General features: G+C 59.3%; 50 protein-coding genes (2 of these 50 cut by a window edge). 14 read left to right on the top strand and 36 right to left on the bottom strand.

Annotated features, from left to right (window positions below; translation table 11 throughout):
• Nucleotides 1-1,166 carry the 3' portion of an FAD-binding protein gene (locus BTN45_RS24400; protein ID WP_207591626.1) on the top strand. Its footprint begins 451 nt before the window's first position, so only the last 1,166 of its 1,617 coding nucleotides appear in the window; its start codon lies beyond the left edge, outside the window; it ends in the stop codon at nt 1,164-1,166.
• On the top strand, nt 1,166-1,486 hold the full coding sequence (locus BTN45_RS24395) for a ferredoxin family protein (RefSeq protein WP_207591624.1): 321 nt from the start codon (nt 1,166-1,168) through the stop codon (nt 1,484-1,486). The genes BTN45_RS24400 and BTN45_RS24395 overlap by 1 nt, the downstream gene beginning before the upstream one ends.
• Nucleotides 1,487-1,606: 120 nt before the next feature.
• On the opposite strand, the gene BTN45_RS24390 is transcribed toward BTN45_RS24395, so the two are convergent.
• Genes BTN45_RS24390 through BTN45_RS24360 form a run of 7 tightly spaced genes read right to left on the bottom strand, consistent with a single transcriptional unit; the run spans nt 1,607 to nt 10,890 of the window.
• The gene (locus BTN45_RS24390; RefSeq protein WP_207591622.1) at nt 1,607-2,929 is read right to left on the bottom strand and encodes an NtaA/DmoA family FMN-dependent monooxygenase; all 1,323 of its coding nucleotides are present in this window, start codon (nt 2,927-2,929) and stop codon (nt 1,607-1,609) included.
• 59 nt (nt 2,930-2,988) lie between these two features.
• Nucleotides 2,989-4,635 (bottom strand): ABC transporter ATP-binding protein, encoded by a 1,647-nt coding sequence (locus BTN45_RS24385; protein WP_207591620.1) that lies wholly within the window; start codon nt 4,633-4,635, stop codon nt 2,989-2,991.
• The gene (locus tag BTN45_RS24380; RefSeq protein WP_207591617.1) at nt 4,632-5,504 is read right to left on the bottom strand and encodes an ABC transporter permease; all 873 of its coding nucleotides are present in this window, start codon (nt 5,502-5,504) and stop codon (nt 4,632-4,634) included. Before BTN45_RS24380 ends, BTN45_RS24385 begins: the two co-directional genes overlap by 4 nt.
• Nucleotides 5,501-6,517, bottom strand: coding sequence for an ABC transporter permease (locus tag BTN45_RS24375; RefSeq protein ID WP_207591614.1), 1,017 nt, complete (start codon nt 6,515-6,517; stop codon nt 5,501-5,503). Before BTN45_RS24375 ends, BTN45_RS24380 begins: the two co-directional genes overlap by 4 nt.
• Nucleotides 6,518-6,557: 40 nt before the next feature.
• Nucleotides 6,558-8,180, bottom strand: a complete 1,623-nt coding sequence (locus tag BTN45_RS24370) for an ABC transporter substrate-binding protein (protein ID WP_207591612.1) — start codon at nt 8,178-8,180, stop codon at nt 6,558-6,560.
• 52 nt (nt 8,181-8,232) lie between these two features.
• Nucleotides 8,233-9,852 carry an ABC transporter substrate-binding protein gene (locus BTN45_RS24365; protein WP_207591610.1) on the bottom strand — a complete coding sequence of 540 codons (1,620 nt, stop codon included), beginning with the start codon at nt 9,850-9,852 and terminating at the stop codon, nt 8,233-8,235.
• A gap of 36 nt (nt 9,853-9,888) precedes the next feature.
• Entirely contained in the window at nt 9,889-10,890 is a 1,002-nt protein-coding gene (locus tag BTN45_RS24360) for an MsnO8 family LLM class oxidoreductase (protein ID WP_207591608.1), read from the bottom strand.
• 234 nt (nt 10,891-11,124) lie between these two features.
• On the opposite strand from BTN45_RS24360, the gene BTN45_RS24355 reads away from it, so the two are divergent.
• Genes BTN45_RS24355 through BTN45_RS24345 form a run of 3 tightly spaced genes read left to right on the top strand, consistent with a single transcriptional unit; the run spans nt 11,125 to nt 14,137 of the window.
• The gene (locus BTN45_RS24355) at nt 11,125-11,829 is read left to right on the top strand and encodes a GNAT family N-acetyltransferase (protein WP_207591606.1); all 705 of its coding nucleotides are present in this window, start codon (nt 11,125-11,127) and stop codon (nt 11,827-11,829) included.
• Nucleotides 11,826-12,848, top strand: a complete 1,023-nt coding sequence (locus tag BTN45_RS24350) for an LLM class flavin-dependent oxidoreductase (protein WP_207591604.1) — start codon at nt 11,826-11,828, stop codon at nt 12,846-12,848. Before BTN45_RS24355 ends, BTN45_RS24350 begins: the two co-directional genes overlap by 4 nt.
• A gap of 20 nt (nt 12,849-12,868) precedes the next feature.
• Nucleotides 12,869-14,137: an LLM class flavin-dependent oxidoreductase gene (locus tag BTN45_RS24345; RefSeq protein WP_207591602.1), complete on the top strand. Its 1,269-nt coding sequence runs from the start codon at nt 12,869-12,871 to the stop codon at nt 14,135-14,137.
• A gap of 268 nt (nt 14,138-14,405) precedes the next feature.
• Here BTN45_RS24345 and BTN45_RS24340 read toward each other — a convergent pair whose 3' ends face one another.
• From BTN45_RS24340 to BTN45_RS24290, 11 genes are all read right to left on the bottom strand, one after another.
• The gene (locus tag BTN45_RS24340) at nt 14,406-15,353 is read right to left on the bottom strand and encodes a LysR family transcriptional regulator (RefSeq protein WP_207591600.1); all 948 of its coding nucleotides are present in this window, start codon (nt 15,351-15,353) and stop codon (nt 14,406-14,408) included.
• 46 nt (nt 15,354-15,399) lie between these two features.
• Nucleotides 15,400-16,908 carry a carboxylesterase family protein gene (locus BTN45_RS24335; RefSeq protein ID WP_207591598.1) on the bottom strand — a complete coding sequence of 503 codons (1,509 nt, stop codon included), beginning with the start codon at nt 16,906-16,908 and terminating at the stop codon, nt 15,400-15,402.
• A gap of 1 nt (nt 16,909) precedes the next feature.
• Complete coding sequence (locus BTN45_RS24330) at nt 16,910-17,698, bottom strand: ABC transporter permease (protein WP_207591596.1); 789 nt, start codon at nt 17,696-17,698, stop codon at nt 16,910-16,912.
• Between the two features lie 8 nt (nt 17,699-17,706).
• Nucleotides 17,707-18,582, bottom strand: a complete 876-nt coding sequence (locus BTN45_RS24325; RefSeq protein ID WP_207591594.1) for an ABC transporter permease — start codon at nt 18,580-18,582, stop codon at nt 17,707-17,709.
• Nucleotides 18,582-19,637: an ABC transporter ATP-binding protein gene (locus BTN45_RS24320; protein WP_207591592.1), complete on the bottom strand. Its 1,056-nt coding sequence runs from the start codon at nt 19,635-19,637 to the stop codon at nt 18,582-18,584. Before BTN45_RS24320 ends, BTN45_RS24325 begins: the two co-directional genes overlap by 1 nt.
• Before the next feature lie 20 nt (nt 19,638-19,657).
• A complete protein-coding gene (locus BTN45_RS24315; RefSeq protein ID WP_207591590.1) occupies nt 19,658-20,731 on the bottom strand; it encodes an ABC transporter substrate-binding protein in 1,074 nt (357 codons plus the stop codon).
• 30 nt (nt 20,732-20,761) lie between these two features.
• Nucleotides 20,762-21,760, bottom strand: a complete 999-nt coding sequence (locus BTN45_RS24310; RefSeq protein ID WP_207591749.1) for a membrane dipeptidase — start codon at nt 21,758-21,760, stop codon at nt 20,762-20,764.
• Nucleotides 21,760-22,404 (bottom strand): 2-hydroxychromene-2-carboxylate isomerase, encoded by a 645-nt coding sequence (locus tag BTN45_RS24305; protein WP_207591588.1) that lies wholly within the window; start codon nt 22,402-22,404, stop codon nt 21,760-21,762. The genes BTN45_RS24310 and BTN45_RS24305 overlap by 1 nt, the downstream gene beginning before the upstream one ends.
• Nucleotides 22,397-23,896, bottom strand: coding sequence for a SidA/IucD/PvdA family monooxygenase (locus BTN45_RS24300; protein WP_207591586.1), 1,500 nt, complete (start codon nt 23,894-23,896; stop codon nt 22,397-22,399). The genes BTN45_RS24305 and BTN45_RS24300 overlap by 8 nt, the downstream gene beginning before the upstream one ends.
• Nucleotides 23,897-24,512: 616 nt before the next feature.
• Nucleotides 24,513-25,055, bottom strand: a complete 543-nt coding sequence (locus BTN45_RS26465; RefSeq protein ID WP_246751735.1) for a hypothetical protein — start codon at nt 25,053-25,055, stop codon at nt 24,513-24,515.
• 210 nt (nt 25,056-25,265) lie between these two features.
• Complete coding sequence (locus tag BTN45_RS24290; RefSeq protein ID WP_246751734.1) at nt 25,266-27,650, bottom strand: penicillin-binding protein 1A; 2,385 nt, start codon at nt 27,648-27,650, stop codon at nt 25,266-25,268.
• Nucleotides 27,651-27,954: 304 nt separating this feature from the next.
• On the opposite strand from BTN45_RS24290, the gene BTN45_RS24285 reads away from it, so the two are divergent.
• A complete protein-coding gene (locus BTN45_RS24285; RefSeq protein WP_207591582.1) occupies nt 27,955-28,845 on the top strand; it encodes a LysR substrate-binding domain-containing protein in 891 nt (296 codons plus the stop codon).
• A 6-nt stretch (nt 28,846-28,851) separates the two neighbouring features.
• On the opposite strand, the gene BTN45_RS24280 is transcribed toward BTN45_RS24285, so the two are convergent.
• Entirely contained in the window at nt 28,852-29,118 is a 267-nt protein-coding gene (locus tag BTN45_RS24280; protein WP_006700604.1) for a hypothetical protein, read from the bottom strand.
• Between the two features lie 232 nt (nt 29,119-29,350).
• Here BTN45_RS24280 and BTN45_RS24275 point away from each other — a divergent pair, with 232 nt between their 5' ends.
• From BTN45_RS24275 to BTN45_RS24255, 6 genes are all read left to right on the top strand, one after another.
• Nucleotides 29,351-30,406: an ABC transporter substrate-binding protein gene (locus BTN45_RS24275; protein ID WP_246751733.1), complete on the top strand. Its 1,056-nt coding sequence runs from the start codon at nt 29,351-29,353 to the stop codon at nt 30,404-30,406.
• Nucleotides 30,407-30,471: 65 nt separating this feature from the next.
• Nucleotides 30,472-30,912, top strand: coding sequence for a hypothetical protein (locus BTN45_RS26460; RefSeq protein ID WP_246751732.1), 441 nt, complete (start codon nt 30,472-30,474; stop codon nt 30,910-30,912).
• Nucleotides 30,912-31,859 (top strand): ABC transporter permease, encoded by a 948-nt coding sequence (locus BTN45_RS24270; protein WP_207591580.1) that lies wholly within the window; start codon nt 30,912-30,914, stop codon nt 31,857-31,859. The genes BTN45_RS26460 and BTN45_RS24270 overlap by 1 nt, the downstream gene beginning before the upstream one ends.
• Nucleotides 31,856-32,680: an ABC transporter permease gene (locus BTN45_RS24265; protein WP_035210563.1), complete on the top strand. Its 825-nt coding sequence runs from the start codon at nt 31,856-31,858 to the stop codon at nt 32,678-32,680. Before BTN45_RS24270 ends, BTN45_RS24265 begins: the two co-directional genes overlap by 4 nt.
• A complete protein-coding gene (locus BTN45_RS24260; protein ID WP_207591578.1) occupies nt 32,677-34,290 on the top strand; it encodes an ABC transporter ATP-binding protein in 1,614 nt (537 codons plus the stop codon). Before BTN45_RS24265 ends, BTN45_RS24260 begins: the two co-directional genes overlap by 4 nt.
• Nucleotides 34,291-34,387: 97 nt before the next feature.
• A complete protein-coding gene (locus BTN45_RS24255; protein WP_207591577.1) occupies nt 34,388-36,391 on the top strand; it encodes a CocE/NonD family hydrolase in 2,004 nt (667 codons plus the stop codon).
• Between the two features lie 157 nt (nt 36,392-36,548).
• On the opposite strand, the gene BTN45_RS24250 is transcribed toward BTN45_RS24255, so the two are convergent.
• Genes BTN45_RS24250 through BTN45_RS24220 form a run of 7 tightly spaced genes read right to left on the bottom strand, consistent with a single transcriptional unit; the run spans nt 36,549 to nt 44,763 of the window.
• Entirely contained in the window at nt 36,549-37,424 is an 876-nt protein-coding gene (locus tag BTN45_RS24250) for an alpha/beta hydrolase (RefSeq protein ID WP_207591575.1), read from the bottom strand.
• Nucleotides 37,414-39,021, bottom strand: a complete 1,608-nt coding sequence (locus BTN45_RS24245) for an ABC transporter ATP-binding protein (protein ID WP_207591574.1) — start codon at nt 39,019-39,021, stop codon at nt 37,414-37,416. The genes BTN45_RS24250 and BTN45_RS24245 overlap by 11 nt, the downstream gene beginning before the upstream one ends.
• Nucleotides 39,022-39,025: 4 nt before the next feature.
• Nucleotides 39,026-39,853: an ABC transporter permease gene (locus tag BTN45_RS24240; RefSeq protein ID WP_207591573.1), complete on the bottom strand. Its 828-nt coding sequence runs from the start codon at nt 39,851-39,853 to the stop codon at nt 39,026-39,028.
• A gap of 4 nt (nt 39,854-39,857) precedes the next feature.
• On the bottom strand, nt 39,858-40,829 hold the full coding sequence (locus BTN45_RS24235; RefSeq protein ID WP_207591572.1) for an ABC transporter permease: 972 nt from the start codon (nt 40,827-40,829) through the stop codon (nt 39,858-39,860).
• Nucleotides 40,826-42,280, bottom strand: coding sequence for a carnitine 3-dehydrogenase (locus BTN45_RS24230; RefSeq protein WP_207591571.1), 1,455 nt, complete (start codon nt 42,278-42,280; stop codon nt 40,826-40,828). The genes BTN45_RS24235 and BTN45_RS24230 overlap by 4 nt, the downstream gene beginning before the upstream one ends.
• A complete protein-coding gene (locus BTN45_RS24225; protein WP_207591570.1) occupies nt 42,277-43,833 on the bottom strand; it encodes an ABC transporter substrate-binding protein in 1,557 nt (518 codons plus the stop codon). The genes BTN45_RS24230 and BTN45_RS24225 overlap by 4 nt, the downstream gene beginning before the upstream one ends.
• Nucleotides 43,834-43,875: 42 nt before the next feature.
• On the bottom strand, nt 43,876-44,763 hold the full coding sequence (locus BTN45_RS24220) for a 3-keto-5-aminohexanoate cleavage protein (protein WP_207591568.1): 888 nt from the start codon (nt 44,761-44,763) through the stop codon (nt 43,876-43,878).
• 88 nt (nt 44,764-44,851) lie between these two features.
• On the opposite strand from BTN45_RS24220, the gene BTN45_RS24215 reads away from it, so the two are divergent.
• Nucleotides 44,852-45,817, top strand: coding sequence for a GlxA family transcriptional regulator (locus BTN45_RS24215; protein WP_207591567.1), 966 nt, complete (start codon nt 44,852-44,854; stop codon nt 45,815-45,817).
• Between the two features lie 138 nt (nt 45,818-45,955).
• Here the strand turns inward: BTN45_RS24215 and BTN45_RS24210 are convergent, their stop codons facing one another.
• On the bottom strand, nt 45,956-46,933 hold the full coding sequence (locus BTN45_RS24210; protein WP_348649833.1) for a GlxA family transcriptional regulator: 978 nt from the start codon (nt 46,931-46,933) through the stop codon (nt 45,956-45,958).
• A gap of 250 nt (nt 46,934-47,183) precedes the next feature.
• Here BTN45_RS24210 and BTN45_RS24205 point away from each other — a divergent pair, with 250 nt between their 5' ends.
• The gene (locus BTN45_RS24205) at nt 47,184-48,020 is read left to right on the top strand and encodes an alpha/beta hydrolase (protein WP_207591745.1); all 837 of its coding nucleotides are present in this window, start codon (nt 47,184-47,186) and stop codon (nt 48,018-48,020) included.
• Between the two features lie 110 nt (nt 48,021-48,130).
• On the opposite strand, the gene BTN45_RS24200 is transcribed toward BTN45_RS24205, so the two are convergent.
• From BTN45_RS24200 to BTN45_RS24160, 9 genes are all read right to left on the bottom strand, one after another.
• Nucleotides 48,131-49,042, bottom strand: coding sequence for a D-2-hydroxyacid dehydrogenase family protein (locus BTN45_RS24200; protein WP_348649835.1), 912 nt, complete (start codon nt 49,040-49,042; stop codon nt 48,131-48,133).
• Nucleotides 49,043-49,088: 46 nt separating this feature from the next.
• On the bottom strand, nt 49,089-50,114 hold the full coding sequence (locus BTN45_RS24195; RefSeq protein ID WP_207591565.1) for an NADP-dependent oxidoreductase: 1,026 nt from the start codon (nt 50,112-50,114) through the stop codon (nt 49,089-49,091).
• A gap of 684 nt (nt 50,115-50,798) precedes the next feature.
• Nucleotides 50,799-51,671 carry a D-amino-acid transaminase gene (locus BTN45_RS24190; protein ID WP_207591564.1) on the bottom strand — a complete coding sequence of 291 codons (873 nt, stop codon included), beginning with the start codon at nt 51,669-51,671 and terminating at the stop codon, nt 50,799-50,801.
• 51 nt (nt 51,672-51,722) lie between these two features.
• Complete coding sequence (locus tag BTN45_RS24185; RefSeq protein WP_207591562.1) at nt 51,723-52,658, bottom strand: glyoxylate/hydroxypyruvate reductase A; 936 nt, start codon at nt 52,656-52,658, stop codon at nt 51,723-51,725.
• Nucleotides 52,659-52,689: 31 nt separating this feature from the next.
• Nucleotides 52,690-53,103, bottom strand: coding sequence for a VOC family protein (locus BTN45_RS24180; RefSeq protein WP_207591561.1), 414 nt, complete (start codon nt 53,101-53,103; stop codon nt 52,690-52,692).
• Nucleotides 53,104-53,138: 35 nt separating this feature from the next.
• The gene (locus BTN45_RS24175) at nt 53,139-54,347 is read right to left on the bottom strand and encodes a gamma-glutamyl-gamma-aminobutyrate hydrolase family protein (protein ID WP_207591553.1); all 1,209 of its coding nucleotides are present in this window, start codon (nt 54,345-54,347) and stop codon (nt 53,139-53,141) included.
• A gap of 26 nt (nt 54,348-54,373) precedes the next feature.
• Entirely contained in the window at nt 54,374-55,543 is a 1,170-nt protein-coding gene (locus BTN45_RS24170) for a Xaa-Pro peptidase family protein (RefSeq protein ID WP_207591552.1), read from the bottom strand.
• Entirely contained in the window at nt 55,540-56,637 is a 1,098-nt protein-coding gene (locus tag BTN45_RS24165) for a mandelate racemase/muconate lactonizing enzyme family protein (protein WP_207591551.1), read from the bottom strand. The genes BTN45_RS24170 and BTN45_RS24165 overlap by 4 nt, the downstream gene beginning before the upstream one ends.
• A protein-coding gene (locus BTN45_RS24160; protein ID WP_207591550.1) for a M20 family metallopeptidase crosses the window boundary here: on the bottom strand, nt 56,634-57,671 show its 3' portion. It continues 126 nt past the right edge of the window; 1,038 of the gene's 1,164 nt are visible here — the last part of the coding sequence; its start codon lies off the right edge, out of view; it ends in the stop codon at nt 56,634-56,636. Before BTN45_RS24160 ends, BTN45_RS24165 begins: the two co-directional genes overlap by 4 nt.

Genomic DNA, 57,671 nt, shown 5'->3' with positions numbered 1-57,671 from the left:
TCGATCACCACCCCGCGACCAAACTGCTGACCGAGGGTACGCGCGTTGTCGGTGCAACCGGCGTGCGCCGGCAGCAAGGCGGGCAGTGGCACATCGCCGCCGGGGCGGTGGTGCTGGCAACGGGCGGCTGCGCCTTCATGAGCAAGGCGCTCGGCTGTGATGTCCTGACCGGGGATGGCTATTTGATGGGCGCTGAGGTCGGCGCCGAACTCTCCGGTATGGAGTTCTCGTCGGCCTATGCGATTTCGCCGGCTTTTGCGTCAATCACCAAGACGGCGCTCTACCGGTTCGCGCAGTTCTATCGCAAGGACCATAGTCTGATTGAAGGCGCGGGTTCGGCGCGGGGAAGATCGATCATCGCCCGCACCCTGCTCTCACAACCCGTCTATGCCCGGCTGGACCTTGCCGGAACCGACGAGGTGAAGGCGATACTGCGACGCGCCCAGCCGAATTTCTTCGTGCCCTTTGATCGCCGCGGCATTGATCCCTTCGCCGAGTTCTTTGAGATCAAGCTTCGACTGGAGGGCACGGTGCGCGGCACCGGTGGGCTGCGGCTGACCGGCCTCGACTGCGCAACGACGGTTGCCGGCCTTTATGCAGCTGGCGACAACGCCACGCGCGAGCCAATCTGTGGTGGTTTTACCGGCGGCGGCAGCCACAATGCAGCCTGGGCAATTTCCACGGGCGCTTTCGCCGGCGCCTCGGCCGCAGCCTTCGCCCGCGAAAAGGCGGGGCTATCGGGAAATGATCTTCCGCAACCCACCATGCCAACCGCAGCACGCAGGGAGACCGTTGATCCCGAGGCTATCATCAAGGCAGTGCAGGACGAAGTCTTTCCTCTCGAAATCAATTATTTCCGCACGCATGCCGGCCTTTCGGCAGCATTGACGCGGCTTGACGCGCTTTGGGTAGAGGCCGCCGCCGCTACCGTTACCGACGAAAGCCAGATACTGTCGCTGCATCAGGCGCAGGCCATGATAGCGACTGCGCGCTTCATGTATCGCGCGGCCTTGGCGCGCACGGAAACGCGCGGCATGCACCGACGCGACGATTTTCCGAAGCAGGATCCTGCCCAGCATCACCGGCTCATTCTCAGCGGCCTCGATGCAATCGCCATCCGGCGGGAAACCATAGATCCTGGCATTCACAAGGAGGCAGCTGAATAATGATCGAGGTTCTGGATAAAGACGCCTGCACGGACTGCAATCTCTGCGTTCAGGTCTGCCCCACCAACGTGTTTGAGGCAATGCCGGAAGGCCCGCCCATCATTTTGCGGCAGGATTCGTGCCAGACCTGTTTCATGTGCGAGGCCTATTGCCCGGTGGATGCGCTTTACGTCGACCCGGATGCCGAGGCCGTACAGGGCCTCACCCTCGAGAGCGTGAAGGCGAGCAATCTCTTCGGCAGTTACCGAAAGGCCATTGGCTGGCACAAGGAAACGCGTTACCGCCGCCACATCGACGATCACTTTCGCCTTCCGCAATAACGCCTGACGCGTTGCCAGTCGCTCCGATAAATAATCTTCGGGATATATTAGACGTGGGAAAACCAGCCCGCCATCATCGTGGCGGGCTGGTTGTGTTCATGTCGTCCATTCTGACGGTGGCTAGGCGGTTCGTGATCCCGCAACGTCATGCGATACGGCAAATCCGGGTAACTGCAGATTGGCTCGAAAGTCGTCGCCCACATAATCCGTATCGATTATGGCGCGACGACGCAGTTCCGGCAGAAGTCCGTTGACAAGCAGGTCTTCCTGCTCCGGGTTGCCAAATCCATGAAGCGAGAGCACGTCAAGAATTCCCGCCCGATAGCGTTCCTCAATGGCGTCGGCGAGTTGTTCAGGTGTACCCGCCACGGACCAGTGCCCGGTTTCCTGCGCCTGGACGATAAGCTCTCTCAACGACAGCCCCTGTTTGGCGTATCGGCGGAAAACTTCCACCCGGCCGCGCCGGCGGTTGATGCTCGTCACATCGGGCAGCAGCCTATCCGGCAGAGGTTGATCGAGCGGCAGGTCAGACAGGTCGAGATCGCCACCCAGCATGTCGGCAAGTTTCAGGCGCCCCTGTTCATAATCGATACGCTCGTGCTTTTCCTTCAGCCGTCGTGCGACATCCGCGTCGGACTCGCCAATGACCGAATGGAAGGAGTTCATGATGAAAGGCAGGCCGCCGGCGCGGCCGAAAGCGGTTGCCCGACGGCGCAGTTCGGTTGCAAAGGTAACCGCATCTTCAAAACGCGGCTGCGATGTGTAGACGACTTCGGCGTAACGCGCACCAACGGTAACGCCAGCTTCCGACTGCCCAGCCTGAAACAGCACGGCCCGGCCCTGCGGTAAAGGCGGGACATTGAGCGGTCCCTGCACGTTGAAATATCGACCCTTATAGTCGATCCGGTGAAATTTGGCAGGATCGACCGCCACCGCGCCGGAGGCTTTGCGCTGGGCTGCATCCCGCTCATTGGCATCGTAAAGGGCGTTGACGACCTCGATAAACTCCGCCGCTCGTTCGTAGCGTTCTTCCGGGCTCGGCAATTGCTCACCGAAATTCTCTTCGCCAACCGAAGAGGTAACCGCGTTCCAGCCTGCCCTGCCGCCACTGAGATGGTCCAGCGTGCCGATCTGACGCGCAAGATTAAAGGGATGGTGGAACGTGGTGGAAATCGTGGCAATCAAACCAATCCGTGACGTTGCCTGGCTGAGCGCCGACAAGGTGACGACCGGTTCCTGAATACCGGCCGTGCCAGCCAGTCCGGCGGGATCGATATGGAGAAGATCGGCGGTGAACAGCCCTGTGATCTTTTCGGCCTCAGCCTTCTTGGCAAGTTCTACGGCGCGTTTGATGCCGGTCGTTGCATCGGCGTCGTTAGATGCGGCAATCACGCTGCTGGCACCTGTCAGCGTTTTCAGACGTCGGGGTCGGCTAAGCGCCATGATCGTTTCCTCTTCAATGCTGTGTCGTATTTGTCTCGGCTGGCAGGCAACCGGCGGATTTATGCAAGTGCTGGAACGGCATCGATCAGTTTTCGTGTGTAACCGTGCCGTGGAGCGGAAAATACCTCGCCAACCTCACCGCTTTCGACGATCCGGCCGTCCTTCATCACCAGCACCCGGTCCGTCAGGTGACGCACGACACCGAGATCATGGGAGATGAACAGCAGCGATGTTCCCGACGCCGCCTGAAGTTCCGCGAGGAGATCGAGAACCTGGGCCTGGACCGAAACGTCAAGCGCGCTCACCGGCTCATCGGCGACGAGAAGGCGCGGACGCGGCGCGAACGCCCTGGCAATGGCCACGCGCTGACGCTGGCCGCCTGAAAGCTCGCGGGGGTAACGGGTGAGAAAATCACCGCTCAGCCGGACGGCTTCGAGAACCTCCAGCACACGGTCTCGACGCTCGGTACCGCGAAGGCCGGTGACATCGAGGCTCTCGCCAACGATTTTTTCCACGGTATAGCGCGGGTCAAACGAACTGAAAGCGTCCTGGGCGATCAATTGCATGCTGCTGCGGCGGGATTTGCGCAGGCTCTCGGCCACATTGCTCCACCGCTCACCCTCGATGAAAACCTCGCCATTTTCGGGCTCAACCAGTCCGAGGACCATTTTGGCCACGGTGGTTTTTCCAGAGCCGGACTCACCGACGATACCGAGTGCTTCCCCCGCCGAAAGATCGAAGGATACATCATTGACGACAGGCGCATTTTCCGGCCCACCGTAATGCTTGACGAGATTGTGCACTGACAGCACGTGCTTGCCCCGATGGACCGTTCTCAGCGGCAGCGGCACACGGTGCGCAACCGGCGTTCCCTTACCGTCGACCGGCGGCGAGACCGTTGCCGAAAGCCGATAGCCTTTCGATCCAGCCGACGGCACGGCATCAAGCAATTGCCGCGTATACGGATGCTTCGGCCGATTCAGCAACTCCAGTGTTGCCCCTTCCTCGACAATGCGACCCTCGTTCATCACCAGAACCCGGTCGGCAAGACGCGAAACCACGGCCAGGTCATGGCTGATCAACAACAGTGTGTGCCCGGCTTTCCGGCGTTCGGCCAGGAGGTCGAGAATTTGCTTCTGCACTGTCGCATCAAGCGCTGTGGTCGGCTCATCGGCGATCAGCAGCGACGGATTGCGAGCGATCGCTGTCGCGATCAAGGCGCGCTGCCGCAATCCACCGGAGAGCTGGTGGGGATATTGCCGCAAGCGCCGGACGGGATCGGGAATGCCGACCGATTGCAGCAGCGCGTGGCTGTCGAAACCTTCAGGGGCGCGGGTAAACAGCGTCCGACGACCCGCGGCATCCGAAAGCTGCTGCGAAATACGGCGCAACGGATCGAGAGAAACCAGTGCGTCCTGCAAGACGAAGCCGATCTTGTGCCCGCGGAGACGCCGCCAGTCAGCTTCGCGATGGCCGAGCACATTTTCCCCCGCTATCTCGAATGTGTCAGCGGTCACCCTGGCAGTATTTCCGGCAAGCCCGATCAGGGAACGGGCCGTGACCGATTTCCCCGAACCGGATTCCCCGACAAGCGCAACGGTCTCGCCGCGGTGGATGGCAATATCGATCCCGTGCACAACGGTATTTTCGCGATCCCCCTGCGCAAAACCGATCTTCAGATTACGCACTTCCACCAGCCGCGTCATGCCTGCCTCCTGCCTTCAAATGCGAGTTGCCAGCGCTTTCCAAGAATGCTGATGGCGATGACGGTGAGTGTGATGGCAAGGCCCGGCCAGATACCGATCCACCACGCGACACGCAGATAGTTGCGCGCCTCCGCCAGCATTGCACCCCATTCCGGCGTCGGCGGCTGCGGCCCCATGCCCAGAAAGCTGAGGCCCGCCGCCTGAATGATGGTCGAGCCGAGGCCGATCGTCGCCAGAATGGGTACCTGGGCTATCGCATGTGGCAGGATGTGCCGGCTGACCAGCGTGAAGCGGCTGAGGCCAAAGGTTTTCGCCTGCTCCACGTAGCCGCTCCTGGCGATGACGAATGTCTGCGCGCGCACGACGCGGGCAAAACGCGGTACGGAGGCGACACCGAGTGCGAAGATCAGATTGACCGTTCCCGGCCCGGTAAACGAGATCAGCACCAACGCGAGGAGCAAATCCGGAAAGGACGACACGACATCGAGGAACCGCGATATGAGTTCGTCGATTGCCCCGCGTGCCAGACCGGCAACCAGCCCGAGAAGGGAGCCAGCCAGCGCGGCGATGGCGATGGCGCTGACACCGATCAGGATCGAATAACGGGCGCCATAGACAACCCGTGAAAAGACATCACGGCCCAGATGATCGGTTCCGAACCAATGGTCGACTGAAGGCGGCAGCTGCGCCTTGAGCGGGTCTGCCAGAAGGGGATCGGCGGCGGTCACGAGATGCGGCCATAGGGTTGCCACCGCCACAAAAAGCAGGAACAGCGAAGAGAGGATGAGCGCCGGCCTTGTAAGCAGCGCCGCTACCGCCTGCCGCAAACGACCGGTTGCGGACACCGGAGCATCGTAGGAAATGCTCATGACCTCGTCCTCCCGCCCTCATTGCGCAATCTGGGATCAAGCAAAAGGTACAGAATATCCACGAGCGTGCTCATCAGCACGTAGATGAGCGCGGAAAGGATGGCGACCGCCAGCACAACCGGCATATCATGGGCAAGAACGGCATCAACCGTGATCCGTCCAAGCCCTGGCCGCCCGAATACCGCTTCGGTGATGACGGCGCCGGACAGGAGATTGCCGACCAGCCAGCCCGCAAGGGTCACGGTCGGCAGGGCGGCGTGGCGCAAACCGTGACGCAGCCTGAGAACGAGATTGCTGGCGCCCCAGCTGCGAACGGTCAGCGCAAAGGGCTCCTCAAGCGCGCGCTCCAGACCTTCCCGCAACACCTGGCCGAGGACTGCCCCGAGCGACAGGCCCAGTGACAGCGCCGGAAGCACCAGTGCCGACAGGTTGCGGTCTCCGGACACCGGGAAGATTTTGAACGTGAATGAAAAGATGTAAAGCAGCAGGATGCCCAGCCAGAATGTCGGCGTGGAAATCAGGGTCAGCTCAAGACCGCCTGCAATGCTGCGCGCGACGGGTTTGCCGGCGGTTAAGACGGCGCTCGCAACGGCGAAGATGATGGCCACTGCAAGCGCGGCGGCTGTCAGCTTCAGGGTTGGCAGCATCTGCGTTGTGACGAGGCTCGATATATCGGTTTGCAGGATATAGGAACGGCCGAAATCACCGTGCAGCAATCGCGTCAGATAAGCGAGATATTGCTCGGGGATGGACTGATCCAGTCCCCACTCCGAGCGGATGGCGGCTTCGATTTCCGGGGTGCGGATCTGTTCGCCGATCAACAGGCTGACAATATCTCCGGGCGCAAGCTGTATGCTGATGAAACTCAGCGTCACCGCCGCCCACAGGACAAGTATGCCGGAGCCGACGCGGCCGAGAACCTGCAACAGCAGGCCACTTCGCCGCCGGAAACGTCCCCGGCGGAAAAGGGACGCCGGCGCCTGGCCCAGCGATGTCACGTTATCAGCGGTCATGGCGTCCACCTTCCGTTTTTATGTTCACCAGCCGGGAAAATTACTCGCTGCGCCACAGGTCATAGGCATTTTCCGGCAATTGCTTGAACGGCCGGAAGGTAATGCCCTTCACATAACTTGCCGCGGCAACCTGGTCTTCGGGCTCGTAGAGCGGAATGGCGTAAGCCTGATCGAGGATCGCGAAACGCTGCAGCTTCGCATAAATCTCGAAACGTTTTTTCTGATCGAGCGTCGATGCAGCCTCGTTCAGCCATTGCGCCAGTTCGGGCGCTTCAGCCCGGCTATAGTTGATGGTGCCACCCTTCTGAAGCGGCAGGTAATGATATTCGATATCGATCGCATCCGTCGGCGTGTTGGAGTTGGCGATTGATCCGAACTGGCCGGTCTTGCGACGATCAGTGTAAGTGCCGGCGTCGACATAGTTGATGGCAAGATCGATACCCGCCACCTGTCGCGCCTGCGCCTGCAAAGCCTGCAAGAGAACGTCGCGCTGGTCACGCACGGTCGCTTGTGCCTGTACGACATCGATGGTCAGGCGCTTGCCATCCTTGATCCGAAAGCCGTCCGCGTCCTTTTCGCTCCAGCCCGCCTCATCCAGCAGCCTGTTGGCCACGCCTGCATCTGCCCCATAGGTCTTCTCTATGCTCTTGTCATAGAATTGCGGATCAATCGGCGAGGTGATGCCCCAGGCGCGCGTGCGTTCGCCGCGATAAACGGCCTTCAGGATCTTGTCGATATCGAGCGAGGCGAGAAGCGCCTTGCGCACTTTCACATCCTGCGTCGGACCCCAGGTGACATTGAGGAAAAGCGAATATGGCGTCCCCGTATTGAGCGCCGTCTGATAGGTGAAGTCTGGATTATCCTTGAAGAGAGCGGCATCGTTGCCCGAAATCCCTTCGATGACGTCAAGCTGGCCGGATGTCAGAGCACCGGTTCTTACCGACGATTCAGGGAGGAACCGATAGGTTATCTGGTCGAGATAGGCCGCACCCTGATGTTTGGCGGTCTTCGGCGCCCAGTTATAGGCCGGGTTCTTTTCGAACTGGATTTCCTGGCCCTTGACGTAACGCTTGAGGATGAAAGGGCCCGTTCCGGCAATCTCTATTCCACCGGACTTGATTTGCGACGATGAGAAGGCAGCCGGTGAAAGGATTTCAAGGCCGGCGACATAATCGAGGAAGGGCGCGTATATATCTTTCAGCGTGAAAGATACCGTATGGTCATCGACGGCTTTCAACTCGGCTATGCGTGAAACTGGCCCGGCACTGACGCTGGCAGAGTAAGCCGGATCTTTGAGTTTTTCGAAATTGGTGATGACCGCCTTCGCGTCGAATTTCTGGCCGTCCGTGAAGCTGACATCGTCGCGCAGCCTGAACGTATAGGTCTTGCCGTCCTCGGAAATGCTGTAGCTCGTTGCAAGCCACGGCACGTATCCACCGTCCGCCGTGCGCGCCAGCAGCGATTCATAGGCGTTTCGCAATAAGAGCTTGGTCTTGTCCTGGCCGTTCAGCTGCGGATTGAGGGTTGCGGGTTCGGTCTCCACGCCCCAGGTCAATGAGCCGCCACGGACCGGTTTCCCCTCGTCCGCCAGGGAAAGGACCGGAAAGGCCGAGATTGCCAGCAACGCAGTGCCTGCAAGAACGAACTGTCTGCGATTAAACATGCATAACTCCATAAAAAATTGAATAGCCGACAGATCAGGCGCTCTGCTGAAGTCAGATATCGTACGCGTTGTCGGGAAGGCGTTTGAACGGTCTGAAGCCGACGCCCTTGACCGCGGCCGCGGCCGCTATCTGGTCATCGGGCACATAAAGCGGCAGACCGAGCGCCTGCTCCACAAGCGCATAGCGCTGCAGTTTCGCGTAGATATCGAAGCGCTTTTTCTGATCGAGAGTGGATGCGGCCTCGTCCAGCCAGGCGGAAATTTCCGGCGCTTCCGTGCGGCTGTAATTGATGGATCCGCCCTTGTCGCGTGGCAGATAGTGAAAATAGATGGTGACGCCATTCTCCTGTGTCGTCGTCGAGTTCGGAATGATGCCGTACTGACCGTCTTTCTGACGGCTCGAATAGGTTCCCGCATCGACATACTGCAAGGCGAGATCAATGCCGGCATGCTGGCGAACCTGCGCCTGCACCGCCTGCAAAAGAATGTCACGCTGGTCACGCACCGTCGATTGCGATTGTACGACCTCAATCGTCAATCGCTTGCCGTCCTTCACGCGGAAACCATCGCCATCGCGAGCGGACCAGCCAGCTTCGTCAAGCAGGCTGTTGGCAAGCTTTGGATCGAAGCCGTAGGCCTTTTCGATACTCTTGTCGTAAAAATCGGTATCCGCCGGGGTAAGAATACCCCAGGCACGCTGACGCTCGCCGCGATAGACTGCCTGCAAAATCTGGTCCACGTCCACCGCCGCCTGGAACGCTTTGCGCACTTTGAGGTCGGCGGTCGGCTGCTGATTGACGTTAAGATAGAGCGTATAGGGCGTGCCGGTATTGATGGCGGTCTGATAGGAAAATTCCGGGTCGTCCCGGAAGAGACCGGCATCGTTACCTGGAATCCCCTCGATCACCTGCACCTGCCCCGAAGACAGGGCACCACTGCGCACGGCCGATTCCGGCAGGAACCGATAGATGACCTCATCCAGATAGGCTGGCCCCTGATGACCTGCGGTCGCCGGCGCCCAATTGTAAGCAGGGTTCCTGACGAAGCGGATTTCCTGGCCCTTGACGTAACGGTCGAGGACGAACGGGCCGGTACCGGCGATACCCGAACCGCCGGATTTGAGTTGCGGTGAAGAGAAAGCCCGTGGCGACAGGATTTCAATTCCCGAGGCACCGTCAAGGAAAGGCGCATAGACGCGCCCGAGCTTGATCACGACCGTATGGTCATCCACTGCCAGCGCTTCGGTAACATGGGAGAGATGACCGGCACTGATGCTGCCGGAATAGGTCGGCTCTTTCAGCTTGGTGAAGTTGAGCGCGACGGCGGCCGCATTGAACTTTTCGCCATCGCTGAACGTCACGTCGTCGCGCAGTATGAACGTATACTGCCTGCCATCATCTGAGATAGAATAACTCCTGGCCAGCCAGGGCGCATAACCGCCATCTGGCGTGCGGGCCAGAAGCGACTCATACGCATTGCGCAGAATGAGCTTGGCCTTTGCCTGTCCGTTCAGATGCGGGTTGAGCGTGCTGGGCTCTGTCTCCACGGCCCAGGTCAGCGACCCGCCGCTTGTTGGCTTCTGCGTGGCGTCACCCGCTGCGAAAGCAACCCGGCTGCTGGCAAAAATGGCTGCGGCACTCGTTGCCAGAATGAAATGACGTCTGGTTACCATATCCAAATCTAATCCTTTGTGCCGAACGGCCTGCAATCACGCGGCGAGAGAGCGGCTGCCTGCCGCCAGATATTCAATCGTCTTCAGACGGTGTGCGCCCTCGGAAATGGGGCACTCAACGATGAATTCGTCGATGCCGTAATGTTGATGCAGTCGAAGCAATTCGGCACGAACCGTGGATGGGGAGCCGCGAAGGATGAGCGGGCTGCGCTCTTCGATGCGATACTGCGTGGCGCCCGCCTGCCGGACATATTCCAGCGCCTGCGCCTCGCTGCCGACATTCACGCCCTGGCCACCTTCGACCTCGACGCGGAAGCGGCGGCCCTCAACCGCAAGCGCCTCTGCGGCCTGATCGGTCTCGGCAACCACCACAGCGACCGCCAGAACCGCCTGTTTGCCGCCCGATGCCCTGAACGCCCCCAGCGCTTCGGAAATCGCCGCCTCATTGCCGTGGATATGACCGGCATAAACGAAGTTCCACCCCAGCCTGCCGGCAAGCCGGCCACTCTCCGGGCTCGCACCCAGAAGAAAGCGTTCTGGCGGCGAAGGCGGCAGAGGGTAAGCCGCAAGCCTGCGCTCGTCTGCGATGTCCGCCTTTCCGTCACCGACAAACAGGTCCAGATCCTCAAGCTGCTGTTCGAAGGAGGGTTTGCGTGCCGGATCATAGGCCCCCTGAAGAGCGCGCGTTGACAGCGGAAGGCCGCCCGGCGCCTTGCCAACGCCAAGATCGACGCGGCCCGGCGCCAGAGCGGACAGCAGCTTGAAGTTTTCAGCGACCTTATAGGCGCTATAGTGCTGCAGCATGACGCCGCCGGAGCCGATATTGATCCGCTGTGTCTGAGCCAACAGGAAGCCGATCAGCACTTCGGGTGACGAGCTCGCCAGCTTCGGCGAGTTATGATGCTCGGCAACCCAGAAGCGACGGAAGCCATGTGCTTCGGCTTTTTGTGCAAGCGCAACAGTGCGCCGCAGCGCCGCCGTCGCGCTTTCATCCTGATCTATCGGGCTTTTGTCGAGGAAACTCAAACCAAAGGTCATCGATACTCCCTGAGGAACCTGTCATTTATTTGATAAAATCTATATTTTTAGTGATGTAATTAATCGAGCAATGATATTTCCTTATTCAGTTGCACAATAAAACATCATGCCGCGCCAAAGCGGTCCGGCTTGCGCCATCCTTCAGCCGCGGCTGAGGCAGGTGCAGGCTTTCAAATCCAACGATTGACACACACCGCCCGGACAGCCGGCTATCGTGCCCAAGCGAGACAAGCCATGCCCGATGTGATTATTCATTCCTCTCTACTGCACCCCTCAACCCAACCCCTCATCGAAGGCCTGATCATCGAATATGACGGGCGATATGGCACGAGAGATCGCCCTGGTGGCGCTCGCGGCGAGATATACCGCTATCCGGAAGGACTTTATTCTCCGCCGCTGGGTGACCTCCTGCTGGTGCAAAGGGATGGCAAAACCATCGCCGGCGGCGCCTTCATGAGCCATGACGACGAAACGGCGGAAATAAAGCGGATATGGACGGATCCTTCATTGCGGCGGCAAGGGCTTGCCCGCACCATTATGACGGCACTGGAAGAGAGCGCTGCGGCGCTCGGTTATACGCGCACCTATCTCTCGACTGGCTTCCGCCAACCGGAAGCCGTAGCACTGTATCTCAGTCTCGGATATCGCCCGCTTTTTGACACCACCGCCGATCCGCAACTCTATCGCTCCCTTCCTTTCGAAAAGCACATCGGCACCAAGGCCGGCCAAAGGGGAACCACGCCGGTCTATCCGCCTGCCGCCTCCTTCGAAGAAGCGACCCTGCGGGTAAAGGCGTTGAAGGAAGGACAGGAGGCAAAGATCCTGGCACGCTTTGCCGAATATGGCGCCGCACAGGCTGATGCGCGCGCCGACAGACTATCTTATCAGGGTGCGCTGTCAGCCCGCGCCGCCGAACTCTCGGCACGGAGTGCAACGTGACTGCAGGAACCAATTTTCATTTGAGCATCGATCTCGGCCTGCCTTCACATGATGTGCTCAGGCTGGACGCCAGATCGGAAGGGCTGCTTCAACAGCTTGACGAAGGTTTCGACCTCATCACTCTTGAAGACGGCTTTGCCCTCCCCACGGGCGATGGCGTTGATAGCGTATTGTTCGCGAACTGGCTTGGCGCGCGAACCAGCCACGCCGGCATCCTTGCCGGCGCGCCCGTCAATTTTCTTGAACCCTTCCATGTATCGACGGCCATCGCCACGCTTGACTACGTTACAGAAGGTCGTGCCGGCCTGCTTGCGCAGTCGCTTGATGACAACCGCGCCGCGGCTGCAAGACGCGCGACCGGTCAACTTAACGGCTATCCTGACGAAAACCGCCAGGCGCTCGAACAGGATTTCAGCGAAGCGATAGACGTTATCCGCCGGCTATGGGACAGCTGGGAAGACGACGCCGTTATCCGCGATCGCGAAAGCCAGCGCTTCATCGATGGAGCAAAATTGCGCTATGTCGATTTCAGGGGTACGAATTTCAACATCCTCGGCCCGTCGATCACACCGCGGCCTCCCCAGGGCCAACCCGTCATAGCCGCCATCATCGAGCCGGGAAACCTCGCCTCTCTTGCTTCGTCAATCGACCTTGTCTTTTTGCGCGCAAGCGACGAACAGCTTCCATCGTTGGTGAAAGACATCAGATCCGGGCGTCCGGAACTGCGGCTTTTCGCCGACGTCGGGTTCGGGGCCGGCTGGTCCGGAAAGGAAACCATCCTGCAGGGGGCCGCGGACGTGGAGGCCGCGATCACGAGTGCAAGTAGATTGGCAAGCGCCGGAGTGGACGGCATCCGCTTCTTGCCCCGTGAGCCTGAACGGGACCTGACGCCTCTGGTGGAGCATGTCCTGCCGGCAATCCGGGATGCTGGCCTTGTCCAGCCAAGACATGGATCGGCCCTGCGTGAACGCCTGTCCCTGCCCATCGCCGCCAACCGCTACGTCGGCACGGCCGCCTGAACGCCATCGGAAATAAAATCATGTCGAAGAAACAGGTCATCATCGGAGCCCAGTATCCGGGCGTCAACAATTTCACGGTCTGGAGCGATCCGGCGGCCGGCAGCCAGATCGCCTTTTCGTCCTTCAGGCATTTCGCCGAAACGGTCGAAAGGGGCAAGCTGGATTTCATCTTTCTCGCAGAAGGGCTTCGGGTGCGCGAGCAAAAGGGCCGTTTCCACGAACTGGACGTCGTAGGACGACCAAACACCCTGGCGATCCTGACGGCAATTGCCGCCGTCACCCGCAATGTCGGCCTGATCGGAACGCTGACGACCACCTTCAATGAACCCTATCCGCTCGCCCGTCAGCTTGCTACGCTCGATGTACTTTCAAATGGTCGGGCCGGCTGGAACGTCGTCACCTCACCGGGGGCCTTTACGGGCGCGAATTTCCGCAGGGGAGACCATCTGCCGTTTGCCGAGCGCTACGAGCGTGCAAGGGAATTTATCGAGGCGGCGCGGACGATCTGGAAAGGCGCCGATTTCGCTATCAAGTCCAAGCACTTCGATATTGCCGGCCGCTCCAGTCTGCCGCCATCACCGCAGGGTGGACCCGTAATTGCCCAGGCCGGAGATTCCGAGACCGGGCGCGAATTGGCGGCCAGCCACGCCGATGTCATATACTCCCGCCATGGCACGCTCGAGGACGGGCAAGCCTTCTACCGTGATGTCAAGGCGCGGCTTTCCCGATATGGCCGGGGCGTGGATGATCTTAAAATATTGCCAGGCGCAGCTTTCGTGCTGGGCGACAGCCAGGAGGATGCGGAGGAACGACAGCGCGCCATTCGTCTGCAGCAGGTGAGCCCGAAAAACGCGATCGTTTTCCTTGAGCAGGTTTGGAACCGTGATCTGTCCTCTTACGATCCGGACGGACCACTACCCGAGATCGACCCGGAGGTGTCCTCCCCAGCCCTCGCTCAGGGGCGCGCAAACCGCATCGACGACCGGCTCGAAACTGCTCGCACCTGGCGGGAGATCGCGAAGCGCGAAAAATTGAGCATCAGGCAGCTCATCATCAAGGTGACGGCACGCCAGCATTTCATCGGCACACCGGAAACGGTGGCGAGACAGATCAACAACTATGTTCAGGATAATGCCGCCGACGGTTTTGTGTTTGCTCCACACCTGACACCAACGGGCTTCGACGATTTCGTCGACAAGGTCATTCCTTATCTTCAGGAATGGGGCGTTTACCGCAGAGATTATCAGACACAGACATTGCGGGGTAATCTCGGCCTCGCGCTGCACTGAATGGTTCAACTCTTTGACTCTTGCGAAAATGCCACCGGTGATCGCGAATGCCGAAACGACCGGAATGCCCTTGTTTTGCTGGCGCCCGTGCTAAAGACAATATCCAGCCGCGAACCATCTGAGCGGTCTTCTCAGTCGAGGGCATCAAAGAGCGAAAGATTGCATTCGCCACTATCCGGAAAGACGACCGCTATCGTCTTTCCGTTGTTTTCCGCGCGGCGGGAAAGCTCGATCGCTCTGAATGGGGCTGGCAGGGAATTGCCCAAGATCAGCTGAACGACTGAATCTGCGATATTTTATCGTAGATAATCGCTTGAGGAATATCCGCCACCAGCCGTCGGGCCGTTGAAACCAATTGTTCCACCTCGAAGACGACCGGCCGGCCGGCCGCCGTCACGAGCCCCCATTGGAACGGGATATGAAAAGAGAGCGGTAGAAGGCGAACGCCCTCAACCGGCAATCCCCAGAGGGTGATCGATTCGACGATTGCAACACCGAGACCCATGCGCGCCAGGGACAGGGAAACATACGTCGCGTTGCTGTCGATGACCGAGGAAATGTCCACGCCGAGGCTTGCAAGCACCTCGTTGATCCGCATACGGAGCCGGAAGGGGTTAGCCGAAGCGATTAGCCGGTTTCCGGCAAGGTCTTCGGCGGAGATGACCGATTTTCGGGCAAGAGGATGATCTTCCGCCACCACTGCCACACACGGGACTTCCCCCAACCAGTGTATCTCAACGCCGGGGTTATCGAGCGGAAGACTAACAGCACCGAGATCTGCCGTGCCCGCCAGTACAGCCTGCACGACATTTTCCGAAGAAATGCTCTGTAGATGCACATGATCGGGAAACCGGTCCGCCGGCAGCGCTGCAAGCACCCGCGGCAGGAGGCTTGCGGCAATCGCCGGGATCGATGCCACTTCGATTGCTGTGCGACGCGCGGCCTGAATGCGCCTCGCGCTTTCACTGATTGTTCTGAGGCCGCCGAGGAACAGCTCCGCTTGGGCGAAAAAGGCCACGCCTTTTTCGGTTGGGTTGATGCGAGGCCCATTACGATGCAGGAGTGCAAACCCGATTTCGATTTCAAGGTCCTGAATGAGGCGCGTCACGACCGGTTGAGACTTGCCCAGGGCCCTGGCCGCGCCGGTGATGCTGCCGATCGAAACCACGGCCACGAATGCCTCTAGTTGCCGCGTATCGAGATAGTCAGACGCCATTTTTCCCTGCCCAAGGATCTGTGTCTCTTGCTTGTAACACCAAGCGCTATACCGGCTCGCGGTCGTCATGGCCAGCCGGTACCCAAAGCGCCTCGCGACCGTCGAACGGATCGGGAGTTAGTTCAAATCCGCCCGGGCCTGCCCACAGAACCACCGGATTGTCCTCGTGATAGAGCGGCCAATCGCCGTTTGGCGCACAAGGGCTATCGTCCTTTATGAATGAGGCCCACAGAGCGTGGATCGCTTTTGCGAAGCCTGCATCTTTCACTCGCTGGCGTTCGGGAAGTTCGCAACCGTTTGAACCATCGCGGTACCAGACGGAGCCGACTTCCGCGCCATGTGGCGCGCCCAGCTCATCGGCCTCCAGTGGACCGTAGAGATATTTGTAGACAGGATTGAAACGGGAATGCAGCTTCCCAAAACGAACCGCCGGAAGCTGGAAGACCAGATCGCCGGCAACCGCGCGCCAGATGCCGCGTGGGCTGTGGTCTGGCAGCACGCTTCGATAGCGCTCGACAATGAGCGAGCCGGAGAGGCCGCGCGGCAGTGTCCTCTCATGAAGTAATTCCGCGCAAAGCGTGAAATCCATCTCTGGCTGCACTGTCGAGTGGGCGACGTATTCTCCCGTCGTACAGCCGATCATCATGGGAACGGCAGCAGTGCGCCCAATATGTGCGGCGGTTTCAGGATGTTCAGGCAGGCTCACGCCATCAATAACCGGAACAAAAGGCACACCGAGCATCGAGGCTGCCCCGTCGCGGGCAAAATCATGCTGCTCATAGGACTGATTGCAGAGGTCGCGCTGAATTTCGAGCATTCGGTGGATGGGCAAAGTCGCAAGCGAATCCTCATCCGCATTGACGGCCGCTGCAAACCTGCGCGTCAGCCTCGTGGCATCCTCGATCGAGGCGATGCCCGTACTCGCGCCGCTCTGCGGCAGGGCCCGGTGAAAAAGTCCCTGCGCGCCTGGCATGGCCATTAGTGCCGCCACCGCAAAACCACCCGCCGAACGTCCGGCCAGCGTCACCCGGTGAGGATCGCCACCGAAGGCGGCAATATTATCACGCACCCATTCGAGTGCGGCAACAAGATCGAGCAGACCACGATTGTCGGGCCGTCCTTCGAGGTGAAGGAAGCCCAGCGCGCCAAGTCGATAATTGACCGTGACCTCAACGATGCCGCTTGCCGCAAAAGCGCCGCTCTGCAGCACCGGCTCGTTGGCGGAACCGACCGCGTAACCGCCGCCGTGGATCCAGAACAGCACCGGCGCCCTGCCCGCAGGATCGGGCGTGCGGATATTGACCGTGAGGAAGTCCTCGCCGAAGGCCAGTTTCGAGGTCGCGGCCGTGCCCACCGGGCCGTAGGTGGGAATTTGCGGGCAGACGGGGCCAAGCCGGGTGGCGTCCCGCGCGCCCTGCCAAGGCGACACGGGCTGCGGCGCTTCGAAGCGGCGTTCGTGCGTGACGGGCGCGGCATAGGCCACACCGAGAAAGGCGTGAATTCCGTTTTCCAGATTGCCCCGCAATGTACCGGCTGCCACTTTCACCATCGTCATGTCACAGCACCTTGCGCAGCCCGATCAGCCGCTCGACCGCCACCACGACAATGACCGAAATCAAGATGAGGATAACGGACAGAGCGGCAATCTGCGGATCGGTGGAATATTCCAGATAGTGATAGATTTCCGTCGGCAGCGTCGAGGATTTGACCGAGACGATGAAGAGCGAGATCGTCGCTTCATCGAAAGAAATAAGGAAGGCGATGACCGCACCGGCGATGAGGCCGGGCCGGACCAGCGGCAGCGTGATGCGCCACAACACCATGGCAGGCGATGCGCCGTGAACGCGCGCCGCTTCCTCGATACGACGATCCACCGCCATCAGGCTCATGGTGATGGTGCGAACCGTATAGGGGGTGGTGATGCCGAGATGCGCGAGGAAAATGCCGGTATAGCTGTCCAGCAGGCCAAGTGGCCCGAGCACCAGCATCACGCCAACGGCCAGGACGATATGCGGCACGAGGAAGGGAGCGAGAATGAGGAAATTGATCGCACCCTTGCCGCGAAATTCATGCCGTGAGAGCGCCAGCGACAAGAGCAGCCCCGCAAAGATCGAGACGAAACCGACAAGAAGACCGATGCCTAGGCTTCGCCAGAAGGCGGAGATGAATTTGGCATTGGCGAAAACCTTGGCATAGGAGCCAAACGACAGGCTTTCTGGCGGAAAGGCCAGATATTGCCGTGTATCGAAAGAAATGATCAGAACGACGATGATCGGCGCCAGTAGGAAGAGATAGAGCAGCGTCAACAGAAGCGCGTGGGCGAAGCGTCCGAATTTTGCGTCCATGGCCGGCCTCACGTCTCAAGCGCGCGCATGGCGCGCTGGTAAATCACGATCACGCTACCAAACAGCACGAGCAGCAGCACCGAAAGTGCAGCCGCCAGCGGCCAATTCAGCGTCACCGTCGCTTCGTTATAAACCTCGGTGCCGATGACGAAGACACGGCCGCCGCCCATCAGGCGCGGCGTGACGAAGGAGGAAATCGCGAGGACGAAAACGAGAAGTGCTGCGGTGAGCACGCCGGGCAGCGAAAGCGGCAGCACAATCCGGGTGAACACGCGCAGGCGGTTTGCGCCCAGCATGGCGGCGGCGTCCTCGAGCTGCGTGTTCAGCCGACCGAAACCACTTAGCATCGCCAGTATCGCATAGGGCATCAGGATTTCGATCAGCGCGACGGTTGCGCCGAAATAATTGTTGGTGAGCCGTATGACACCATCCGTCAGCCCGGTAGATCGCAGCGCCGTGTTGATGACGCCCCTGTCCCCTAAAATGACCATCCAGCCATAGGTGCGCACCACCGAGGAGGTGAGAAGCGGCGCGACGGCGAGCGCTGTCAGCACGCCACGCCAGCGGCTTTGGGTGCGGGCGAGGAAAAGCGCGATGGGATAGGAAAGAACGACCGCGAAAAAGGCGACAATGACGCCGAGATAAAGAGTGTTCCATGCGATCTTCCAGTAGAACGGGTCAAACAGCACCGTTCTGTAGGATTCGAGCGTCCAGTCGCCGCCGCGTAGCGCGGCCATGGACGAGGATGCGAAAGACGCGCGCACCAGCCAGACGAGCGGCAACAGAAACGTCGTCAGCAGTGCAATGAGGCCGGGCAGAAGCAGGAGAAGCAAAATGCCGCGATGCGACGTGCCGCCGTCGGAAGCATGGCTTGCCGCCGCCATCAGACTGCCTCCCCGATCAGCGTCACATCCTCGGGCGCAACGGAAAGCGTCACACGCTCGCCCTTTGCCGGCAGAGTGGCAGCATGGGTGGGCAGGTCGGCCTGAAGGCGATGATCGCCGGCGCGCACGCCGAGCGTCAGCATCTGTCCGCGATAGGTGACGTGCTCGACAATGCCGTAGAACGCATTGACGCCATCGCCAAGGAGAAAGCGATGCGGGCGGACCAGAAACCGCGCTTTCTGGCCGACCGGGACAGCACCCGAGAAATGCAGGAAGCCGAGACCGGGAATCTCAGCGCGCCCCGGCGCAACCACGGTGCCGGTAAGGAACGAGCCGGCGCCGATGAAGGAAGCCACGAAATCAGTTTTCGGCCGGTCGAAAATCTCGCGCGGCGTGCCAATCTGCTCCAGCCGGCCTTCGGACATGACGGCGAGACGGTCGGCCATCGAAAGGGCCTCATCCTGATCATGGGTGACGAAAATGCTGGTGACGCCGGTGCGGTTCTGGATATCGCGGATTTCGTCGCGCATTTCATCGCGCAGCTTGGCATCAAGATTGGAAAGCGGCTCATCGAACAGCAGCAGGGCGGGTTCGATGACAAGCGAGCGGGCAATCGCCGCCCGCTGCTGCTGGCCGCCGGAAAGCTGGGAGACGCGCCTTTCGCCGAAGCCGGAAAGCTTGACCAGATCGAGGGCCTTCGCCACCCGCTCCTTGCGCTCCGGCTTTGCGATGCCGCGCATTTCAAGCCCGAATGCGATGTTCTCGGCCACATTCATATGCGGGAAGAGGGCATAGGCCTGAAAGACCATGCCCATATTGCGCCTGTGCACCGGGGTTGCGGAAATATCGCGGCCATCCAGCCGGATCTCACCTGAGGTTACGGGAATGAGGCCGGCAATCATTCGAAGGATAGTCGTCTTCCCACAGCCGGAAGGCCCCAGCAGAGCCAGCATTTCCCCGCGCGGCAGGGAAAGGCTGACATGATCCACGGAGGGCTTGAGGGCGCCCGGATAGGTCTTCACGAGATTGTCGATCTCGACATGATGATCGGCCATGGCGTCCTCTGCTTCCTGTCTCAATTCGCCGCGATGACCTCGCGGTTGATCCGCTGTATCCACCCCGAATATTTGTCCGCAACGAAGTTCCAGTCGAGGGAAGACTGCGCGGCCTGGGCCTCCTTGCTGCCATAGATGCGGGCGGCAACAGGTTCGCTGAGCGCAACCTTGCTGTTGACCGGACCGTAGAAGCTCTTCTCCGCGAATGTCGCCTGCGCCTCGGCGCTCAGCGCGTAATTGACAAAGAGTTCAGCAGCCTCCTTGTTGGCGGAACCTTCGACCAGACCGATCGTGTTCGTCTGGCCGATGGAGCCTTCCTTCGGCAGGGCGATCCCGATCTTGCCGCCCTGCGTGTCGTGCAGATATTGCGCGCGGCCGTTCCAGCAGATGGAAAGATCGACCTCGCCGCTCTGCACCACTGCATAACAATCCGGTGCGGGTTCGAAGGTCGAAACGCTCGGCGCAACCTCCTTCAGGAAATCGATGCCCGGATCGATGGAGGTCTTGTAGTCGCCGCCCTTCAGCTTGGTGAGTATCGGCAGGAGAATGACGCCGCGCGTATCGGAAAGCTTTGCGGCGATCTTGCCCTTGTATTTCGGATCGGCGAGATCGGCCCAGCTCGTCGGCGGCTCCTTCACCGCCTCGGTATTATAGAGGATGGCGAGATTATCCTGTGAAAACGCAATGGCGCGGTCGTCATCGATGCGCGCCCATTCCGGCTGTTCGGCAAGGTTCGGCACCCTGGCAGGATCAAGCTTTGTGAACAGCTCTTCCTTGTTCGCCTTGATCGCCACCGAAACGTCGATCAGGGCAACATCGACCTTCGGCTCGGCGCGCTGAAGGGTGAGAAGCGCCAGCGTTTCGGCCGAATTCTTGCTCTGCTGATAATTCACCTCGATGCCCGGATGTTTGGCCTTGAAGGCGTCGATGATGAATTTCTGGTAGTTATCGGCAAAGACGCCGGAGAAGCCGACGATGTTGACGGTGCCCTTCGTCGCATCCTGCGCGAAGACGCTGCCCGAGAGCGATGCGATCCCGGCGGCAACGATGCCGACGACGAGAGCGGCCTTGCGGCGCTGATGAGCATTTTTCATTTCAGTTGCCTCCGTTTGTTTTTGATACTGTCAGTTTGCGGGCCGCCAGGCGGCATCCAGCACGCGCAGCCAGTTCTGGCCGAGAAGTTTGACAACGAGTGTCTCGCTCCAGCCGCGCGCCAGCATGCGGGCGGTGATATTGGGCATCTCGCCGATCCGCTCGATGCCTTTCGGCTTGGAAATCTTGACCGTCGCGAACTCCGTCAGCGTGCGGGCCGTACCCTTGTCGCGGTTGGCCCAAAGCTGCCAGGGGCCGGGACGCGGCCGATCCTGCGAAAAATCCGTGCCGATGCCGACATGGTCTTCGCCGACGAGATCGACGACATAAGCCATGGCGTCGAGATAATCCTCAACCGTGGCGTCGTTTCCAGCGGCGAGACCCGGCGCGAAAAGGCTGATGCCAACGATGCCCCCTTTTTCCGCGCAGGCCTTGAAGAGCTCATCAGGCTTGTTGCGCTTCACATCGCGCAGCGCACGCGGCAGGACATGGGAAATACAGACGGGCGCTTTCGAGCGGGCGATGACATCGGCCGTCGTTTTGTCGCCGACATGGCTCAAATCGCAGAGCACACCGACGCGGTTCATCTCCGCCAGCACCTCGCGGCCGAAGCCCGTCAAGCCGCTGTCGTTTTCTTCCAGATATCCGGCGCCGGAATAGTTCTGGGTGTTATAGGTCAGCTGCATGATGCCGACGCCGAGATCCTTGAAGATTTCGACATAATCCAGCTTGTCCTCAAGCGGCGAGGTGTTCTGCCAGCCGATGATAATGCCGGTCCGGTTCTCGCTCTTGGCCGCAAGAATATCGGCAACCGTGCGCACCGGGCGGATCAGGTCGTCGTTCTCCCGCAGGAAGCGCTTCCATTCGCTCACATAACCGATGCCCTCTCGGAAATTTTCCCAGATCACGCTGGAGACGTTGACGGCAGTGAGGCCGCCGGCGCGCATGTCCTCGAATATCGACCTGCTCCACTGGCAGGTCTGCAGACCATCGATGACGATGGCCTCATTATGGAGTTTGGCGGCATCGATCATGCGGATTTCCTCGCTGCGGTTTCTGAGAGTTGTTGCTTGAGCACGCCGAGGGCGCGGCTTGCGAATTCCAGACGGTCCTGCCCCCAGAAAAGTTCGCCGTTCACCACATAGGTCGGCGTTCCGAAAATGCCGAGACGTTCGGCTTCGGCGAGATTTCCCTGCCATTCCGTCACGATGTCGTCCGGCTGCGGATTGCGAACGAGGCCCGGACCCTGCGAGCCGACGACGGCCTGCGCGATGGCGCGTAATGTATCGAGATCGGCAATGTCGCGATCCTCGCTCCATAAGGCGCGCTGGATGGCAAAAGACAGGCTGATCGCATCGAGCCCGGCTTCCTGCGCGGCGATGACAAGCTGGGCAGCAGGTTCGATGGTGGCACAGGGGTAGAATTTCGGCGTCAGGTTGAGCGGCATGTCGAGATAACGCCGCCACCTGTCGAGTTCCACGGCATGATAGCGCTGCCGCGCATCCGGGCGGCTGCGCAGCGGGATGCCGCCATTGGCCTCAATGATGCGGATGGGCCTCAGAACGATTTCGGCGCCATGTGTACGGGCGACGTCCACGGCCCGCGGTGCACCGAAATAGGCCCATGGCGAGGATATGCCGTAAAATATCACCAGTTTCAGCGCCGCGTCAGCCATCGGTGTGCTCCTTGATCTTGTCCTGCGCGTCCGCATCGCGCCATTCCTCGCCGGTAATTTCAGCGACGGCGTGGCTCATGAAAGTCTCGAAATGGCGGGCGCGGTCTTCTACGAAAAAGGATCGGGCGATGCCCTGCGCCAGCCGCTCCGCCCCTGGGCTGACGGCCGGAATACCGCTGGTAATTTTCCCATGGGAGGGGACGGCCGGATAAGCGAAGCAATGGACTCGGGAAATTGCCGCCGCCTCGGCAGCTGATAGACCCGGTTTCGGTAGAAACTCAAAAGCCGGTCCTAGATAGGGATAGGACCCCAGCGCGTCATTCCCCTGCCCGACCGGCGGTTGATAGGCGTCGCGCCAGAGCAGGACGCGGTCGTTCAAAGCGCTAAATTCCGGCCGCCGGCCGAAATCGACGTCGAATCCGGTGGCGAAAATTAGGAGATCGGCTGGATAGTGTCCTTTCGGGGTCTCGATTTCTACCGTATCGCCTGCTTCCGTCAGCTTGAGCACGGGACTGCCCAGATGGAAGAAAGCATTTTCATGGCGCGAGACCCGGAGGACACTGTGGCGCGGCGGCGGAATCTGTGTGCGCTCCGCCTCGACCATGAATGCCCAGCGATCGGCATCGGGCAGGCCGATATAGCCGTGGGTCATGCCGAGGCTGGCGACCCCACCGAATTTCTCGACCCGGGGAATATCCGTCCTGCGGATGAAAAGATCGACTCGGGCAGCCCCCGCCTCCAGCGCTGCGGCTGCATTGTCCATCGCCGAAGCGCCGGCGCCGACCACCGCGACACGCTTGCCGCGCCATACGCTCATATCAAATACATCCCCGCTGTGGCGGACGAAGCGGCCGGAAACCGTCTTTGCTACATCCGGCATGCGCGGCGCTCCCAGGCCATCAAGCCCTGTCGCAAGGACCACCCGACGCGCAACAACCTCAACTGGGCCTTCCGGTCCCATAAAATTGAGCGCGAGCAGGCCATCTTCGCGCAGACCGAGGCCGACGAGGTTGGTCTCGTTGCTGACTGGCAGCGCCAGAACATTGCGATACCAGACCATGTAGGCCATCCAGGCTTCACGCGGTATGAGCGTCATCTCCTCGTAAGCGCGCGTGCCGAACTGCGCCTCGAACCATGCACGGAATGTCAGGGAGGGTACTCCCAGCGCCGGCCCCGCCAGATCCTTGCGGGTGCGCAACGTCTCCATGCGCGCGCTAGTCACCCAGGGGCCTTCCCGCCCGCTGGGCGCCCTGTCGAATGCACGGATATTGTCGATGCCGGCAAATGAAAGTGCAGCAAGAGCAGTCAGCCCGCAGAGCCCGGCACCTATGACGGCGACATCCAGCACTTCGCAACGGTCGAGATAGCTGCGCGGCACCCACGGCTTCGCCGGTCGCTCAAGCATGGTGAGTTCCCGTGCAAGCCTTGCCTCCAGTTCTGGCAAGCCACCCGAATGCCCGGGCAATGGGCTGGTTTTGCGGCCGTTGATCATGTCTTTTTCGAATTAATACGCGTTAAAAATTCTGTTTACGCATTATAACAACCACAGAAGGGCAAGTCCGAAAAGCAAAAAACTTCTAATCATTCGCGGATTTCGGCAAATTTTGTCGCCTTGGAATAATACTCCACGGCGTCATATTAGTGTGTGAAGACGCAGGCAGGTTCAGGCCCGACTGTTTCGGCGGAAAGAGCGGGCCAGGGGCTCACACCTGCGCGTAAATCAGAATCTGACAGTCTGCAGTGTGGGGCTCAAAACGATCGGTCGCCTCGTCTAAGAAGAGTGCGTTTCAGACAAGGAAGATATGTGGATCGGTATCCCGGGGTGACCGCAACCGACTACAAAGGCATCTGTCTAGGTCGGCCTCCGTCCCGTTGTATAGGACACCAGGCGTAAGGGACTGAGCAATAGCCGCAGCGGCAGTAAACTGGAAGGGCCACTCAGCGGAGAATATCCGGAAGATAGCCTCCGCGCTTGGAACATCGCGGCGGACACAGCGCTGAAAATACATCATCTGATGCCCGCATCGCGGACGATTCTGGAGCACTAACCGTTCTGACGTTTCGCCTCTGCGTCTGTCGATGATCCGCACTCGCCGCTTCAGGCACTGTTATCGTTGCCCGATCGGAAATAGTAAAAGCATCATTGCGATCAAACCCAGTCCTGCACCCACCATCTGTGAGGGAGCGAGCCGCTCGTCGAAAACAAAATATGCAATCACGTTGACGAGCAGCAGCTGAGCAACGGCGGAAACTGAAATGGCAAGCCCCATTCCGCCCTCTCTCATCAACCGCACCATGATTAGATTACCGGCGCAATACAACGCGAGCGAAAGGAGCAACACAAGAGTGCTGTTCGTCGCGATATAGGCGCGTGAGGCTGTCGCAGCTCCAAGAAAGGTTGCCATCGCGCCACCAAGCCAAAGTAGAAAGTCAATTCTCATGGGCACCTTCGCTCGTCTTTTCCCGATCTGCATACCGGTTTCGGCTGAAGATCGCCAGTGTTGGCCGCAACGAATGATTGCTTCCACCCCATCGTTCACGCCAACGTCACTCGTCCGCCGCGAGCCGACACGGATCGACGTGAGCGGGAATGCCGTTATGAGGCGAAGGTTTCCGGTGGCGCAATGAGCAGAGATTGCCGGGCTGCTCATGACACCATGCTTGGTCTCATGAAGACGCGCCAAAAGCTCGGCCCGCCTTCGGCGCGAGCCGACCGGCGAACAAGAAAGCTCCCCGCTGCCAGACAAACGCCAGAAGCGCCAGATCGCGCCTGATCGCAATCATCTCCCGTCGCGAGTCACGAAATTGATGTGCTGCCTAAACACAGACGTACGGCAATCCAATTTCGAATTGCATCGTGCCTAGTACAACCCCGCAGCGTTCGATTGCAGTGCATTCCTTACCTGCGCGCTCGTAGCGCCAGATATTTCCGTCTCGTCAACAGTCGAGAAGACATTCGCCGGTTTCGTTCCAGGCTTGAACGGTTCGGACACTGCTCCCGGTGCGCCGGGGAGCGCTCCCATTCCGGAGTGGACATCGATGTTGTAGACCTGCATGCCTTCCGGCATGTGAAAGTTCTCAGGCGGCTGGCCTGCAAGGGCAACTTGCATGAATGAATTGAAGACCGGAGCTGCTACCCCGCTGCCGGTGGCTGCCCTGCCCAAACTCTCTGGTTCGTCAAAGCCGATATAGACTCCTGTCACGAGGTCCGGGGTGAAGCCCACGAACCATGCGTCTCGATTGTCGTTTGTGGTGCCGGTTTTGCCGGCCACCGGCCGCCCGAGGGATATGCGTTTCGCAGCAGTGCCTTCCGATACGACACTCTCCATCATGGAGGTGACCTGGTAAGCGGTCATGGGATCAAGCACACGCTCACGCCCATCCTGTAAAACCGGTTCGTCTTGGCCCTGCCATTTGCTCACCACACAATCATTGCAGGTCACACTCTGCTGACGATAAATCGTCCGGCCATGCCGGTCCTGCACGCGATCGATCATTGTCGGTTTAACCTGCATGCCGCCATTGTCGATCACGGCATAGGCCGCCACCATTCGCAGCAAACTCGTCTCGGTCGATCCGATCGACATCGACAGCAATGGTCTTACATTCTTGTCGTAGATGCCCAGCCGCTGGGCATAGGAGGTGACGGTATCCATGCCGACTGCATCTGCCAACTTCGCAGCCATAACGTTACGGGAATGCTCGATCCCAAATCGAAGGATGGCGGGGCCTTCATATTCGTTCGCGTCATTTTTGGGCGACCACACCTGATCCCCCAAGCGGAATTCCACGGGCGCGTCAACGATGACGCTTGCAGGCGTGTAACCACCATCAAGCGCCGCAGCATAGACAATCGGTTTGAATGTCGAGCCGGGCTGGCGCATGGCCTGAACAGCCCTGTTGAACTGCGAAATCGAGTGCGAGAAGCCGCCGACCATCGCCACGATACGTCCGGTCTTCGGGTTCATCGCCACCAGCGCACCCTGAACCTTGGGAACCTGCCGCAATTCGAACGACCCGTTGGACTGACGCTCAACAAGGACGACATCGCCAACAGTCAACAGCTGTGAAACGGTTCTCTTTCCCAGGGCCCAATGTATGCCGGCTGCCTTAAGAGCATGCGTTTCGTTAAGGCCTCCGCCGATCCCGATTTGGGCATCCTGGCGATCAGTGCCGAGAACAACGGCAGGATACCACCCGGGGACATCGAAACCCAAATGCAATTTATCAAGCTTCGCGCCCCAGTCATTGACGCTATCAAGATGGTCTACCGGCCCACGGTACCCCCTACGTTCATCATAAGCGACAAGCTCGGCGCGAAGCGACTGTGTCCCTGCCGCCTGTAGCCTCGGATCAAGGGTCGTTCTCACGGAGAGCCCGGTTTCATCGAGAGACTTCTGCCCGAAATCAGCAATCAGGCTTCTTCGGACCTCGTCAACGAAGTAACCCGCATCGACAGTGATCCCGGCATCATGATGCGCGGCGACCCCAAGAGGCTCCTGTTTGGCCGTGTCGGCCTCTGCCGTGGTGACGTACCCATTTTCCCGCATGCGATCGATGACCCAGTTGCGGCGGGTGATCGCGGCTTCGGCGTGGGTATCAGGATTATAATTGGCAGGACCTTTGGGAAGGGCGGCCAGATACGCAGCCTCGGCGATGCTGAGGTCCGAGACCGATTTGTCGAAATAGCTGATGGCAGCCTGGGCTATCCCGTAGGATCGTTCGCCTAGAAAAATCTCGTTGAGGTAGATTTCGAGAATACGGTCCTTGGAGAGAACCCTCTCGATCTTGAGTGAGAGAAGGGCCTCCTTCACTTTGCGGCTGATCGTCTGGTCCGACGTCAGCAGGAGGTTCTTGGCGACCTGCTGGGTAATGGTCGACGCACCCACGGGCCGACGACCACTCCCGACATGGGCTATATCCACCGCCACGGCCCGGGCAAGCCCCGAAAAATCCAGGCCGGGATGGGAGTAGAAGTTCTTGTCCTCCGCCGAGATGAACGCCGCCTTCACCCGGTCCGGCACATCCTCTATCGGAAGAAAGATTCGGGATTGCTTTGCGAATTGAGCGATCGGCTCTCCTGTCGCGGCATAAAGGCGCGACAATACCGGGGGCTCGTAATCAGCAAGTCCGGCGAAATCCGGCAGATCCGGCTCGATAGCGGAAATCGCAATCCACACGCCCCCCGCAGCAAGCAAAACACCGGTGAAAATAACGGAGACGAGATAACCGGCTAAACGGATCATGCGGACTGCCTTGTTCACAATGTTACAGTGACGCTGCCCTCCGCCCTAAAACAGCATCTGGTTGGAATCTGAATCGCCAATGCAAATCGGATACGACTGGCCTCACGCAAGAATGTGTCGGAATAGCGGTTTTGAACTGGATGATCACGCGATCGCTCCAGAATTCGTCCTCACCGCTGCGAAAGGGTGCGGGTCTGTCGCTCTAGTTATCTGGCCGGATCGTGATGGCAATCTGTTGCGCCACCGCATTGAAGACGGCGGTCCGGCGGTGTATCGGATCGCACACTTTCTCTTGGGGACCGGAATGCAACCTTCATTCAGATTGCCGCCGCTGGAGGCGCTCGTTGTTTTCGAGGCTGCATCGCGGCTGGGCAGCTTTTCCCGTGCAGGCAACGAGCTTGGCCTGACGCAAAGTGCAGTCAGCCGGCAGATTGGCAAGCTGGAGGCATTCATCGGTTCGAAGCTTTTCGAACGCGTACCAACGGGCGTTCGGCTGACGACCATGGGCGAGAATTATTCGATCGACATATCGCGGTTGATCCTCGATATAGCAAGCGTGACCGACGGCGTCCGGTCCTGGACCGGAGCGAGCCAGATCACCATCGCGTGCTCCCGTGGCATTGCCGACCAATGGTTCATGCCTCGCCTGCAGAGGTTGAAACAGGATATTCCTGGCATCGAGTTGCGGGTGCGGGTGACTGATGACGTGGCGCATTTGCGCCTTGATGAATTCGACCTCGCAATTTTCTATCGCAAGGAAAGACCGATCGGCGTCTGGCTTTCGGAGCTCGGCCAGGAAGAGGTCGTTCCGGTCTCTGCGCGAGGCATGGGCGACCTCATGGAGCTAACAGCGCCGGTCCTAATCTCAATCGAAGATTCGATGCGTGAATGGCAGGACTGGAGCGACTGGTGGCGATCGTCGCAGCTTCTGCCGCCCAAGGATGCAATCCATTGGAAACTGGGTGACTACGGCCTCTGCGTCGCCGCAGCCTCGCAGGGGCTTGGCGCAACACTCGGGTGGACCTGGCTTATCCGCGATCAGCTTGATAGCGGGGCGCTTGTTCCAGTCCATGCCCACGCCATGCGCTCGGAAGGCAAATTTTACCTGATGCGCCCGGCTGATCGCCACCAGCGCAAGATCGTGCGCGAGGTTTCTGACTGGCTGATTGCGGCCAATCATAAGACCGCGCGCTGACCGCCCTCAGGCGCTGACGGAAGGTGTCTTGCGGCGGCGGTCCAGCAAGAAACGGGCGTAACCGATGATGGTGAAGAGCAGCCACGCGACTTGCGAGATGAGCGAGCCGAGATTAAAGTTCCAGATCAACGAATAGATCAGGAACACACCGCCCAGAACGTTCAATAGAGTGTATCGCCAGTCTTCTATCGTCAGAAATCGAAGTTGCAACAAGGCATAGGCGAAGAGATAGAAAAAGGCTCCTGCAAGGCCGACAATATCCGCTAGCCCCATTTGTATTCACTCCATGAACGCTCTCGCCGCGCGAGAATTGCTACACCGGATCGGCTCCGGCGCCTCCCTTTACTGCGCTTCGCAAATAACCGGATGCGCTCAGATTTCATGACCCCATGCGCAAAAATCATACCCCCCTTTGCTGGTCTCTATCTAGTGCCGAACCGCCGAGTACGATACCCCACAGCGAGCTGAGCCTTGACCGGCTAGATAAAAAACAGGGAACCCAGATATGACCTCCTCCCCCTTTTCCTTCTCACTCGATCGCCGGCACTTCCTCGCCGGTGCGGCGAGCCTTGCGGCGCTTTCCGCCGGTTTCATCACGAATGCCAGTGCGCAAAGCACGGACACGCCCAAGAAGGGTGGAGTGCTAAAACTAGGCATCGGCGGCGGCAGCACCACTGATAATCTCGACCCCCGCATTCTGAAGGACTGGGTGCCGGTCAATCAGGCGTTCATGATCATGAACGGCCTCGTGGAGATCGATACCAACAATCATGCCGTGCCCGAACTGTTCGAAAGCTGGGAAGCTCAACCGGGCGCGGTGGAGTGGGTCTTCAAGCTGCGCCAGGGCGTCACGTTCCATAACGGGAAGACATTGACGGTAGAAGACGTCATCTACTCCATCAACCTGCACCGCGGGGAAACCACCTCTGCAGCGCGCTCGGTTGCGTCCGCCTTGAAAAGCGTCGACAAGCTATCCGACACCGAGGTCAAGATCGTCCTCGAAAGCGGTAACGCCGATCTCCCCTACATCCTTTCCGACTATCATTTCCTCGTGGTTCCGGAAGGCTGGACGGATTTCAACAAGCCTGTCGGGACCGGGCCGTTCGTCTTCGAAAGCTACGATCCGGGCGTGCGTTCGCGCTTTACCCGCAATCCGAACTACTGGAAGCCGAATGCTGCCCATGTCGACGCCGTGGAAGTCATCGTCATCAACGATATTGCCGCACGTACCAACGCCATGATGTCGGGTCAGGTCCACGCCATAAACCAGCTGGATTTCAAGACGGTTGATCTGCTTCGCCGCAATCCCAACCTCAATATCGTTCAGTCAGCCGGCGGCCAGCACTTCACCTTCCTGATGGATTGCACGCAGGCGCCCTATACGGACAACAATATCAGGCTCGCCATCAAGCACGCGATCGACCGTGAGCAGCTACTGAAAACCGCATTGCGTGGATACGGCCGCCTTGGCAATGACCACCCCGTTCCCAGCTCCGACCGCTTTTATGCAGCAGACCTGCCGCAAAGGCCATACGACCCGAAAAGGCGAAGTTCTATCTGAAGCAGGCTGGCCTTGACGCCCTCAAGATCGAGATTTCTGCTTCCGACGCCGCCTTCTCCGGCGCAGTGGATGCGGCTGCGATCTTCCGCACCAGCGCCGCTAAGGGCGGTATCGACGTTTCGATCAAGCGCGAGCCGGCTGACGGCTATTGGGACAATGTGTGGATGAAAGCGCCTTTCTGCATGTCCTATTGGGGCGGTCGTCCCACGGCAGACCAGATGTTGACCATCGCATATCAGTCGACGTCGGCGCAGAACGACACGCACTGGAAGAACGACACCTTCGACAAAAAGCTGATCGAAGCGCGTGCGCTTCTCGACGACGCCAAGCGCAAGGAAATCTACGCCGAACTCCAGGCGCTCATTTCCAATGAAGGCGGCGCGATGATCCCGATGTTTGGCGACTATCTCGACGCCACATCCAAGAAACTCAAGGGCGTGACGACCCATCCCATGTTCAATTTCATGGGCGCCCGTCTCGCTGAAAAAGTCTGGTTGGACGCATAATGACTACTCTTATCCTGAAGCGCGTTGCTTTGGGTATTTTGACGCTTCTGCTGGTGTCGGCGCTTATTTTCGCCGGCACTCAGCTTCTTCCCGGTGATGTGGCGTCGGCAATACTCGGACAAAATGCGACGCCTGAATCCCTCGCCGTGTTGCGCGCCGATCTCGGCCTCGACCAGCCCCTCCTGCATCGTTATTTCTCCTGGCTGGGCGGCTTCGTAAGCGGCGACCTCGGAAATTCCCTGGCCAACCATCAACCCGTGGCCGATCTTCTGTGGCCACGCTTCTGGAACACCATGGCGCTGGCGCTTTATGCAGCCGTCGTCTCCGTTCCTGTCGCCGTCACACTCGGGCTGTTCAGCGCAATCCTGCGCGGCAGCCTGTTTGATCGCGCAGTGAATATTGTGGCGCTCGCCTTCGTTTCCCTGCCGGAGTATTTTCTCGGCCTGCTGCTGATCCTGTTCGTATCCGTGCAGTATAACCTCCTGCCGAGCCTTGCCGATACCTATCCCGGCATGGGTTTTGCGGACTGGCTGAAGGCGACCACGCTGCCGGCCCTGACGCTTGTTCTTGTGACCGTGGCGCAGATGTTGCGCATGACCCGCACCGCCGTGCTGGCTGTCATGGATCAGGCCTATGTCGAAACCGCCTATCTCAAGGGGCTTCGCACCCGGCGCGCGGTTCTTCGTCACGCCCTTCCCAATGCGGCTGCGCCCATCGTCAATGTCGTGTCTTTCAACATCGCCTATCTGATCACAGGCGTGGTGCTGGTGGAGGCCGTGTTCAACTACAATGGGCTTGGCCGTTTCATGGTCGATGCGGTCTCCAAGCGTGACCTGCCGCTGGTGCAGGCTGCGGCCCTCGTCTTTGGCGCGGCCTACGTCATCTTGAACATCATTGCCGATATCTCGGCAATCGCGCTTAATCCGCGCCTGAGGCATCCCCGATGAAAATTCTCCGTTCCATCACCCCGACCGCATGGATCGGTCTTTTCATCATCTCGCTCAATCTCATCCTGTTCGTCGCCGGCCCGCATATCGCGCCTTTCGCCCAGGAGGAAATTGTCGGATCGCCTTTTGATCCGCCTTCGGCTGCGCACTGGTTTGGTCTTGATCAGAATGGCCGCGATATGCTGTCGCGTCTTCTGGCTGGCGCACAGATGTCCATTGGCGTTTCACTGGCAGCATCTCTCCTGTCCTTCACCATCGGGATTACGCTGGGGTTCATCGCCGCCATTTTCGGCGGCTGGCTGGACACGGTTCTGTCGCGCATTGTCGACACGGTCATGTGTATTCCGGTGCTGATTTCGGCCCTTGTGGTGTTGCAGGCACTTGGCTCGTCCATTCCCGTGCTGATCGTCACCATCGCCCTTCTGGATTCCACGCGCGTCTTTCGCCTGGCTCGTATCGTCGCGCAGGGTATCAATGTTCTCGAATATGCCGAAACGGCGCGTCTTCGTGGTGAAGGCCTGTTGTGGCTGGTGTTTAAGGAGATCTTGCCCAATGCCCTGCCGCCGCTGATTGCCGAATTCGGTCTTCGCTTCTGCTTCACCTTCCTCTTCGTCGCGGGGCTTTCCTTCCTTGGTCTTGGCATCCAGCCGCCCTTCGCGGACTGGGGCGGTATGGTGAAAGATAACCAGCAGGCGATCCTTTACGGTCTCTATGCTCCCCTTTATCCGGCTGCCGCCATCGCCATCCTCACCATTGGCGTCAACCTCGTCGTCGATTGGCTGCTTGCCGGCCGCAGCGCAATTCAGGGAGCGGACCGATGAACGAGAGCAAGGTTTTGCAAATTCGCGGGCTCAAGGTTGCCGCACCAAATGGCGCCATCCTCGTTGACAACGTCGACCTCGACCTGAAGCGCGGCGAGGTCAAAGGGCTCATCGGTGAATCCGGTGCGGGCAAGTCCACGATTGGCCTTGCTGCCATGGGGTACGGTCGCAACGGCTGCCGGATCGTTGGGGGCGAGATTGTCGTGAACGGCGTTTCGCTGATGACGATCGATCGCGCCGGACGCGAGGCAGTACGTGGTGCGCGCATTGCCTATGTGGCGCAAAGCGCAGCCGCCGCCTTCAATCCGGCAATGAAGATCGGCGAACAGATCATGGAAGGCCCGCTCTATCACGGCATCATGAACCGGCAGGAGGCGGAAACCTGGATGCTGGAGCTGCTGCAGGCGCTGCAGCTTCCCGATTATCAGAATTTCGGCAGCCGTTACCCGCATCAGGTATCGGGCGGTCAGTTGCAGCGCGCGATGGTGGCCATGGCCATGTCCTGCCGTCCCGATATTCTGGTTCTGGACGAACCGACCACCGCGCTCGATGTTACGACGCAGATCGAAGTTCTCGCTCTCCTGCGCAGCCTGATCCAGCGTTATGATACGGCTGCGCTCTACATCACGCACGACCTTGCAGTAGTGGCGCAGATTGCCGACAGCATCCTGGTGCTGCGTCATGGCAAAGAGGTCGAGGCCGGTTCTGCCGAACAGATCCTCGAAAAGCCGCAGCAGGACTATACGCGCCGCCTGGTTTCCGAACGCAAGGCCAGCATGTCGGGAGAAGGCGTTCACCATGAAAATGGTGAGGTTCTGCTCGAAGCGCGCGATGTCACCGCCTATTACGGCCGTAAGAAGGTGCTTGATAACGTCCAGTGCCTGTTGCGCAAGGGTGAGACACTCGCCGTTGTGGGTGAGTCCGGTTCAGGAAAATCCACCCTCGCCCGGGTCATTGCCGGCTTGCCGCCCCATTCCTCCGGCGTTGTTACCCTCGCCGGACACAGGCTTGCCGATAAATACACCCAACGCAGCCGTGAAGAGTTGCGGCGCATCCAGCTTGTCTATCAGCTTCCGGATGTGGCGTTGAACCCGCGCCACACGGTTGGCGAAATCATCGGCCGACCAATGTCGTTCTATTTCGGCATGAACGACGAGCAGCGCGCATCCGAAGTGAACCGCCTGCTGGATCTCATCGGGCTGCCGCGCGACTTTGCCGCGCGCCTTCCAAAAGCGCTTTCCGGTGGGCAGAAGCAGCGGGTGTGTATCGCGCGCGCCCTTGCGGCGCGTCCCGACCTCATCATTTGCGACGAAGTCACTTCGGCGCTGGACCCGCTGGTCGCCGATGAGATCCTCACTTTGTTGCAGTCGCTGCAGGATGAACTGGGCGTCTCCTATCTGTTCATCACCCATGATCTCGGCGTCGTTCGCAGGATTGCCGACAGGACCATGGTGATGCAGCACGGCCGTATTGTCGAAACCGGCACCACCGAGGAGGTTTTTGCTCCGCCGTACCAGCCCTATACGGAGCAGCTTATCACCTCGGTTCCCGAGTTGCGGCGCGACTGGCTGGACGGCGTTCTGGCAAAACGCGGCCTCCCGGCCGCCTGACTTCCGCGGCGGCTAACATGCTTGAGCCGCCGTCTCTCCTTCATCTCCAATGGCCTGCTGCAATGCCAGCACCCGATGAACTGACTGGAATACCCAAATGACAGTGCGTGTTGAAGAACATATCTGGATCCCCATGAGCGACGGCGTGCGCCTTGGAGCGCGTCTGTGGCTGCCGGAAGGCGCGGAGCAATCGCCGGTTCCTGCCATTCTCGAATATATCCCCTATCGCAAGCGTGACGGAACGCGCGGGCGCGACGAGCCGATGCATGGCTATTTCGCCAGCCAGGGCTATGCGGCGATCCGCGTCGATATGCGCGGCACCGGCGAATCCGACGGCCATATGGCAGACGAATATCTGCAGCAGGAACAGGACGACGCCCTGGAAGTGATCGACTGGATTTCCTGCCAGCCCTGGTGCAGCGGCAATGTCGGCATGATGGGCAAGAGCTGGGGCGGCTTCAACGGCCTGCAGGTCGCCGCCCGCCGTCCACCGGCGTTGAAAGCCATCATCACCGCCTATTCCACGGATAATCGCTATACGGATGATATTCACTACATGGGCGGGTTGTTGCTGAACGACAATCTCTGGTGGGGCACGATCATGCTTGCCTATCAGAGCCGCCCGCTCGACCCGGAGATTGTTGGCGACGAATGGCGCGATCGCTGGCTTGAGCGACTGGAAAAGCTGCCCTTTTTCCCCGGGCTCTGGCTAGAACATCAGCGTTACGACGCCTACTGGAAACACGGTTCGGTCTGCGAGGACTGGAGCGCCATCCAGTGCCCGGTCCTTGCCATCGGCGCGTGGGCGGACAGCTATACCAATGCGGTCCCACGGCTTCTGGAAAACCTTCAGGTACCCCGTCGCGGCATCATCGGGCCCTGGGGCCACATCTATCCTCAGGATGGCGTACCCGGTCCGGCAATCGGCTTCCTTCAGGAGGCGACGCGCTGGTGGGACCATTGGCTGAAGGGGAAAGAGACCGGCGTCATGGACGAGCCGATGTTGCGCGCCTTCGTCAGCGACACAATCGAACCGACAGGCACGCGCACGATGACGAAGGGCCGGTGGGTCGGCGAAGCGGCGTGGCCTTCGCCTGAAATCTCGACCCGATCACTCTATCTTGGTGGAGCCCGGGACTTGCGTGACGCGGTGAGTGATCCTGCGATCCTTGCTATCCGTTCACCCCAGAGCCATGGCAAGGCGGGCGGCGAATGGATGGCGACCGGCTGCCCGGGCGAACATCCGACCGACCAGCGGCTCGACAATGGTGGCGCGCTGATTTTCGAAACCGCCCTGCTTGAAGACGATTTCAATTTACTCGGTGCACCTGTTGCGCGTTTGCGCGTTGCCGCAGATAGTCCCGTCGCCCAGATATCGCTGCGCCTCAACGATGTGCTTCCCGACGGTCGCATCACACGCGTCAGCTACCAGGTTTTCAACCTTACCCACCGCGACAGCCACGAAAATCCGGAACCACTGGAACCCGGCAAATTCTACGACGTCGCGATCAAGCTCAACGATTGCGGATATCGCTTCGCCAAAGGCCACAAGCTGCAACTCGCCATCGCCACCGCATATTGGCCGATGGTGTGGACATCGCCTTACGATGCGACGATCAGCATTTCGGTTGCGGAAAGCGCGCTCGACCTGCCAGTACGTGCTGTAGGCGACGGCAAGCAGGTTCGCTTCGAGCCGCCCGCCCATGGCCCATTCACGCCTATGACGCAGATTGACCCCGGCACGGTTCGTCGCTGGACAGAACAGGACCACGAAACCGGTGTTAACACCTATATCACGGAAGGTGTGGGTGGCCTGTTCGGCGAGGGCGTGCTGCGCTTTGACGAGATCGATACCGAACTCAGCCACAGTCTGCGCCGTGAACTGAGCATTCGCGACGACGATCCCCTCTCCGCTCGCTACGTGCTCACCCAGACATACGAAATGGGCCGGGACGGGTGGCGGATAACGATCGAGAGCCGGACTGAAATGCGCTCCGATGAAAGGTACTTCTATTTAATCGGCGAGCTCTCGGCTCTCGAGAATGGTAATATCGTCAGGACGCGACAATGGGACGAGCGCTACGAACGCGATCTTATCTGACACTTCGGATACGGCTGCCGCAGGAGCCGATAGCGTGCCAAGGATAATTGAACAGAGCGCCCGAACTCCGTCGCCCGCCTATTCGAGGGCGAAGGAATGAGCGAGGTGTGCCGGGATTCCGGCATCTCGCTCAAGACCGGCAAATCAAGGACACGCCTCATGAAAGAGAAAAGCGCCGCACTTCGGCAATGACTGCTTGAAAACTTCGGCGCGCGCGGTCGCTCATTCCACGCGCGCGCAAGAAACCGTGCGGTAACTGGGGCTCGTTGCGCAGGGTCACCGGCACACCCGCCGCCGACAGCCGCTCGGCATAATCCGCGCCATCGTCACGCAAGGGATCTACATCTGCCGTGACAATGAATGCAGGGGCAAGGTCTGAAAAATCTGGCGCCTTCAGCGGGCGGGCAATCGGATCGCTTGGGGATGCGCCACCAAAGAGCAAGTCCCTGTAGACAATCACGTCACTGGCCCGCAACAGCGGGGCTTCGGCATTGTCACGATAGGACGCCGTGTCCCCGTCACCACCAAGGCCCGGGTAAATAAGGACTTGCCCCCGGGGTTGTCTTCTGCCCTTTTGCGAGAGACAAAGTGCCGCAGCAAGAAGACCGCCTGCGCTGTCGCCCACCACCACAACCGGTCGATCCAGTGCTCGCCAAACCGCTTCAACGTCGTTTATCTGTGCGGGCCACAGGTGCTCCGGCGCAAGGCGGTAATCGACCGAGATAGTCTGCAAACTCGTCGCATCAGCAATTTCCGCACAGACGTCATCGTGGCTGTCGAGCCCTCCCACCACAAAGCCCCCGCCGTGCAGGTAGAGGACGCAAACGGGTGATGCCAACCCGTAAATCCGGCACGGTACCCCACCGATCTCCCGATCGACAACGACGACGTTCTCTGGCCGAGGTGCTCGGAAATTAGCGCACATCGCATCGTAATAGGCCCGGTTCTCTAGGGCGCTCGCGGTGTTGGCCTCGGCTGGATAGCTGGCTTCGGTTTTGCGGATGAAGGCGATAACCTGAGGATCACTGATCATGTGGTTTGTCCCCGTTATGACGCCTTAGCCAATCCGGATCCATCTGCGGCACAGAAGCGAGCAACTGACGCGTATAGTCATGGCGCGGCGGATCCATGACGTCGGCCTTGCTGCCCTTGTCCTGCACCGTTCCACCCTTCATCACCACAACGTCATCAGCAATGGCGCGCACTGTGTCGATGTCGTGCGTGATGAACATGTAGGAAACGCCCGTTTCGTCCTGGAGGCGGCTTAGAAGGCGCAGGATGCCCTCGGCCACCAGTTGATCAAGTGCGCTCGTCACTTCGTCACAGATGATGATTTCAGGATTTGCCGCCAGCGCCCTGGCGATGCCGATCCGCTGCTTCTGGCCACCAGATAATTCGCCCGGTCGCCGATGAAGAAACTGCCTGGGCGCAAGCTCGATCTGCTCCATCAGCTCCGCAAGGCGGTTTTCCAGCGCCGCTCCCTTCAAGCCCAGATAAAATTGTAGCGGACGGGAGAGAATCTGGCGGATGGAGTGGCGCGGATTGAGGGCTGTATCAGCCATTTGATAGATCATCTGGATCTTGCGCAATTGCTCGCGCGATCTCCGGTTAAGGCTCGGCGGCAGCACTTCTCCATTCAGTTCTATGCTGCCAATGCGTGGCGGCAGCAAGCCTGTAACAACGCGGGCGGTGGTTGATTTTCCCGAACCCGACTCTCCGACAACAGCAACGGTGGCACCGCGCGGAATTTCAAACGCGACGTCACGCAAGACATCAAAGTGGCCATAAGACGCGGTAATATTGTTGATGCTGATCACAGGCGCGTCCTTTCTCTCCAGCCGGCGTTCAGGGCGGCGGAACTCCCGCACGGCCCAGAGCGAGCGGGTGTAGTCGTCGCGTGGAGCCTGCATGATCTGACGTGTAGGCGCCTCCTCCACCTCCCTGCCGTGACGCATGACCTTAATGCGATCAGCCATCTGAGCCACGACGGCGAGATCGTGGGTGATGTAGATCGCTGCAGTTCCCGATGTTTCGACGGCTGAGCGGATGGCGGTAAGGACCCCGATCTGCGTTGTCACGTCGAGCGCTGTCGTCGGTTCGTCAAAGACGATGAGATCGGGCTTGCAGGCCATGGCCATCGCCACCATGGCACGTTGCAACTGTCCACCCGACACCTGATGCGGAAATCTCAGCCCGAAATTTGCCGGATCGGGCAAATGCATGCTGGCGTAAAGCTGACGCGCAAAGATCTCGCAATCCGGTCTGCTCGCGGCGCCGTGTATGGCCGGGCCCTCGCAGAATTGATCGAGTAATCGCCAGGCGGGGTTAAAACTGGCGGCAGCAGATTGGGCGACATAGGCAACGCGCCGTCCTCGATAGGCCGACCTCTCCCGTTCGCTCAGACGCAGCAGATCAACATTCTCCACGAGAACGCGCCCACTTGCAAAACGCAGGCCGGCGTGGGCAAAACCCAATGCTGCAAGGCCAAGCGTCGATTTGCCGGCACCAGACTCGCCGATGAGGCCAACGACCTCGCCGCGCCTCACTTCGAGATTTATGCCGTGCAGGATCGGGGACCAACCATCCTCATTCTTTGCTTCAACTTTGAGGTTTTCGATCTTCAGCAACATGGCTTTAGTCTTTCAATCCCGAGGCGCGATGCAACATCCAGTCCACGACAAAATTGATCGAAACCGTCAGCACGGCGATACAGGCGGCCGGTAAAAGCGGGGTGATATCTCCAAAGGTGATGAGGGCGGCGTTGTCGCGAACCATCGCGCCCCAGTCAGCCATCGGTGGTGGTAGCCCAAGCCCCAGGAAGGCGAGCGCCGAAATGGTCAGAAAGACGAAACAGAACCGCAGCCCGAATTCGGCAATGAGGGGCGCGGTGATGTTGGGAAGTATTTCCTTGAGAATGATCCAGGCGATGCCGTCGCCTCTGAGTTTCGCCGCCTCCACATAGTCCATGACCATGACATTTGCCGCGGTCGCGCGCGCCAGACGAAAGACGCGTGTCGAATCGAGAACCGCAACGATCAGGATCAGATTGACGACGCCCGACCCAAGCGCCGATAGCGCCAGCAATGTCAGGATCAGAGGCGGCACCGCCATCATCACGTCAACAATGCGGGAAAGAACGAGATCAAACCATTTGCCGAGGGCAGCAGCAAGAAGACCAAATACCGCACCGAGCGCGAAAGCAAGCACCGTGGTCGCGACGGCAATTCCGACAGTATTGCGAGCGCCCCAGATGAGCCGCGAGAGCATGTCGCGGCCAAGCGCATCCGTGCCGAGGGGAAAAGCCGTACTCCAGGGTTCGAATTGCGCGCCGACGATTTCGGCTTGGTCATAGGGCGCGATCATTGGGGCAAGCGCAACGACAACAACATAGATGACGATGATGATAAGACCGATCAGCGCGGTTGAAGGCATGCTCCTGATTGTCCGGGCAAGGCTCGTCATCAGCTCACCTCGGATGTAGCAGGCGCGGATTGGTGGCAATTGCCAGCACGTCGGCCAGAAGGTTCAAGAGAATATAAACTGAGGCAAAGATGAGAGCACAGGCCTGCACCACCGGCATGTCACGATTGGTAACGCTGTCGACCATCAACTGGCCGAGGCCAGGATAGACAAAAACAACCTCAACGATGACGACACCGGTAATAAGCCAAGCAACATTGATCGCGATGACGTTGGAAATCGGCGCAAGCGCATTCGGCAGGGCATGCCTGGTGATGATGCGCCAGCGGGAGGCGCCCTTGAGGCGCGCCATTGTGACATAGGGCTCGGCCAGCACATTCAGCACCGCAGCACGCGTCATGCGCATCATATGCGCTGTCACGACAAGGACGAGCGTTATTGCCGGAAGGAAGGCGCGGCGTAGCATGTCGAAGAAGTCGGGTGCCGCGCCGGGATCGGCTACCGATGGAAACCACCCCATATGTACGGAAAGCCAGAACATCAGGATGTACGCGACGAAGAATTCGGGAAAAGAGATGGCGGACAGGGTCATGATATTGATGACCCTGTCGAACCACGTTCCTCTCCACATCGCCGCCAGCAGCCCCAACAGCACCGCCAGTGGTATCGCGATGGCGGCTGCGTATGCAGCAAGAAACAGCGTATTGCCCAACCGCGCCGACAGAAGCTCCGCAACAGGTCGACCGTTGGCAAGCGAATGGCCGAAGTCGCCGGTGAGGATGCCGCCGATCCACGTGAGATAGCGCCATGTCAGAGGTTGATCGAGACCAAGCTCGCGGCGAAGAGCCGCAACGGTTTCGGGCGTCGCCGATTGGCCGAGGACCTGCTGGGCAATGTCGCCCGGCAGCAGGCCGACGGCAAGAAAAATCAGGAGGGAAATCAAAAGCAGAGTGAACAAGCCGAGACCCAGCCGCACGGCCACCATATGCCGAATGGGGCGCTTTCGTCCGCTCGTCATGCCGACGTCTCCTTCAACCGTACCGCACGGATACCGGCCCCGGCGTGATCTGGCAGTGATCCATTTTCCTTCGCGTTGACACGATCAAGTGCGCGCATCAATGGTGTCGGCATTGCCACTGTACGGTTTGCCTTGGTATCGACATGCAGGAGCATATGCTCCCCGGTCGCGACTGTCTCGCCATCTTCGTTCAGGATCGCATGATGTAGGCGAAGGCGCTTCTCGTCATAACCAAACAGCCTGGTTTCCACCGTGAGCCGCGCACCTGCCTTTACTTCCGCCAGATGACGGATGTGGGTTTCGACCGTGTAAGCGGAATGACCACCGGCGCGATAATCGGCGTCGAGCCCTATATGGATGAGAAAGGCGTCGGTCGCATCGCCCAATACCTGCAAGTAGCGAAACTCGGTCATGTGACCGTTGTAATCGACCCAGCCACCGTTCACATGGGCTTCATGGAGACGCAGCGGATAATCTGACTGCATCTTACCGTGACGGGCATAAAAGCGATTTTCCATCGCTTTGACGGTCTGTCCGGCTCCCCAATCATTCGCCTTGAGTGCGTGGAAAATACCGATCAGGTTGCTATCGCGAATGCGCTCAAGCTCTCGGATGGAGTGTGCCCCTGACTGTGCGTCCGATTGGCCGGCAATCAGGTCAATCAGGTCGTCATTGAAGTCCGGCACGTCCATCAATTTGGTCCATGGCCATTTCAGCGCCGGGCCGAACTGAGCAAGGAAGTGACGCATACCAGCTTCGCCGCCAGCGATGCGATAGGTCTCGAACAATCCCATCTGCGCCCAGCGCAGTCCAAAGCCGTATCGGATGATATCGTCTATTTCCTCCGTGGTGGCGATACCATCCTTCACCAGCCAAAGTGCTTCCCGCCAGATCGCTTCGAGCAGCCGGTCACCGATATGTGCATCGATTTCACGGCCGACCTGCACCGGTTTCATGCCCACCGACACCAGAATGTCGGACGCCTTTTGCGCAGCAACGCCGCCGCCCACCACTTCAACGACCGGCAAAAGATAGACCGGATTGAAGGGATGCGCCACGATGACGCGCTCGGGATGAACTGCACCTTCGCGCAATTCTGACGGCTTGAACCCGGAGGTGGAAGAGGCAATGATCGCCTGCGGCGGAGCCGCTGCTTCGATTTCGGCAATGATACGATGCTTGAGATCCAGCCGCTCCGGAACGCTTTCCTGGATGTAGTCCGCACCTGCTACCGCCTCGGCGATCGAGCCTGCCCAGACTATTGCCCCTGGCCTGGGCAGAGGTGATTGATAAAGCCTCCCCCATGCTTCGGACGCATTTGTCATTACTTCTGTGACAATACGGTTTGCTTCGGGATGCGGGTCGAAGACAGCAACGTCATGACCGGCCAGTATGAAGCGGGCGATCCAGCCGCCGCCGATGACACCGCCTCCAATTGCTGCGATTTTCATGCCTGCCACCACCGTTCTACGATTTTCCAGCCGTCGAAAAAGCGGTTGTTGGCGACGGGGCCATGCGCAACCTTGTCATTGGAGACATCGACATAATTTACGAAGACAGGAATGATCGTCCCGCCATCCTCACTGACCAGGCCCTGCATCTCACGATACATTTCTGCACGCAGCTTTTCGTCCAGAGTGGTGCGCGCCTTTACAAGAAGCGAGTTGAACCGCTCGTTATCCCAGTGGCTTTCGTTCCAATCGACACCTTTGGCATAAACGAGGCTGAACATGTCGTCCTCGGTCGGGCGACCGTTCCAGTAGCTCACACAGAACGGCTTCTTCAGCCAGACATTCGACCAGTATCCGTCGTCCGGCTCCCGTTTGATGCCAAGATCGATCCCAGTCGCCTTGGCAGACTGCTGGAACAGCTGAACCATGGCCAGCGCCCCGACGGAGGCCGCGTCCGACGCGGATATCTCCACCTTGAGCGCATCCATGCCCGCCTTTTTGAGATAGTGCTTTGCCTTATCAGGATCATAGTTGTGTTGCGGCAGGTCGGCAGCAAAGTAGCGGTTAGCGGGTGCGATGGGGCTGTCGTTGGCGATGCGGCCGTGCCCGTGCAGAACCTTATCAAGCACCGCCTTGCGGTCGATGGCGTGTTTGAGGGCGAGGCGAACATTCGGGTCCTTGAACGGCGCTGCATCACAGAACATTGGCATCGCGTAATGCGCGGTGCCCGTGACTTCCGTCGCCTTGATCCCTGGTCGGCGCAAAAGAAGCGGGAGCGTTGCAAGGTCAGGTGAGTTGATGACATCGACCTCACCGGTGATCAACGCATTCTGACGCGCCGTGGCGTCGTTGATGGTTGACAGAACGGTGGTATCGAACCAGGCCCGGTCCGATTTCCAGTAGTCATCGCGCCGTTTCAAGGTAATGCGAACGCCCGGCTCAAAATCAGCCAGTACGTATCCACCTGTGCCGAGTTTGGATTGCCAGTTCAGCGTTCCGTCCTCGTTGGCCGGCATGATGACGAAGTGGTAGTCGGAGGTAAGATAGGCAAAATCTGCATTGCCGGAATTGAGTTCAAAGATCACGACATGATCGCCATCGGCACGAATGTCGGTTAATTGCGAGAGAGATCCCTTCGCGCCGGACTTGGAATCCTGTCCGCGATGGTGATTGAATGAAGCGATCACGTCTTTGGCAGTCAGCTTGCGCCCGTCGGAAAAGGTTGCGGTCTGCCGCAGCTTGAAGGTCCAGATGCGCGCGTCTGCGTCGGTCTCGAAGCTTTCCGCAAGCTCCGGCACCGCTTTGCCCTCGGCGTCGATTTCCACGAGGTTGTTGCACACCGCCAGCATGGCGGTGACGACCGGGCCGGCAGCAAATGTCGCAGGGTCTGTGGTATCGGAGGTCGCGCCGCCAAGATGGCCGATACGCAACGTGCCGCCACGCTTCGGTTCTGCTGCTCTTGCGCCATAGGGCAGGATCAGCCCGGCAGCCGCAAGGCCAGCTGCGCCAGCCAAGAGGCCGCGTCGGGTTACATCGAATAGTGCTTTGCTCATTTCAACAGTTCCTCTCTTAATTATAGTTTGATGAGATGCTGATTAGCGCCGAAGCAGTTTGAGCTTTTCGCGAACCTCCTGTGGGGTAAGAATCCGGCAGCCCATGCCTGTTAAAATGGTGGCCGCGCGTTCGACCAGATCGCCGTTGCGCGCGAGCACACCCTTGTCCAACCAGATATTATCCTCCAGCCCGACACGGACATGACCGCCCGCGAGCGCCGCCTGTGCAACATATGGCAGCTGCATGCGGCCAATCGAGAACATCGAATAGGTCCATCCCTGCGGGATATTGTTGACCATCGCCATGAGGCTGTTGATATCGGCTGGCGCGCCGTAGGGGATGCCCATGCAAAGCTGGATCATGACGGGATCGTCGATGAGCCCCTCATCGACGAGTGTCCTGGCAAGCCAGAGATGCCCAGTATCGAAGACCTCGATTTCAGGGCGCACGCCAGCTGCCTGAACGCGCCGGGCCATGGCACGCAACGTGCCGGGGGTGTTTGTCATCACATAGTCTGCTTCCGCGAAATTCATTGTTCCGCAGTCGAGCGTGCAGATTTCCGGCAGCAATTCTTCCACATGGATCAGACGCTCGGTTGCGCCAACCAGATCGGATTGTGGCGCGAGCGGCAACGGCGCTTCTGCCGATCCGAGAACGATATCCCCACCCATCCCCGCCGTCAGGTTGAGCACGACATCCGTATCCGAGGCGCGGACACGCTCGACAACTTCCCGGTAAAGAGCCGGATCGCGAGAGGGCGCCCCGGTATTTGGGTCGCGAACATGGACATGGGCAATGGCGGCGCCCGCCTTGGCGGCTTCGATGCAGGCATCGGCAATTTGTGCTGGCGTGATCGGTACGAGACTTGACTTCGTATGGCTCTGACCGGACCCGGTGACAGCGCATGTGATGAAGACGTCGCGGTTCATGAAAAACTCCGGAAGCGAGGTAAATTCCAAGGGAGTGTGACAGCAAATTTTCAGTCGCAATGTGCATAATTTGCGCTAAATTATGCAAATGTCGCCAAAATCGCCGTTTCACCTGACGTTTGTGCTTTTCGAGGGCTTTTCCAACATGGTGCTCGCCAGCGCCATTGAGCCTCTTCGGGCAGCCCGCGATCTTTCGGGGCGTCAGCTGTTTTCATGGCAATTATGCTCTTTGAACGGTGGCGCCATCGCCAGTTCGTCACGTGCGGTGATTGGCGCTGACCTACCCCTGTCCCGCGTCGGAGCGACCGATGCACTGGTCCTTGTTGCAGGCTACGGTGTGCGCAATCACCTTGATCACGATTCAGCGGCTGCTGTGCGCAGAAAAGCCCGCGGACTGCCGGTAGTGGGCGGGCTTGACACCGGTGCGTGGCTACTTGCGCGCGTGGGTCTTCTGGGAGGGCGCAAGGCGACGATCCACTGGATGGAGAAGAAGGAATTTTCGGAGAATTTTCCTGAGGTCCGTGTCACGGACGGACCCTATGTCGTTGACGGAAACATCGTCACTTGCGGAGATGCACAGAGTGTTCTGAGCTGGTCACTCGACCTCATCGGCAAACACGCGGGCGAGGCGCTGCGGTTTGATGTCGCCAACATGTTCGGCGGTGTCCAAAAACCTGGTGAAAGGGGGCTGGCGCGAGGGTTCGCCGGCAGGATGAACGATCACGGCCTCCCCACCGCCGTACAGCGTGCCATCATCGTTATGCGGGAAACCGCAGAACAGCCGCTCAAATTGCCAATCATTGCCGACCGTGTTGCGGTTTCAGAGCGCAGCATGGATCGCCTGTTTCACCAATATCTTGGTATGTCCGCGGGCCAGTACTACAGCCAGATCAGACTTTCTCATGCTCGCGCACTCGCGGTGGAAACCAATATGTCGCTTTATGAAATTGCTTTTCGCACAGGGTTTTCCTCGCCCTCCACGCTTGCGCGTGCCTATCGGATGAAGTTCGGAGAAACGCTGCGTCAGAAGAAGGCAAAGGCTACCTCCACATGACCCGTTTGCGCCGTTCAGATGAGACTTGCCCGAACAGGCACATTGCTGAAGATGGGCTGACGTCGAAACGGTAGATTTCGGCATCAACGGGACGGCGACCTCGGTCCGCAACAGGAAGTTGGTCGCCCACAAGCTCAATCACAGTCGCACATCGCCACGATAAACGTTCGGCGTCGCTCCCGTTAACCTGCCAAATATCTTGCGGAATGCTGCCGGATCCGCATAGCCGACCGCCCAGGCGATGCTCTCGACCGAGCCATTCGTCGTCTCGAGCAATTGCCGCGCCTTCATAATGCGCACGTTCTGAAGATATTCCGTCAGTTTCAATCCTGTCGCACGCAAAAAGCGACGCTGGAGCGTTCTTTCTGAAAGATGCACGCTGTCTGCCAGTTCGCCGATCGATTTTTGCAGCTCTGGCGCTGCATGGAATTGATGCTGGATTTGGCGAACTTCTTTGTCACCGTGATCAAATCGCGGGATGAAAGTCTTGTATTGGCTTTGACTGCGCCGCGGCGGATCCACGACCAGAAAGCGTGCTGTCTCCAGCATGACGGTCTGCCCAAGAAGCTTTTCAACGAGGAGCAGGCCGAGATCGGCCCAAGCCAGAATGCCTCCGGCGGTGATCACGTCACCATCGTCAATGATCATGTTATCGGGCAAAACATCTATTTTGGGAAACCGCTCGGCAAGTCGCGCGGCAAAGGCCCAGTGGGTTGTGGCACGCCGTCCATCGATAAGCCCCGTTTCCGCGAGAACGAAAGCTCCGGCGCAGATCGAACAGACAGTCACACCAAGCGCATGCTGGGATGAAAGCCATTTTGACGCAGGCCGCATGCTTTGCATCTTCTCCGGCATGACGATGCTCGGTGGCGCGATGATGTAGCTCAACGAATGCGATGCTCCGGTTTCCGAATCCCAGATGCAAGAAACCGCGCCATCCTCAACCGTCCAGTGACTGACGCGGATTTTTCGAAGGCTTGTTGGTTCCTGTAAATCCGTCGCCCAGTCGCCGGCGACACGGAACAAGTCCGTCAGTCCGTAGACCGCAGCCAGCTGACAATCCGGATAGATCAGTAACCCGACCTCGATAAAGTCAGCCGGTTCAAAATTTGTCACTTTTGCCTCCGATAAAGTCATTTGCGCCACGCGCCTGTGATAGCGGATGGCGCTAAGTTCTTCAAGTCAACCAAGGGCATTCGAAGACAAAGCTCGACAGGAGATATGTATGACATCTGACGCAGATCGGTTTTTCGTGTCGAGACGCAGCGTACTGATCGGTAGCATCGCACTTGCCAGCGTGGGCATTCCGACGATCGCCTTCTCGCAGACCCCTTCCAGTAACCATTCAGCACAAGGAGAAATTGACATGGGTTTCGTGACAACCAGGGACGGCACTGAGATTTTCTACAAGGACTGGGGCCCGAAGGATGCCCAGCCGATCGTTTTCCACCATGGCTGGCCGCTCTCGTCCGATGACTGGGATGCGCAGATGCTGTTCTTCGTCTCCAAGGGTTTTCGTGTTGTCGCCCATGACCGCCGTGGTCATGGCCGTTCCGCCCAGGTTGCCGATGGTCACGACATGGACCACTACGCCGCCGACGCCTTTGCGGTCGTTGAAGCGCTCGATCTGAAGAATGCCGTGCATATCGGCCATTCCACCGGCGGCGGCGAAGTTGCCCGTTATGTCGCCAAGCATGGCGAACCCGCCGGCCGTGTCGCCAAGGCGGTTCTCGTTTCCGCCGTACCGCCGCTGATGCTGAAGACCGAAGCCAATCCGGAAGGCCTGCCGATGGAGGTTTTCGACGGCTTCCGCTCAGCGCTTGCCGCAAACCGTGCGCAGTTCTTCCGCGACGTCCCGGCCGGCCCGTTCTATGGCTTCAACCGCGATGGCGCGACCGTGCATGAAGGCGTGATCCAGAACTGGTGGCGTCAGGGCATGATGGGTGGTGCAAAGGCCCATTACGACGGCATCAAGGCCTTCTCGGAAACCGACCAGACCGATGACCTGAAGAATATCAGCGTTCCGACGCTTGTTCTGCACGGTGAAGACGACCAGATCGTTCCGATCGCCGACTCCGCCCTGAAATCGGTGAAGCTGCTGAAAAACGGCACGCTGAAGACCTATCCCGGCTTCTCGCATGGCATGCTCACCGTCAATGCCGATGTGCTGAACGCCGATCTTCTGGCCTTCATCAAGGGCTGATACTTTTGCGACATCAGAATGCGGCCGATCATTCGGCCGCATTTTTATTTGGGCAAGGTGAGATGGCCTCACTTGGTCGCGGGACAGGAAGCAAGGATCGCGTCGGAAGTTCACAAAACCCGCAGTGGCGCTCCGTTTAGCCATGCGACGAGATTGTCCACGGTATCTCGATAGAAAATCCGGTATGAGTTTTCGGTAACAAAACCGATATGAGGCGTTGCGATCACATTGCCAAAAGTCCGAAACGGATGATTACCGGCCAAAGGCTCATGATCAAACACGTCCACTGCAAGACCTGCGATCCTCTTGGTTTCCAGGGCAGCGATCAAAGCTCCTTCATCGACAAGCGGACCTCGTGACGTATTCACGAGCCAGGCTGTTGGCTTCATCAATGCCAGCTCGTCCGGACCGATTATGCCCTTTGTTCGCTCCGAGAGAACAAGATGCAACGTCACCCAGTCTGACTCGCGAAGAAGCGTGTCTTTTTCAACCCGTCTCACACCGGCAGCCTCTGCCGCCTCATCGGTCAGATTCTGGCTCCAGGCGATCACCTCCATACCGAATGCAAGGCCGACCTTTGCAATCTGGCGGCCGATCCTGCCCAGACCGATGACACCCAGCGTACTGCCCGAAAGGTCGCGCCCGACCGTGGTTTGCCAGCCGCCACTCCGAAACGAGGCAATTTCTGTGGGAATATGGCGTGCCGCCGCAAGGATGAGTGCCCAAGTCAGCTCCGGGGCGCCCGATCCGTTCGCACCCGTCGCCGAAACAACGATGCCGAGATCACGGGCCGCTGCAACGTCGATTGAGGCGTTGCGCCCTCCAGTCGTTGCGATGAACCGCAGGTTCGGCAGGCGCTCGAGAATACGTCGCGGCAGCGGCGTCCGTTCGCGCATGACGCAGACAGCATCGAACGGCAAGAGACGATCAAGCAGGCGTTCTTCGTCCGCGATGTGGTCATTGAAGACCGTGATTTCGGCGCGGTCGTTCAAGGGCGACCAGTCGGCGCTGGTGATCGCCACATTCTGGTAGTCATCCAAAACCGCGATATTTTTTTGTTATGACGGCTCATGAGACGAGGCCGTCGATTTTGACGATAAGCTTGCCGAAATTCTTGCCTTTCAGCATGCCGATGAAGGCGTCGGGAGCATTCTCCAATCCATCGACGACATCCTCGCGGTACCTGATCTCGCCGCTAGCGACCCTTGGGCCGATCTCCGCGAGAAAGTCATTGAAATGATCGGCCGCAAATTCAGTCTGGATGAAACCTCGAACAAGAAGGCTCTGTCTCAGGATCGCCGACATCGTCGCCGGAAGACGGTCTGCCTGCGACGAGTTTGCACCGTTATACTGAGAAACGAGGCCGCAGACGGGAACACGCCCGAACCGGTTTAGAAGAGGCAGTACCGCATCCCAGACGCGTCCTCCGACATTCTCGAAATAGACATCAATCCCGTTTGGAGAGGCCGCCTTCAGATCGCTGACAAAATTCTCCGAGCGATGATCAACCACGCTGTCGAAGCCAAGTTCATCCTTCACGAATGCACATTTGTCCGGTCCACCGGCTATACCGACTGCCCTCGCCCCGTAAAGCTTTGCAAGCTGTCCGACCATCGAACCAACGGGACCAGAGGCTGCAGCGACAGCAACCGTCTCACCCTGCTTCGGTTTGCCAATGAACTTCAGACCACTCCATGCAGTAAATCCGGGCATGCCAAGGACGCCGATCGCGGTCGTGACCGGCGCGCCGTGCGTCTCGACCTTTCGTAGCAAGTCCCCATTGATGACCGCCCCCGTACACCAACCGGTCCGCCCGCGCACGATGTCGCCGGGCGCAAAACCATTGTGCCGTGACTTCACCACCTCGCAGATCGTCTCGCCTTCCATGATACCGTCGATGGGTACGGGCGCCGCGTACGATTTGGCATCGCTCATACGCCCACGCATGTAAGGGTCGAGCGAAAGATAGAGAACGCGGACCGTGACATCGCCCTCGGCTGCTTCGCGCAACTCGGCATCCTCAAGGCGGAAATTTTCATGCGATGGTTCTGCCAAGGGGCGGCTTGCCAGCACAATGCGTTTTATCGTCATCATAAGGTTCGTTCCTCGTTGAATAGGGCCGATTTTCTTGACGCTCTCGGGGTAAATATCCTACCGCTTCTCGAACTCGAGGGGCGGCGGCATCCTGTTCCTGATGTGTTTGCGTTTTGGGTTGTAGATCATTTTGATGTACTCGAACACGTCCAGACCAAGGTAATCGCATGAGCGATCGCCTGAAACTGGGAGGACCGCTCAGCAACACTTCATCACGAAAGTTGGCCCAACCCACGGGACCCCGATCCTGGATACCCGGGGAACGGCGCGCTGTGCTGGTGAACTGAGAACTCTTTTCGAGCTTCATCATGCCCGATATCCTGACGCCGATCTTGAGGTCCGGTCTACAGGAAAACCACGGCATCTCCGGCACGATATTGATCCCCTGCCAGGTACGACTATCAATATAAACGGATGCATAGCCTGAGTGTCGACGCTCTTAACTCCGGCAACGGCACCGATCCGCGCAATTCGCTGATCTTCTCCGATTACGCCCGTCGTGCTAGGGTCGCCGTGAGGTCAGGGCGTGGCGCATGGCTGAGATCAACATCTTCGCCCATTGACTGCGGACACGGTCACTTGCTCCGGTAAATGCAAATTTGACGGTCACCGGCCGGCGCGGTGGCCGAACTCAGAGAACGCAGCCCCTGGGCGACCCAAATTTGTGGGTGAGCGGCAGCGCTGCTAGATGCGAGCGCCGACCGCTTTCTCAAGATAAATCTCGCGCAGCCGGCTGCTGACCGGGCCGATCGTACCATCACCGATCGTCTCGTCATTGATCGACAAAACAGAAGTGACGAAAGACGTCGCCGAGGTGATGAACGCCTCTTTCGCTCTAAGCGCCTCTGCGACCGCAAACGAGCGCTCTTCCAGCGCGTAGCCGGCTTCCTGCGCAAATCCAAGAACGGCTGCACGGGTGATGCCATGAAGGATATCTGAGGACAATGCGCGCGTCACGATCTTGTCGTCAGCGGTGACGATGTAGGCATTGGCAGAAGATGCTTCCGTAACAAATCCATCTTGAACGAGCCAAGCATCATCAGCGCCCGCTTCATGTGCCGCGTTTTTCGCCATCGAAGGATAGAGAAGCTGCACGGTTTTGATGTCACGGCGCCCCCAACGGATATCGGGGAGCGTGATGACCTTGAGGCCACGCTTGGCAAGCGGGCTCTCCAGAACCGGGCGGGACTGGGTGAACATCACCACCACCGGCCGCGTGTCTTTTGATGGAAAGTTAAAATCGCGATCTGCGACGCCGCGCGAGATCTGCATGTAGATCAGTCCCTCATCGACGTTGTTGTCGATGACCAGCTTGCGATGGATGGCCAGCAATTCCTGTGGGCTCATGGGCGCAGGCATGTCCAGTTCCTTCAGCGACCGTGCAAGCCGAGCCATGTGGCCGTCGAAATCGACAAGCTTGCCGCCAATGACGCATGTCACTTCGTAGATGGCGTCGGCAAAGAGGTAACCACGGTCGAAGATCGAAACTTTGCCTTCAGATTCGAGGCAATAGTGTCCATCCACATAGACGATACGTTCAGGAGAGGTCATGTTCATTCCGTTCCAAAAGATGATGCGTTTGATGATCAGGATGTTGCGCGGCCAGATTCAATAGCCACGCTCCAGATCGACGGTGGTTGGAAGTGCGCCCGTGCTGCGATAGGTCAGGATGTTGCCAGCGACGATGGCGGCTGCGGTCTCCCGGTCTGTCGGCGCAGAGATGTGCGGCAGAACCGTAATTGCGGGATGGTCCCACAAGGCGTTGTCGGCAGGCAGTGGCTCGATATCGAAGACATCGAGAACCGCATGTTTCATGGCGCCGGAATCAAGCGCCTCGATCAGGTCTCCATCAACGACGATCGGACCACGGGCGAAATTGATCAGGGAGGCATCCGCAGGCAATTTGGAAAGCCGGTCACGGTTCAGCAATCCCTTCGTTTCGCTGGTGAGCGGAAGCAAGCAGACAAGGATGTCCGAACGGCTCAGAAGGAGATCCAGCCCCTCTTCCCCATGGAAGGTCTCGACACCGGCAAGCGACTTTGCCGAACGGCTCCAGCCGATCACGCTGAACCCCGCCTCTTTCAGGCGCGACGCGGAAGCTGCTCCGAGCGCACCTAGACCCAGGAGACCTATCGTAACCTGCTCAGGCCGGCGATAGGCGAGCTGCTGCCAGACATGCTCACGCTGGAACTTCGCATAGGCTGGCATGTCACGGAACAGATAATAGGTCCAAACCAGCACGGCTTCAGCCATTGTGCGACTGAGCTGCGGATCAACGAGACGCACGATCGGCAACCGGCTTTCGCCAAGTTCGCTGACAAGGCGTTCGACGCCGGCCCAAACACTGTGGATCCATTTCAAACCCGGCAGCCGTGCAATATCGGCCGGATCCGGATTGGCGACGATTGCGATGTCGACCTTCTGCCGTGCATCCTCATCGAGCTGCCGAAACGGGACAATCGTTTCACCCGGCAGATTTTGGGAAAGCGCAGCCAGCCAGAGCTGTTCCACATCAGCGGTCATACGCGTCACAAGCGCGATCATCGGGCGGACTCCTCTTCTTCTGACGATAAACCTAGTGCGCAAAAACGCTGTCGAAGTCCTTGAACCCTTTGACTTCTATCGGATTTCCGCTTGGATCGAAGAAGAACATCGTGCGCTGCTCGCCGGGCTCACCTTCAAAGCGCACCACCGGCGGTATGTCGAAGGCGACGCCGGCATCTTCGAGGCGCTTGGCGAGTGCCAGCCAGGCATCAAGCTCTAGAACAACCCCGAGATGCGGCATCATCACCATGTGATTTCCGACCTTACCGGTGCGCGTCGTTTCAAACGGCTTGCCGAGATGCATGGAAATCTGATGGCCGAAAAAGTCGAAATCCACCCATGTCTCGGTGCTGCGCCCTTCCTGGCAGCCAAGAACGTCGCCGTAGAAACGGCGGGTCTCATCGAGATCGTTGACGTGATAAGCGAGATGGAAAAGCGAGCGCATGAGTGTTTCCTGTCTTTTTGGTTGAGTGACGACGGTTAGACCGCCGCCCGTGACTGTCTGAGAAGCGCCGCCTGAAGAAAGGCGACGATCAAGGGATGGGGAGCGCCGGTGCGGGACGATAATTCGGGGTGTCCCTGCATCCCGATATAGAAGGGATGGTCGATCACCTCAATTGCATCGACGATAGCGCCATCTACGCCTCGGGCGGCCACCCGCAACCCGCGCATTTGCATCGCTTCCACCAGTTCCGGATTGAGCCGGAAACGGTGATTGCACCGAATGGACGTATCCGCGCCGATCAGCGCCGCCAGCCGCGTCCCCGGGATCGGCTGTGTTATCTGATCGCCCGTGCGGTGCTCGGGCAGCAGACCGCCATCGGCTGTTTTCTCTCCAGCCATGGCGCGGAACGTCTTGATATCGGCATCGGGATCGGCCTCAGCCAGATTGGCGTTTTCGCGGCCGAATGTCTTCCAGGCCACGGCGGTTGCCATGGTCTGCATACCGAGGCAGAGGCCGACGATCGGAACTGAGTTGTCAAGCGCGAAGGCCGCCACCGCCGTCTGCCCGGCCACATTTTTCATGTCCGATCCACCCGGTAGAAGAATACCGGCATAGGGTTGAAGCGTCTTGCCGGCATCGGCGTCCCGTAAATCGACCGGATCGATGAAGTCTATTTCGACAGCAGCAGAAAGACTGTCCGCCGCGTCGGCAAGGCTTGCCAATGCCGCCGGATAGACGCCGAAATGATCACTTTCGGCACCCACCAATGCAATCTTCATTGCGGCAGCGGGCGTAGCCTCGGCCTGTTTCAGAACGACGCGACCAAAGCGATCGCGCCAGGCAAGCACGACGTCGGTCTCCCCGTCGATGAAATGATCCCCACGCTCGACAACGTTGATCACTTCATTTGCGCTTTCCGCAAGCATGCTCGTCGCGTCTGCCTCAGCCATGAAAGCTTGATGAACCGGCACAACAACGTCTGCGAGGCGAGCCGCATCGAGTACCTCTCCGACAGTTGCGGGTGGCGAGACCGGCTTTCCCGACAGCCGCTCGAACCAGCAAAGACCGCTTGCCGCAAGCCCACCTGTTGCCACCACGTGCTGTTCTGCATCCGCATGGCGCGCGGTATCGAAATGGGCTGCGATGTGCATGAAGCCACAATTGCGGCTCACGGCAACCGCTGCAGCCACCGCCCCGTAAAGAGCAGGACTGTCGGTGTCATGTTGGACAAGGATCAGACCCATCTTCAGCTCCGTTCAATCTCTTTGCTTCAGACGATCAGCAGATCGCGGTCGATTGTGCCGAGCGCGCGATAACCTGTCTCGGTGATGACGATCGTTTCGCTGACGCCCACCGTGAAGCGGCCATAGATGCGAAGCGCCGGCGGCAGGTGGAAGGTCATGCCAGGTTGCAGCTCGGTCTTAACACCGGCATTGAGACTGAGGATTGCCCCCTCGCCCCAATCCGGCGCAAAGGAAATGCCGACGCTGTATCCCAGGCGCTTCTTGAAGTTTTCGGTATAACCCGCGCGGTCGATGACCTTCTGGCAGGCGATATGTGGCACTTCGCAGGCCTCGCCTGGACGGATGGTATCAAGCGAGACCTGCAGCGCCTCCTGGCAGACTTTCATCATGTCGGCAGCTTCCTTTGGCGGTTCGCCGATCCAGGCGGAGCGCATCAGCGCGGCGTGGTAACGGTCGTGGCAGGCCGCCATTTCCAGAAATGCCGGATCGCTCGCCGCAATCGCCCGACGCCGCCAGGTGCCGTGCGGCACGCCGGTGCGCGGACCAACGGACACAAGCGGCTCCATGCCGAGATATTCAGAACCGGCGGCGATGGCAGATCCCATCATTGCGGCAACAAGATCGTTCTCGGTGGCACCGACGCGCACGGCGGCAAGTCCCGCGCGCATGCCCTCATCCACATAGGCCGCAGCTTTCTCAAGCTTTTCCACTTCCAGCGGCGACTTGACGGCACGAAATTTCTCGATGACGCCAGCGCCATCCCCAATCGCGCCGAGGCGCGCCTGCAGCGCCTCATAGACCGCAATGGGCAGGAACCAACCGCGCTTGTCGATGGCAATGCGCTTGGAGGCGAGGCCACGGTTCTCAATCAGCTTCACCAGAAGGCCGAGCGGGTCCTCGCCATCCTGATAGACGACCGCGTCGGAGATGAAGGTGTTGGCGGTGAAGTTGAAATATTCGAGCTGACGGATCAGGAATACCGGATCGCCATCCGCAGGCAGGATCAACGCCTGGAACGTGTAATAACCGGGTGTCTGCTGCCCCGTCAGATAAAAGATGTTTTCCGGCCCGGTCACCACAAGCGCGTCGAGGCCAGCGGCTGCGAGCCCCTCACGGGCAAGTGCCTGACGGCGCGCATATTCTTCCCTCGGAAAAGCGGATTCCTGTCCCTGGATGATATCGCTGGCAATGTTCATGCTTCAAACTCCTTGACGAGATGCGCCTTCGACGCATCGAATTCCAAACCCAAACCGGCGTCAGCAGGGCCTTCGACGCCGCCATCCCGGTAGACCAGTCCGCTCGCAGCATCGTTCTCCAGCCCGTCCGCGCCATAGAGTTCGGCGAAGCGGGGGCCGGTCGCACAACTCAGATGCAGTGCGGCTGCCGTCGCGACCGCGCCCTCGTTCATCTGCCCGACCATGAAGGGGATATTTGCCTCCGAAAGCCGCTTTGCTGCGGCAAAGCTGGCGGCGATGCCGCCGAGTTTGACGAGCTTGAGGTGTGCCCAAAGCCGGCCTCCGGCAGCCACGATGGCGGCCATATCCGCAGATGTGGCGACGCTTTCATCCAGCATCAGCGGCAGAGGGCTTGCCTCGGCGAGACGGTTCAGCATATCCCAGTCACCGGGGCCAACCGGCTGCTCGACATAGTAGAGCCCGAACCGCGTCAGCACCCGCAAATTCTCAGCGGCTTCCGCTTCGCCCCAGGATCCGTTGGCGTCAATCGCCAGCTTGACGGCGTCGCCGAACCGCTGACGCAAGGCTGCAATGCGTGCCACGTCCTCGGCGAAGTCACCGCCGCCGACACGAACTTTCAGATCGCGAAAACCGCGCGCCACATAGGCTTCGGCCTGCGCCAAAAACCGTTCGGTCGAGGATATGAACAGGGTCTGGTTGGTGCGATAACGCACGACCGAAGCCGCGCTTCCGCCAAGCATGGTTGAGACCGTCACGCCGTTTTCCCGCGCGATCAGATCGTGAAGGGCGATATCGACGAGCATGCGAACGGGCGCGATGACATCCCTTTGAAGAGCAAGTTCCGCCTGCATCGCTGCCGGTTCCAGCGACCAGTCCATATCGCCCAGAAAGCTCAGGGTCTTTTCAAGGCATAGCGCCGGGCTGATACCATTGAGGTAAGCAATATTGATGCGGACTTCGCCAATACCCGTGTGCGGGCCATGCTCAAGCATGAGATAGAGCGTGTCGAGCCCGTCGACCGGGCCAGAGGACGCTGTATGAAGGAGAAGCCCGCCGCCATATCGAAGCTGTGCTCTGTGAAGGGAGGCTTTCATGGGTTTGGCCGCAGCATCTTTCTCCCAACATCGCGATAGATGACGCTACAGGTGATGAATTCGTCCAGCGGCACAAATTCGTCCGCCTTATGGGCAACGGACAGGCTGCCCGGCCCGATCACCGTTCCCTGCGCTCCGAGCGCGCGAAAATGCACGAGATCACAGCCGCCCTGGAACCCGAAGGGGCCGGGGTAGGCTGTGCCGTTCTCCTTGCAGGAACTCAAACTCGCAATAACGACGGGGTGATCGCCGGCCGTTTCCGTGGCGCTGCCGGTCGTCGCCTTGTAATCCACGATCTCAGCCTTCACGCCGAAACGATCTTGAGCGTCTTTCAGCAGTATCGCGAACTCCTGCTTGACCGCATCCTCGTCTTCGCCCGGCACCATGCGCCTGTCGAGCAACAGATCGCAGGAGCCGGGAAGCACGTTGTCCGCATGTCCGCCGGAAATGCGCGTGACCGTGAGGCTCGCTTCACCGACAAGCGGATGCGTCCGCTTGCGAACGACCTCATTGTGATAGGCCTCAATCAATGTCAGAAGCTGGCCCGCGCGGTAGATGGCGTTGTCACCAAGATGCGGTGTGCCTGAATGGGCGGTGACGCCATGAACGCGCACGACCGGGCGAAGGCTGCCCTTATGGGCCGAATAGGTCGTATTGGACGTCGGCTCGCCAACTACTGCGAAATCGATCTTCGGTTTCGTCGCGGCGTAAAACTTGGCACCTTCGCTTGCGATCTCCTCGTCGCCGACGAAAACGCCAAGAAGCGTCCCCGACCAGCTGGTGCGGTCTGCCGCCAGCATGCGCATCGCTTCGATCATGGCAATCAACGGCCCCTTGCAGTCGCAGGCGCCGCGACCGAAGAGCTTGCCATCCTTCTCACTAAGCGTGAACGCGTCGGACGTCCAGCCGTCGCCCGCAGGCACCGTGTCCATATGCGTATTAAAAGCGAAGACGGGACCGGGGCCGTTCTCCATCCTGGCTTCAACGTTGAAGCGTCCTGGCTTGTATTCGGTGAGAGATACCGAGAAGCCCTC

This window comes from Rhizobium sp. ZX09 (assembly GCF_017357485.1).
GTDB classification, from domain to species: Bacteria; Pseudomonadota; Alphaproteobacteria; order Rhizobiales; family Rhizobiaceae; genus Agrobacterium; species Agrobacterium pusense.
The sequence above is the reverse complement of the archived record's forward strand: the minus strand, read 5'-3'. Positions and strand labels throughout refer to the sequence as shown.

Coding starts and splice junctions, on each gene's coding strand:
- BTN45_RS24225 (WP_207591570.1), bottom strand. CDS start 43,833: ATGAGCAAAGCACTATTCGATGTAACCCGACGCGGCCTCTTGGCTGGC.
- BTN45_RS24390 (WP_207591622.1), bottom strand. CDS start 2,929: ATGGCGCTTAGCCGACCCCGACGTCTGAAAACGCTGACAGGTGCCAGC.
- BTN45_RS24330 (WP_207591596.1), bottom strand. CDS start 17,698: ATGGACGCAAAATTCGGACGCTTCGCCCACGCGCTTCTGTTGACGCTG.
- BTN45_RS24345 (WP_207591602.1), top strand. CDS start 12,869: ATGTCGAAGAAACAGGTCATCATCGGAGCCCAGTATCCGGGCGTCAAC.
- BTN45_RS24355 (WP_207591606.1), top strand. CDS start 11,125: ATGCCCGATGTGATTATTCATTCCTCTCTACTGCACCCCTCAACCCAA.
- BTN45_RS26465 (WP_246751735.1), bottom strand. CDS start 25,055: ATGAGCAGCCCGGCAATCTCTGCTCATTGCGCCACCGGAAACCTTCGC.
- BTN45_RS24165 (WP_207591551.1), bottom strand. CDS start 56,637: ATGAAAGCCTCCCTTCACAGAGCACAGCTTCGATATGGCGGCGGGCTT.
- BTN45_RS24365 (WP_207591610.1), bottom strand. CDS start 9,852: ATGGTAACCAGACGTCATTTCATTCTGGCAACGAGTGCCGCAGCCATT.
- BTN45_RS24370 (WP_207591612.1), bottom strand. CDS start 8,180: ATGTTTAATCGCAGACAGTTCGTTCTTGCAGGCACTGCGTTGCTGGCA.
- BTN45_RS24205 (WP_207591745.1), top strand. CDS start 47,184: ATGGGTTTCGTGACAACCAGGGACGGCACTGAGATTTTCTACAAGGAC.
- BTN45_RS24380 (WP_207591617.1), bottom strand. CDS start 5,504: ATGAGCATTTCCTACGATGCTCCGGTGTCCGCAACCGGTCGTTTGCGG.
- BTN45_RS24270 (WP_207591580.1), top strand. CDS start 30,912: ATGACTACTCTTATCCTGAAGCGCGTTGCTTTGGGTATTTTGACGCTT.
- BTN45_RS24185 (WP_207591562.1), bottom strand. CDS start 52,658: ATGATCGCGCTTGTGACGCGTATGACCGCTGATGTGGAACAGCTCTGG.
- BTN45_RS24335 (WP_207591598.1), bottom strand. CDS start 16,908: ATGACGATGGTGAAAGTGGCAGCCGGTACATTGCGGGGCAATCTGGAA.
- BTN45_RS24195 (WP_207591565.1), bottom strand. CDS start 50,114: ATGATGACGATAAAACGCATTGTGCTGGCAAGCCGCCCCTTGGCAGAA.
- BTN45_RS24385 (WP_207591620.1), bottom strand. CDS start 4,635: ATGACGCGGCTGGTGGAAGTGCGTAATCTGAAGATCGGTTTTGCGCAG.
- BTN45_RS24360 (WP_207591608.1), bottom strand. CDS start 10,890: ATGACCTTTGGTTTGAGTTTCCTCGACAAAAGCCCGATAGATCAGGAT.
- BTN45_RS24235 (WP_207591572.1), bottom strand. CDS start 40,829: ATGACGAGCGGACGAAAGCGCCCCATTCGGCATATGGTGGCCGTGCGG.
- BTN45_RS24220 (WP_207591568.1), bottom strand. CDS start 44,763: ATGAACCGCGACGTCTTCATCACATGCGCTGTCACCGGGTCCGGTCAG.
- BTN45_RS24190 (WP_207591564.1), bottom strand. CDS start 51,671: ATGAACATGACCTCTCCTGAACGTATCGTCTATGTGGATGGACACTAT.
- BTN45_RS24300 (WP_207591586.1), bottom strand. CDS start 23,896: ATGATCAACGGCCGCAAAACCAGCCCATTGCCCGGGCATTCGGGTGGC.
- BTN45_RS24340 (WP_207591600.1), bottom strand. CDS start 15,353: ATGGCGTCTGACTATCTCGATACGCGGCAACTAGAGGCATTCGTGGCC.
- BTN45_RS24175 (WP_207591553.1), bottom strand. CDS start 54,347: ATGGGTCTGATCCTTGTCCAACATGACACCGACAGTCCTGCTCTTTAC.
- BTN45_RS24215 (WP_207591567.1), top strand. CDS start 44,852: ATGTCGCCAAAATCGCCGTTTCACCTGACGTTTGTGCTTTTCGAGGGC.
- BTN45_RS24230 (WP_207591571.1), bottom strand. CDS start 42,280: ATGAAAATCGCAGCAATTGGAGGCGGTGTCATCGGCGGCGGCTGGATC.
- BTN45_RS24395 (WP_207591624.1), top strand. CDS start 1,166: ATGATCGAGGTTCTGGATAAAGACGCCTGCACGGACTGCAATCTCTGC.
- BTN45_RS24170 (WP_207591552.1), bottom strand. CDS start 55,543: ATGAACATTGCCAGCGATATCATCCAGGGACAGGAATCCGCTTTTCCG.
- BTN45_RS24275 (WP_246751733.1), top strand. CDS start 29,351: ATGACCTCCTCCCCCTTTTCCTTCTCACTCGATCGCCGGCACTTCCTC.
- BTN45_RS24305 (WP_207591588.1), bottom strand. CDS start 22,404: ATGGCTGACGCGGCGCTGAAACTGGTGATATTTTACGGCATATCCTCG.
- BTN45_RS24245 (WP_207591574.1), bottom strand. CDS start 39,021: ATGTTGCTGAAGATCGAAAACCTCAAAGTTGAAGCAAAGAATGAGGAT.
- BTN45_RS24250 (WP_207591575.1), bottom strand. CDS start 37,424: ATGATCAGTGATCCTCAGGTTATCGCCTTCATCCGCAAAACCGAAGCC.
- BTN45_RS24265 (WP_035210563.1), top strand. CDS start 31,856: ATGAAAATTCTCCGTTCCATCACCCCGACCGCATGGATCGGTCTTTTC.
- BTN45_RS24260 (WP_207591578.1), top strand. CDS start 32,677: ATGAACGAGAGCAAGGTTTTGCAAATTCGCGGGCTCAAGGTTGCCGCA.
- BTN45_RS24285 (WP_207591582.1), top strand. CDS start 27,955: ATGCAACCTTCATTCAGATTGCCGCCGCTGGAGGCGCTCGTTGTTTTC.
- BTN45_RS24375 (WP_207591614.1), bottom strand. CDS start 6,517: ATGACCGCTGATAACGTGACATCGCTGGGCCAGGCGCCGGCGTCCCTT.
- BTN45_RS24180 (WP_207591561.1), bottom strand. CDS start 53,103: ATGCGCTCGCTTTTCCATCTCGCTTATCACGTCAACGATCTCGATGAG.
- BTN45_RS24315 (WP_207591590.1), bottom strand. CDS start 20,731: ATGAAAAATGCTCATCAGCGCCGCAAGGCCGCTCTCGTCGTCGGCATC.
- BTN45_RS24255 (WP_207591577.1), top strand. CDS start 34,388: ATGACAGTGCGTGTTGAAGAACATATCTGGATCCCCATGAGCGACGGC.
- BTN45_RS24320 (WP_207591592.1), bottom strand. CDS start 19,637: ATGGCCGATCATCATGTCGAGATCGACAATCTCGTGAAGACCTATCCG.
- BTN45_RS24240 (WP_207591573.1), bottom strand. CDS start 39,853: ATGACGAGCCTTGCCCGGACAATCAGGAGCATGCCTTCAACCGCGCTG.
- BTN45_RS24280 (WP_006700604.1), bottom strand. CDS start 29,118: ATGGGGCTAGCGGATATTGTCGGCCTTGCAGGAGCCTTTTTCTATCTC.
- BTN45_RS24290 (WP_246751734.1), bottom strand. CDS start 27,650: ATGATCCGTTTAGCCGGTTATCTCGTCTCCGTTATTTTCACCGGTGTT.
- BTN45_RS24325 (WP_207591594.1), bottom strand. CDS start 18,582: ATGGCGGCGGCAAGCCATGCTTCCGACGGCGGCACGTCGCATCGCGGC.